The sequence below is a fragment of the Serinicoccus sediminis genome (assembly GCF_004153545.1).
Taxonomy (GTDB): domain Bacteria; phylum Actinomycetota; class Actinomycetes; order Actinomycetales; family Dermatophilaceae; genus Ornithinicoccus; species Ornithinicoccus sediminis_A.
On sequence record NZ_SDVA01000019.1, the window covers coordinates 1 to 54,625 of the forward strand.

57 protein-coding genes are annotated in these 54,625 nt (G+C 72.6%); 29 read left to right on the plus strand and 28 right to left on the minus strand.

Annotated elements, in window-relative coordinates:
• Positions 1-34: 34 nt before the first annotated feature.
• The 6 genes from EUS26_RS14410 to clpB form a co-directional block, all read right to left on the minus strand.
• On the minus strand, positions 35-769 hold the full coding sequence (locus EUS26_RS14410) for an LppX_LprAFG lipoprotein (RefSeq protein WP_130014529.1): 735 nt from the start codon (positions 767-769) through the stop codon (positions 35-37).
• A gap of 76 nt (positions 770-845) precedes the next feature.
• Positions 846-1,625 carry a phosphate ABC transporter ATP-binding protein PstB gene (pstB, locus tag EUS26_RS14415; protein WP_130014530.1) on the minus strand — a complete coding sequence of 260 codons (780 nt, stop codon included), beginning with the start codon at positions 1,623-1,625 and terminating at the stop codon, positions 846-848.
• 36 nt (positions 1,626-1,661) lie between these two features.
• On the minus strand, positions 1,662-2,804 hold the full coding sequence (gene pstA / locus EUS26_RS14420; protein WP_130014531.1) for a phosphate ABC transporter permease PstA: 1,143 nt from the start codon (positions 2,802-2,804) through the stop codon (positions 1,662-1,664).
• On the minus strand, positions 2,804-3,787 hold the full coding sequence (gene pstC / locus EUS26_RS14425) for a phosphate ABC transporter permease subunit PstC (RefSeq protein ID WP_130014532.1): 984 nt from the start codon (positions 3,785-3,787) through the stop codon (positions 2,804-2,806). The genes pstA and pstC overlap by 1 nt, the downstream gene beginning before the upstream one ends.
• Before the next feature lie 106 nt (positions 3,788-3,893).
• A complete protein-coding gene (gene pstS / locus EUS26_RS14430) occupies positions 3,894-5,000 on the minus strand; it encodes a phosphate ABC transporter substrate-binding protein PstS (protein WP_165368635.1) in 1,107 nt (368 codons plus the stop codon).
• 230 nt (positions 5,001-5,230) lie between these two features.
• A complete protein-coding gene (gene clpB, locus EUS26_RS14435; protein ID WP_130014533.1) occupies positions 5,231-7,801 on the minus strand; it encodes an ATP-dependent chaperone ClpB in 2,571 nt (856 codons plus the stop codon).
• 245 nt (positions 7,802-8,046) lie between these two features.
• On the opposite strand from clpB, the gene EUS26_RS14440 reads away from it, so the two are divergent.
• On the plus strand, positions 8,047-8,391 hold the full coding sequence (locus tag EUS26_RS14440) for a hypothetical protein (protein WP_130014534.1): 345 nt from the start codon (positions 8,047-8,049) through the stop codon (positions 8,389-8,391).
• Between the two features lie 11 nt (positions 8,392-8,402).
• The gene (locus EUS26_RS14445) at positions 8,403-9,911 is read left to right on the plus strand and encodes a hypothetical protein (protein WP_165368636.1); all 1,509 of its coding nucleotides are present in this window, start codon (positions 8,403-8,405) and stop codon (positions 9,909-9,911) included.
• Between the two features lie 3 nt (positions 9,912-9,914).
• Here the strand turns inward: EUS26_RS14445 and EUS26_RS14450 are convergent, their stop codons facing one another.
• Positions 9,915-10,766 carry a ZIP family metal transporter gene (locus EUS26_RS14450; protein ID WP_130014536.1) on the minus strand — a complete coding sequence of 284 codons (852 nt, stop codon included), beginning with the start codon at positions 10,764-10,766 and terminating at the stop codon, positions 9,915-9,917.
• A gap of 181 nt (positions 10,767-10,947) precedes the next feature.
• Between EUS26_RS14450 and EUS26_RS14455 the strand changes: the two genes are divergently transcribed.
• A complete protein-coding gene (locus EUS26_RS14455) occupies positions 10,948-11,466 on the plus strand; it encodes an O-acetyl-ADP-ribose deacetylase (RefSeq protein WP_130014537.1) in 519 nt (172 codons plus the stop codon).
• A gap of 123 nt (positions 11,467-11,589) precedes the next feature.
• On the opposite strand, the gene EUS26_RS14460 is transcribed toward EUS26_RS14455, so the two are convergent.
• Entirely contained in the window at positions 11,590-13,095 is a 1,506-nt protein-coding gene (locus EUS26_RS14460) for a CYTH and CHAD domain-containing protein (protein ID WP_130014538.1), read from the minus strand.
• An 87-nt stretch (positions 13,096-13,182) separates the two neighbouring features.
• Positions 13,183-13,491: a ribonuclease E inhibitor RraB gene (locus tag EUS26_RS14465; RefSeq protein ID WP_130014539.1), complete on the minus strand. Its 309-nt coding sequence runs from the start codon at positions 13,489-13,491 to the stop codon at positions 13,183-13,185.
• A 330-nt stretch (positions 13,492-13,821) separates the two neighbouring features.
• Here EUS26_RS14465 and EUS26_RS14470 point away from each other — a divergent pair, with 330 nt between their 5' ends.
• Positions 13,822-14,445, plus strand: coding sequence for a GNAT family N-acetyltransferase (locus tag EUS26_RS14470; RefSeq protein WP_130014540.1), 624 nt, complete (start codon positions 13,822-13,824; stop codon positions 14,443-14,445).
• On the opposite strand, the gene EUS26_RS14475 is transcribed toward EUS26_RS14470, so the two are convergent.
• Genes EUS26_RS14475 through EUS26_RS14490 form a run of 3 tightly spaced genes read right to left on the minus strand, consistent with a single transcriptional unit; the run spans position 14,357 to position 17,752 of the window.
• The gene (locus tag EUS26_RS14475; protein WP_130014541.1) at positions 14,357-15,598 is read right to left on the minus strand and encodes an MFS transporter; all 1,242 of its coding nucleotides are present in this window, start codon (positions 15,596-15,598) and stop codon (positions 14,357-14,359) included. The two genes, EUS26_RS14470 and EUS26_RS14475, sit on opposite strands and share 89 nt — an antisense overlap.
• On the minus strand, positions 15,595-16,701 hold the full coding sequence (locus EUS26_RS17020; protein ID WP_165368638.1) for an ATP-binding protein: 1,107 nt from the start codon (positions 16,699-16,701) through the stop codon (positions 15,595-15,597). Before EUS26_RS17020 ends, EUS26_RS14475 begins: the two co-directional genes overlap by 4 nt.
• Positions 16,702-16,735: 34 nt before the next feature.
• Positions 16,736-17,752 carry a threo-3-hydroxy-L-aspartate ammonia-lyase gene (locus EUS26_RS14490; RefSeq protein ID WP_238149006.1) on the minus strand — a complete coding sequence of 339 codons (1,017 nt, stop codon included), beginning with the start codon at positions 17,750-17,752 and terminating at the stop codon, positions 16,736-16,738.
• A gap of 54 nt (positions 17,753-17,806) precedes the next feature.
• Here EUS26_RS14490 and EUS26_RS14495 point away from each other — a divergent pair, with 54 nt between their 5' ends.
• From EUS26_RS14495 to EUS26_RS14505, 3 genes are all read left to right on the plus strand, one after another.
• The gene (locus tag EUS26_RS14495; protein ID WP_130014542.1) at positions 17,807-18,376 is read left to right on the plus strand and encodes a thioredoxin family protein; all 570 of its coding nucleotides are present in this window, start codon (positions 17,807-17,809) and stop codon (positions 18,374-18,376) included.
• Positions 18,377-19,114, plus strand: a complete 738-nt coding sequence (locus EUS26_RS14500; RefSeq protein WP_130014543.1) for a cytochrome c biogenesis CcdA family protein — start codon at positions 18,377-18,379, stop codon at positions 19,112-19,114.
• Positions 19,115-19,193: 79 nt separating this feature from the next.
• A complete protein-coding gene (locus EUS26_RS14505; protein ID WP_130014544.1) occupies positions 19,194-19,808 on the plus strand; it encodes a class I SAM-dependent methyltransferase in 615 nt (204 codons plus the stop codon).
• Between the two features lie 61 nt (positions 19,809-19,869).
• Here the strand turns inward: EUS26_RS14505 and EUS26_RS14510 are convergent, their stop codons facing one another.
• The 4 genes from EUS26_RS14510 to EUS26_RS14525 are packed head-to-tail and all read right to left on the minus strand — an operon-like array spanning position 19,870 to position 23,679.
• The gene (locus EUS26_RS14510) at positions 19,870-20,973 is read right to left on the minus strand and encodes a sensor histidine kinase (protein ID WP_130014545.1); all 1,104 of its coding nucleotides are present in this window, start codon (positions 20,971-20,973) and stop codon (positions 19,870-19,872) included.
• Positions 20,963-21,676: a response regulator transcription factor gene (locus EUS26_RS14515; protein WP_202865165.1), complete on the minus strand. Its 714-nt coding sequence runs from the start codon at positions 21,674-21,676 to the stop codon at positions 20,963-20,965. The genes EUS26_RS14510 and EUS26_RS14515 overlap by 11 nt, the downstream gene beginning before the upstream one ends.
• Before the next feature lie 57 nt (positions 21,677-21,733).
• Positions 21,734-22,402, minus strand: a complete 669-nt coding sequence (locus EUS26_RS14520) for a response regulator transcription factor (RefSeq protein WP_130014580.1) — start codon at positions 22,400-22,402, stop codon at positions 21,734-21,736.
• 29 nt (positions 22,403-22,431) lie between these two features.
• Positions 22,432-23,679 (minus strand): sensor histidine kinase, encoded by a 1,248-nt coding sequence (locus tag EUS26_RS14525; RefSeq protein ID WP_130014546.1) that lies wholly within the window; start codon positions 23,677-23,679, stop codon positions 22,432-22,434.
• Between the two features lie 164 nt (positions 23,680-23,843).
• Between EUS26_RS14525 and EUS26_RS14530 the strand changes: the two genes are divergently transcribed.
• The gene (locus tag EUS26_RS14530) at positions 23,844-24,737 is read left to right on the plus strand and encodes an ABC transporter ATP-binding protein (protein WP_130014547.1); all 894 of its coding nucleotides are present in this window, start codon (positions 23,844-23,846) and stop codon (positions 24,735-24,737) included.
• Complete coding sequence (locus tag EUS26_RS14535) at positions 24,734-25,702, plus strand: ABC transporter permease (protein ID WP_238149009.1); 969 nt, start codon at positions 24,734-24,736, stop codon at positions 25,700-25,702. Before EUS26_RS14530 ends, EUS26_RS14535 begins: the two co-directional genes overlap by 4 nt.
• A gap of 241 nt (positions 25,703-25,943) precedes the next feature.
• Here the strand turns inward: EUS26_RS14535 and EUS26_RS14540 are convergent, their stop codons facing one another.
• From EUS26_RS14540 to EUS26_RS14560, 5 genes are all read right to left on the minus strand, one after another.
• Positions 25,944-26,381, minus strand: a complete 438-nt coding sequence (locus tag EUS26_RS14540) for a heat shock protein transcriptional repressor HspR (protein ID WP_130014548.1) — start codon at positions 26,379-26,381, stop codon at positions 25,944-25,946.
• A gap of 3 nt (positions 26,382-26,384) precedes the next feature.
• Positions 26,385-27,488: a DnaJ C-terminal domain-containing protein gene (locus EUS26_RS14545; protein ID WP_130014549.1), complete on the minus strand. Its 1,104-nt coding sequence runs from the start codon at positions 27,486-27,488 to the stop codon at positions 26,385-26,387.
• A 48-nt stretch (positions 27,489-27,536) separates the two neighbouring features.
• A complete protein-coding gene (locus EUS26_RS14550; protein ID WP_130014550.1) occupies positions 27,537-28,280 on the minus strand; it encodes a nucleotide exchange factor GrpE in 744 nt (247 codons plus the stop codon).
• Positions 28,277-30,199 (minus strand): molecular chaperone DnaK, encoded by a 1,923-nt coding sequence (dnaK, locus tag EUS26_RS14555; RefSeq protein WP_130014551.1) that lies wholly within the window; start codon positions 30,197-30,199, stop codon positions 28,277-28,279. The genes EUS26_RS14550 and dnaK overlap by 4 nt, the downstream gene beginning before the upstream one ends.
• A gap of 210 nt (positions 30,200-30,409) precedes the next feature.
• Positions 30,410-31,120, minus strand: a complete 711-nt coding sequence (locus tag EUS26_RS14560; protein ID WP_130014552.1) for an HAD family hydrolase — start codon at positions 31,118-31,120, stop codon at positions 30,410-30,412.
• A gap of 108 nt (positions 31,121-31,228) precedes the next feature.
• On the opposite strand from EUS26_RS14560, the gene EUS26_RS14565 reads away from it, so the two are divergent.
• Positions 31,229-32,167 (plus strand): aminotransferase class IV, encoded by a 939-nt coding sequence (locus EUS26_RS14565; protein WP_130014553.1) that lies wholly within the window; start codon positions 31,229-31,231, stop codon positions 32,165-32,167.
• Positions 32,164-32,871, plus strand: a complete 708-nt coding sequence (locus EUS26_RS14570; protein WP_130014554.1) for a sulfotransferase-like domain-containing protein — start codon at positions 32,164-32,166, stop codon at positions 32,869-32,871. Before EUS26_RS14565 ends, EUS26_RS14570 begins: the two co-directional genes overlap by 4 nt.
• Before the next feature lie 96 nt (positions 32,872-32,967).
• Here EUS26_RS14570 and EUS26_RS14575 read toward each other — a convergent pair whose 3' ends face one another.
• On the minus strand, positions 32,968-33,495 hold the full coding sequence (locus EUS26_RS14575; protein ID WP_130014555.1) for a DUF4188 domain-containing protein: 528 nt from the start codon (positions 33,493-33,495) through the stop codon (positions 32,968-32,970).
• A 72-nt stretch (positions 33,496-33,567) separates the two neighbouring features.
• Between EUS26_RS14575 and EUS26_RS14580 the strand changes: the two genes are divergently transcribed.
• Both EUS26_RS14580 and EUS26_RS14585 read left to right on the plus strand, forming a co-directional pair.
• Entirely contained in the window at positions 33,568-34,233 is a 666-nt protein-coding gene (locus EUS26_RS14580; RefSeq protein WP_130014556.1) for a MerR family transcriptional regulator, read from the plus strand.
• Positions 34,230-34,991, plus strand: coding sequence for an isocitrate lyase/PEP mutase family protein (locus EUS26_RS14585; RefSeq protein WP_130014557.1), 762 nt, complete (start codon positions 34,230-34,232; stop codon positions 34,989-34,991). Before EUS26_RS14580 ends, EUS26_RS14585 begins: the two co-directional genes overlap by 4 nt.
• Before the next feature lie 13 nt (positions 34,992-35,004).
• Here the strand turns inward: EUS26_RS14585 and EUS26_RS14590 are convergent, their stop codons facing one another.
• The 3 genes from EUS26_RS14590 to EUS26_RS14600 form a co-directional block, all read right to left on the minus strand.
• Complete coding sequence (locus EUS26_RS14590) at positions 35,005-35,313, minus strand: hypothetical protein (protein ID WP_130014558.1); 309 nt, start codon at positions 35,311-35,313, stop codon at positions 35,005-35,007.
• Positions 35,314-35,424: 111 nt separating this feature from the next.
• Positions 35,425-36,291, minus strand: coding sequence for a pyridoxal kinase PdxY (gene pdxY / locus EUS26_RS14595; RefSeq protein WP_130014559.1), 867 nt, complete (start codon positions 36,289-36,291; stop codon positions 35,425-35,427).
• Positions 36,292-36,483: 192 nt separating this feature from the next.
• Entirely contained in the window at positions 36,484-37,134 is a 651-nt protein-coding gene (locus EUS26_RS14600) for a GNAT family N-acetyltransferase (protein WP_130014560.1), read from the minus strand.
• Between the two features lie 92 nt (positions 37,135-37,226).
• Here EUS26_RS14600 and EUS26_RS14605 point away from each other — a divergent pair, with 92 nt between their 5' ends.
• The 7 genes from EUS26_RS14605 (at position 37,227) to EUS26_RS14635 (ending at position 41,862) form a co-directional block, all read left to right on the plus strand.
• A complete protein-coding gene (locus EUS26_RS14605) occupies positions 37,227-37,847 on the plus strand; it encodes a DUF2975 domain-containing protein (RefSeq protein WP_130014561.1) in 621 nt (206 codons plus the stop codon).
• Entirely contained in the window at positions 37,834-38,049 is a 216-nt protein-coding gene (locus EUS26_RS14610; RefSeq protein WP_130014562.1) for a helix-turn-helix domain-containing protein, read from the plus strand. The genes EUS26_RS14605 and EUS26_RS14610 overlap by 14 nt, the downstream gene beginning before the upstream one ends.
• A gap of 25 nt (positions 38,050-38,074) precedes the next feature.
• Entirely contained in the window at positions 38,075-38,614 is a 540-nt protein-coding gene (locus EUS26_RS14615) for an MOSC domain-containing protein (protein WP_130014563.1), read from the plus strand.
• Between the two features lie 212 nt (positions 38,615-38,826).
• Entirely contained in the window at positions 38,827-39,714 is an 888-nt protein-coding gene (locus EUS26_RS14620; protein WP_165368639.1) for a phosphatase PAP2 family protein, read from the plus strand.
• A 13-nt stretch (positions 39,715-39,727) separates the two neighbouring features.
• Positions 39,728-40,780, plus strand: coding sequence for an ArsO family NAD(P)H-dependent flavin-containing monooxygenase (locus EUS26_RS14625; protein WP_337590225.1), 1,053 nt, complete (start codon positions 39,728-39,730; stop codon positions 40,778-40,780).
• 18 nt (positions 40,781-40,798) lie between these two features.
• Positions 40,799-41,191 carry an ArsR/SmtB family transcription factor gene (locus EUS26_RS14630; RefSeq protein ID WP_130014565.1) on the plus strand — a complete coding sequence of 131 codons (393 nt, stop codon included), beginning with the start codon at positions 40,799-40,801 and terminating at the stop codon, positions 41,189-41,191.
• Positions 41,188-41,862, plus strand: coding sequence for a cation diffusion facilitator family transporter (locus EUS26_RS14635; protein ID WP_130014566.1), 675 nt, complete (start codon positions 41,188-41,190; stop codon positions 41,860-41,862). The genes EUS26_RS14630 and EUS26_RS14635 overlap by 4 nt, the downstream gene beginning before the upstream one ends.
• Before the next feature lie 21 nt (positions 41,863-41,883).
• On the opposite strand, the gene EUS26_RS14640 is transcribed toward EUS26_RS14635, so the two are convergent.
• On the minus strand, positions 41,884-42,243 hold the full coding sequence (locus tag EUS26_RS14640) for an iron chaperone (protein ID WP_130014567.1): 360 nt from the start codon (positions 42,241-42,243) through the stop codon (positions 41,884-41,886).
• Positions 42,244-42,263: 20 nt separating this feature from the next.
• On the opposite strand from EUS26_RS14640, the gene EUS26_RS14645 reads away from it, so the two are divergent.
• The gene (locus EUS26_RS14645) at positions 42,264-43,154 is read left to right on the plus strand and encodes a patatin-like phospholipase family protein (protein WP_130014568.1); all 891 of its coding nucleotides are present in this window, start codon (positions 42,264-42,266) and stop codon (positions 43,152-43,154) included.
• A gap of 11 nt (positions 43,155-43,165) precedes the next feature.
• Here EUS26_RS14645 and EUS26_RS14650 read toward each other — a convergent pair whose 3' ends face one another.
• Together EUS26_RS14650 and EUS26_RS17025 are read right to left on the minus strand one after the other, a co-directional pair.
• Positions 43,166-43,822: an alpha/beta fold hydrolase gene (locus EUS26_RS14650; RefSeq protein WP_130014569.1), complete on the minus strand. Its 657-nt coding sequence runs from the start codon at positions 43,820-43,822 to the stop codon at positions 43,166-43,168.
• Positions 43,819-44,415, minus strand: a complete 597-nt coding sequence (locus EUS26_RS17025; protein WP_238149010.1) for a VOC family protein — start codon at positions 44,413-44,415, stop codon at positions 43,819-43,821. Before EUS26_RS17025 ends, EUS26_RS14650 begins: the two co-directional genes overlap by 4 nt.
• A 135-nt stretch (positions 44,416-44,550) precedes the next feature.
• On the opposite strand from EUS26_RS17025, the gene EUS26_RS14660 reads away from it, so the two are divergent.
• The 8 genes from EUS26_RS14660 (at position 44,551) to EUS26_RS14695 (ending at position 54,477) form a co-directional block, all read left to right on the plus strand.
• Positions 44,551-44,991: an OsmC family peroxiredoxin gene (locus EUS26_RS14660; RefSeq protein WP_130014570.1), complete on the plus strand. Its 441-nt coding sequence runs from the start codon at positions 44,551-44,553 to the stop codon at positions 44,989-44,991.
• A 136-nt stretch (positions 44,992-45,127) separates the two neighbouring features.
• Positions 45,128-45,925, plus strand: coding sequence for a crotonase/enoyl-CoA hydratase family protein (locus EUS26_RS14665; protein WP_130014571.1), 798 nt, complete (start codon positions 45,128-45,130; stop codon positions 45,923-45,925).
• A 20-nt stretch (positions 45,926-45,945) separates the two neighbouring features.
• Complete coding sequence (locus tag EUS26_RS14670) at positions 45,946-47,334, plus strand: DUF2254 domain-containing protein (RefSeq protein WP_130014572.1); 1,389 nt, start codon at positions 45,946-45,948, stop codon at positions 47,332-47,334.
• Positions 47,331-48,185, plus strand: coding sequence for a mechanosensitive ion channel family protein (locus tag EUS26_RS14675; protein WP_238149011.1), 855 nt, complete (start codon positions 47,331-47,333; stop codon positions 48,183-48,185). Before EUS26_RS14670 ends, EUS26_RS14675 begins: the two co-directional genes overlap by 4 nt.
• Before the next feature lie 20 nt (positions 48,186-48,205).
• Positions 48,206-50,653 carry an AAA family ATPase gene (locus EUS26_RS14680; RefSeq protein ID WP_130014573.1) on the plus strand — a complete coding sequence of 816 codons (2,448 nt, stop codon included), beginning with the start codon at positions 48,206-48,208 and terminating at the stop codon, positions 50,651-50,653.
• Between the two features lie 238 nt (positions 50,654-50,891).
• Complete coding sequence (locus EUS26_RS14685; protein WP_130014574.1) at positions 50,892-52,418, plus strand: hypothetical protein; 1,527 nt, start codon at positions 50,892-50,894, stop codon at positions 52,416-52,418.
• Positions 52,419-52,968: 550 nt separating this feature from the next.
• Positions 52,969-54,063, plus strand: coding sequence for a DUF6236 family protein (locus EUS26_RS14690; RefSeq protein ID WP_130014575.1), 1,095 nt, complete (start codon positions 52,969-52,971; stop codon positions 54,061-54,063).
• Between the two features lie 99 nt (positions 54,064-54,162).
• On the plus strand, positions 54,163-54,477 hold the full coding sequence (locus tag EUS26_RS14695; protein ID WP_130014576.1) for a hypothetical protein: 315 nt from the start codon (positions 54,163-54,165) through the stop codon (positions 54,475-54,477).
• Positions 54,478-54,625: the final 148 nt, after the last annotated feature.

Sequence of the window (54,625 nt, forward strand, 5' to 3'; positions counted from 1 at the left end):
GCCCCCCGCCCCTCCTCCCGCGTCCGCGTCATCCTCAGGGCTGGGTCACGGTGACCGGCTCGCCGTAGGCGTCCAGGGTCACGGTGTAGGTCGAGGTCGCCGGGGGGTAGAACGGCCCGGTGATCTCCACGCTGCGCACCTGCCAGGACTCCTCGACCAGGCCGTAGGTCACGTCGAACTCGGACTCCGCGTCGCCGACGTAGAGCAGGTCCGTGACCGTCTCCCCCGGGAGGGTGCCGATGACCTGCTGCACCACCTCGGCCCCGTCCCGGGAGCGCTCGCCGAACTCCGGCTGCTGCGTCTGCTCGAGCAGGCCCACGAGACCGTCCTCGGGGTCGAAGAGCGTCGCCGGGTCGGGCACCCCCAGCTCGGCCGGGTCGGTGTTGACGTGGGCGGGCACGTAGGGCAGCTTCACCCAGAGCTCGCCGTCGAGGGCCACCGTCGGGATGTCGGCCTGCACCCCGGCGACGACGGCCGTGATGGTGCCGTCGAAGGCGGGCGGCTCCATGGTGCCGGCGCCCTCGGCGCTGATGATGTAGGACGTCTCGTCCTCGGGCAGGTCCGTGCCGGTCAGCGTCAGACCCACCGACCCGGCGTCGACGAGGACGTCGTGCGCCTGGGCCAGCCGGTCGGCCGCCGTGGGGGGCGGCGGGGCGGAGGAGGTGGCGGTCTCGTCGCCGTCGTCGCTGCAGCCGGCGAGCACGAGGGCGAGCGCGAGACCGAGCCCGCTCGACCGGGTGAGGGTGTGCCGTCCGCCGCGAGACCTCATACGCCCAGTATCACGCACCACCGGCCCGGCCGGCGGGCAGCACGCCCGGCCCGCACCGCAGGCGGCACGGTGCCGGTCAGCCGAACCGGCCGGAGATGTAGTCCTCGGTCGCCTGCTGGCCGGGGTTGTTGAAGATGTTCTGGGTGGAGTCGTACTCGACGAGCTCGCCGGGCTTGCCGGTCGCCTCGAGGTTGAAGAAGCCGGTCTTGTCCGAGACCCGCGCCGCCTGCTGCATGTTGTGCGTGACGATGACGACGGTGTAGCTCTCCTTGAGCTCGTTGATGAGGTCCTCGATGGCCAGCGTCGAGATCGGGTCGAGGGCCGAGCACGGCTCGTCCATGAGGATGACCTCGGGCTGGATGGCGATGGCCCGGGCGATGCACAGCCGCTGCTGCTGCCCGCCGGAGAGGCCGGATCCGGGCTTGTCGAGCCGGTCCTTGACCTCGTTCCACAGGTTCGCGCCGCGCAGCGCCTTCTCGGTCAGCTCGTCGGCGGCCTTGCTGGAGATGCGCTTGGAGTTGAGCCGCACCCCGGCGAGGACGTTCTCCTTGATGGTCATCGTGGGGAACGGGTTGGGCCGTTGGAAGACCATGCCGACCTGGCGGCGCACGTCGACCGGGTCGACACCGCGGCCGTAGAGGTTGGTGCCGTCGATGGCGACCTCGCCCTTGACGTAGGCGCCCGGGATGACCTCGTGCATGCGGTTGAGGGTGCGCAGCACGGTCGACTTGCCGCAGCCGGACGGACCGATGAACGCGGTCACCGACCGCGGCTCGATGGTCATCGAGACGTTCTTCACGGCGTGGAAGTCGCCGTAGTAGATGTCGAGATCCTTGACGTCGATGCGCTTGGACATGGCAGTGATTCTCTCTTCTCGAACAGGGGTATGCCGTCAGCGGCCGGTCTTGGGGGCGAAGAAGGTCGCGATGGCGCGGGCGGCGAGGTTCAGCGTCACGACGATGAGCACCAGGAGCAGCGCGGCTGCCCAGGCCCGCTCGCGGCTCGGCTCGATGAGCGCGGGATCGAGGGGTTTGGTGAACATCCAGTAGGTGTAGACCGCCAGGCTGTTGATCGGCCCCTCGACCATGTTGGTGTTGAAGCTGCGGGCGAACCCGATGGCCACGAGCAGCGGGGCGGTCTCCCCGATGACGCGGGCGATGGCCAGGGTGATGCCCGAGGCGAGACCGGAGGCCGCGGTGGGCAGCACCACCTTGGCGATGGTGCGCCACTTCGGCACGCCCAGGGCGAGGGAGGCCTCGCGCAGCTCGTTGGGGACGATCCGCAGCATCTCCTCGCTGTTGCGCACCACGGTCGGGATCATAAGGACCGACAGGGCGACCGCGCCGGCGATGCCCATCTTGGCGTCCCGGATGCCGACGACCTGGGTGAACAGCGCGAAGGCGAACAGGCCCGCGACGATCGACGGGATGCCGGTCATGACGTCGACGAGGAAGCGGATGCCCTTGGACAGGTGGTTGCTGCCGCCGTACTCGACGAGGTAGATCGCGGTGAACATGCCGATCGGCACCGAGATGAGCGCGGCCGTGCCGGTGATGATGAGGGTGCCGATGATGGCGTGGCCGGCGCCGCCGGCGAGGGTGTCGGTCTGCCCGCTCGCGTAGGCCTGGTCGTCGGCGCCGGTGACGCCCACCATGTCCTGGGTCCAGAAGCCGGGGGTGAAGGCCAGCGGCAGGCCCTGGCTGAAGACCGTCCACAGCATCGAGATCAGCGGCACGATCGCGCAGACGAAGGCGGCGTAGATCAGCCACCGCATGACCACGTCGGTGGCGACCCGGGACCCGCCGAGGGAGCGGTACGTCGCCCAGGAGGCGACGAGGAACACCAGGTAGGAGCCGACCAGGGCGGCGACCGGGTTGAGGTCGACGACGAGCCACAGCAGCAGCCACAGGGCGGCCGCGCCGGCGCCGATCATCATGAGCGGGCGGGGGCCGGTGGCCCGGACGGGCGAGGGGACGTAGTCCGGCTCCCCACCGCGGGGGGTGGTCTCCGGGGGCGTCGTCGTGGTGGTGCTCATCAGTTGGCTCCGGAGAACTCGGCCCGGCGCTCCACGATCCAGCGAGCGACGAGGTTGACGGCCAGGGTGAGGAGGAAGAGGACGAGGCCGGCGGCGATGAGCTCGGACAGCCGCAGCCCGGCGGCCTCGGGGAAGTTCAGCGCGATCTCGGCGGGGATGGTGTTGTTGCCGGTGCCGATGAGGTTCCAGGTGAAGACCCCGGGCGAGAGGATGATGGCCACCGCCATCGTCTCCCCGAGCGCCCGGCCGAGGCCGAGCATGACGCCGCCGATGACCCCCGGGCCGCCGAAGGGCAGCACCGCCGTGCGGATCATCTCCCACTGCGTCGCGCCGAGCGCCAGCGCCGCCTCCTCGTGCAGCCGGGGCGTCTGCAGGAAGACCTCGCGGGAGACCGAGGTGATGATCGGCAGGATCATCACAGCCAGCACGACCGAGGCGGTCATGAGCGTGCGACCGGTGGCCGAGCTGTCGGCGAAGAAGGGCAGGAAGCCGAGGTTGGCCTCGAGCCAGTCGAGCAGCGGCACGAGGCGCGGGGCGAAGACGAACAGGCCCCACATGCCGAAGACGACCGAGGGGACGGCGGCCAGCAGGTCGATGACGAAGCCGATGGTGCGCCCGATGCGACGCGGGGCGTAGTGGGACACGAAGAGCGCGATCCCCACGGCGACCGGGGTGGCGAGCAGAAGGGCCACGATCGAGGCGACGACCGTGCCCAGCAGCATGGGCCAGACGTAGCTCCAGAAGCCGTTGCCGCCGCTGATCTCCTCGGCCGGCGCGGTGAGCGCCGGCAGGCCCTGCCACACCAGGAAGATCGCCACCAGGGCGAGGATGAGCAGGATGAGGACGCCGGAGAAGAGGGACGTGCCGCTGAAGACGACGTCCCCGGCCCGCCGCTTGACCTTGCCGCCGGTGCCGCCGGCGGGGCGGGGGTCGGCGGTGGCGACCCCGCCGTCGGCGCCCGGCTCGGGCTCACCTGTGCTCATCGTGTACCTCTCTGCTGCAGGGAAGGACCGTCACACGCCCACGACGACGGACGTCCCCCGTGGGTGACGTCCGCCGTCATGGCGTGCTCCTGGTGTCGGACGGGGCTCAGCCGCCCTGGATCATCTCGATGGAGGACATGACCTGCTCACGGGTGCCCTCACCGATGGGCGCCGACCCGGCGGCCTCGGACGCGGCCTGCTGGCCCTCCTCGGAGGCGACGTACTCGAGGAACGCCTTGACGTTGTTCGCGCGCTCGGCGTCGTCGTACTCCTTGCAGGCGATGTGGTAGCTCACCAGGACGATCGGGTAGGCACCCGACTCGGTGGTGTCGCGGGCCAGCTCGAGGGCGAGGTCGCCCTCGACACCGGTCTCGGCCGGCTCGGAGGCCTCGACGACCTTCGCCGCGGCCTCGGGGGAGAACGGGACGAACTCCTCGCCGACCCCGATCGAGGCGGACTGCCCGGTCACGGCGGAGGCGTCGGCATACCCGATGGTGCCCTCGGTCGAGTTGATGACCTGCATGACACCGGTCGTCTGCGCGGCGGCCTCGCCACCCTCGACCGGCCAGGCGTCGGACGCCTCGTGCGGCCACGCGTCCGGGGCGGCCGCGCTGAGGTACTCCATGAAGTTCTCGGTGGTGCCCGAGTCGTCGGACCGGTGCACGACGGTGATCTCGGTGCCCGGCAGCTCGGCGTCCGGGTTGTCCGCGGCGATGGCCTCGTCGTCCCAGGTGGTGATGTCGCCGTTCATGATGCCGGCGAGCACCTCGGGGGCCAGGTTGAGATCGTCCACCCCGGGGAGGTTGTAGGGGACGGCGACCGGGGAGATGTACATGGGGAAGTGGATCGCCTCGCCACCGGCGCAGGCGTCCGCGACCATGCCGCGCTCCTCCTCGTCCATGTAGGCGTCGGAGCCGGCGAAGTCGGTGGCGCCGGCGAGGAACTGCTCGCGCCCGGCGCCGGACCCGACGGCGTCGTACTGCACCTCGACCTCGGGCTGGACCTCGAGGTACCCGGCGATCCAGGCGGTCATGGCGGACTCCTGGGAGGAGGCGCCGGCGCCGACCAGACGGCCGGACAGCTCCTCGCCACCCTCCGAGCCGCCCTCGGCGCCACCGGCGTCGGAGCTGCTGTCGTCCCCGCCGCAGGCGGCGAGCGTGAGGGAGGCTGCCATCGCCAGGGCGACGGCGGGGCCAAAGCGGTGAAGCTTCACGGGGTGATACCTCTTCCGAACGTCTGTCAGTCCGCGCCGCACGGACCGCGGACGCGGAGGCGGCGTCGCCAACCGCGGACGACGCTAGGGAGCGCACGTGACACGTTCGGGCGGCTGAGGTGAATGCCGCGTGAACGAGGGTCGAAGTTCCGAGACCGGACGGACCGACCTGCACCGGTGTCGGTGCAGGTCAGCCGCGTGTCAGGCCCGGTATGCCGCGCGCCGGGGTCTCAGCGCAGGACCAGCTCCTCGCCGGTCTCGTCGAGGTCGACCACCACGTGGGCGCCGTCCCGGACGTCCCCGGAGAGCAGGGCCCGGGCGAGCCGGTCCCCGATCTGGGTCTGCACCAGGCGCCGCAGCGGGCGCGCGCCGTAGGCCGGGTCGTAGCCGCGCTCGGCCAGCCACGCGGACGCCGCGTCGGTGACCTCGAGCCCGATCCGGCGGCCCTCCAGCCGGCGGGCCAGCTCGGCGACCTGCAGCCCCACGATGGTCGCCAGCTCCTCCCGGGTCAGCGCGTCGAAGACGACGACCTCGTCGAGCCGGTTGAGGAACTCCGGCTTGAAGGCGGCCCGGACGACCCCCATGACCTGCTCGCGCTTGGTCTGCGCGTCGGTGGTCGGGTCGACGAGGTACTGCCCGCCGAGGTTGGAGGTCATGACGAGGATGACGTTGCGGAAGTCGACGGTGCGACCCTGCCCGTCGGTGAGCCGGCCGTCGTCGAGCACCTGCAGCAGGATGTCGAAGGTCTCCGGGTGGGCCTTCTCCACCTCGTCCAGCAGCACGACGCTGTAGGGCCGGCGCCGGACGGCCTCGGTGAGCTGACCGCCCTCGTCGTAGCCGACGTAGCCGGGCGGAGCCCCGATGAGGCGGGCGACCGCGTGCCGCTCGGCATACTCCGACATGTCGATGCGCACCATGGCCCGCTCGTCGTCGAAGAGGAAGTCGGCCAGGCTCTTGGCCAGCTCGGTCTTGCCGACCCCGGTCGGGCCGAGGAACAGGAAGGAGCCCTGCGGACGGTCCGGGTCGGAGATGCCGGCCCGCGAGCGGCGCACCGCGTCGGAGACGAGCCGCACCGCGGTCTGCTGGCCGATGAGCCGTTCCCCGAGCACCGACTCCATCCGCAGCAGCTTCTCGCTCTCGCCCTCGAGGAGGCGACCGGCCGGGATGCCGGTCCAGGCGGAGATGACGTCGGCGACGTCGTCCGCACCCACCTCGTCCTTGACCATCGGCGCGACGTCGCCGCTGCGCTCCAGCGCCGACTCCTCCTCCTGCGCGGTCGCGAGCTCGGCCTCGGCGGCCGGGATCTCGCCGTAGAGCAGCCGGGAGGCACCCTCGTAGTCGCCCTGGCGCTGCAGCCGCTCGGCCTGCGTGCGCAGGTCGTCCAGCCGGGCCTTGAGCTCGCCCACGCGGTTCAGCCCGGTCTTCTCGGCCTCCCACCGGGCGGTGAGCGCCGCCAGCTCCTCGCGGCGGTCGGCGAGGTCGGAGCGCAGCTTGTCCAGCCGGGCACGGGAGGCCTCGTCCTGCTCCCGGGCCAGGTGCATCTCCTCCATCGTCAGCCGGTCGACCTGGCGCTGCAGCTGGTCGATCTCGACCGGCGAGGAGTCGATCTCCATCCGCAGCCGGCTCGCGGCCTCGTCCACGAGGTCGATCGCCTTGTCCGGCAGCTGCCGACCGGCGATGTAGCGGTCGGACAGGTCGGCCGCGGCGACCAGCGCGGAGTCCTCGATGGCCACCTTGTGGTGGGCCTCGTAGCGCTCCTTGAGCCCGCGCAGGATGGCGATGGTGTCCTCGACCGACGGCTCGCCGACGAAGACCTGCTGGAAGCGGCGCTCCAGCGCGGCGTCCTTTTCGATGTTCTCGCGGTACTCGTCCAGGGTGGTGGCGCCGACCATCCGCAGCTCGCCGCGGGCCAGCAGCGGCTTGAGCATGTTGCCGGCGTCCATCGAGGAGTCCCCGCTCGCCCCGGCCCCGACGACGGTGTGCAGCTCGTCGATGAAGGTGATCACCTGGCCGTCGCTGCCCTTGATCTCGGAGAGGACCGCCTTGAGCCGCTCCTCGAACTCGCCGCGGTACTTCGCGCCGGCGACCATCGCCCCCAGGTCGAGGGAGATCAGCGTCTTGTCGCGCAGCGACTCCGGGACGTCCCCGGTGACGATGCGCTGGGCCAGGCCCTCGACGACGGCGGTCTTGCCGACCCCGGGCTCGCCGATGAGGACAGGGTTGTTCTTGGTGCGGCGGGACAGGACCTGGACCACGCGGCGGATCTCGGCGTCCCGGCCGATGACCGGGTCCAGCTTGCCCTCGCGGGCCATCGCGGTGAGGTCGGTGCCGTACTTGCCGAGCGCGTCGAAGGTGGACTCCGGGTCGGCCGAGTCGACCTTCTTGCCGCCGCGCAGCGCCGGGATGCGCTCGGCGAGGGCGTCGGCGTCGACGCCGGGGACGGCCCCCGCCCGGGCCAGCGCCAGCAGCAGGTGGTCGGTCGACACGAAGGAGTCACCCATCGCCGCCATGGCGTCCTGGGCGCCCTTGACCACGGCGTGCATGGCCCGGGACAGGCCGGGGTTGCCCATGCTGGAGCCGCTCGCGCGCGGCAGGCCGGCCAGCGCGGCATCGGCCGCCTGCTTGGCCGCCGCGGCCGTGGACCCGGCCGCCTCCAGCAGCGGACCGGTCGTGGTGTCGCCCTGCTGGCTCAGCGCCGCGAGCAGGTGTGCGGGCTCGACCTGCGCGTGCCCCGCCGCAGCGGCGTCGCGGACCGCGGTCGACAGGGCCTCCTGGGCCTTGGTGGTGAGGTTGAGATCCATGCGTCTGCCTTGCTCTCCCGACCTCGAGCAGCGGGCTCGACGGTCGCGTCGTGTCGATGAAGAGAATGTCTGATCAGCACAACGTCGACAAAGTTGAGCGCATTCCGCTCAACCCTGGACGTCGACCAGGCCGGCCCGCCGGGTGCTCGGGTGCAGCGCCGGGCGCCACGTCCTACACTCGGCTCAGTCCGGGTCGCGGCAGTCGGCCCCGTCCCGGCCGTCGACGACGAGGGGGGACCGGCACGATGTGCGACGACGGCACCGGCCACCACGAGATGGTGCCCAACCCACGGCGGGACCAGATCCCGGCCACCCTGGCCAGGGTCGAGCCCGACCTGGAGGTGCTGCGCACCGTCCTCGACCCCGCGGAGCGCGCGATGTCGGCCGGGGCGTGGACGGGCCGACCGGCGGACACCTTCGGGGAGGGCCTGTCCGGCCGGGCCCGGCGGCTGGCCGCAGCCGCCGACCATGCACGGGAGCAGATCCTCGCCGAGCTCGCGGCTGAGCCTGAGCGGGTGCGGCGCTGCGAGACCGTCGGCGTCCTGCCCGGCTGGCCGCTCCCGCTGGGCACGGTCGGGGGCGGGGGGTAGCCGTGGCACGGGTGTCGGTCGACCTCGAGGCCATGCGTGACCTCGTCCGCAGCCTCGCCCAGGTCGAGGACGAGGTCTCGAGCGCCGGGGACCGCCTCCGGCAGGCGCTCGCCGGCCTCGGCCTGCCCGCCCGCGACCTGTCCGACCTCGACGGGATCGGTGACTGGGCCACCCGCCAGCACCTCGCGCTGCGCAACCAGCTGTTCTACGCCGAGTGGCTGGCGGCGAGCGCGCCCGGCATCCAGCGCACGGTCTCCTACGACCACCGGGCCGTGCCGGACCTGTCCTACGAGCAGGCCAAGCAGTTCGCCGACCGCGCCCGCGCCCTCATGGACACCGACAGCATGCCGCCGCCGCAGGAGCTCATCGACCTGCTCGAGCGCTACGGGGGTGACGCCACCTTCGCCCTGCTGCTCATGGACGGCTACCGCGAGGGCGACGGCTACGCCACCACGACCCTCGGCCCGCGCATCGACCTCGACTACCTGGCGGCCCTCGACGACTCGCCGGCGTCCGAGCGCTTCCTGCAGCTGTATGCCGGGTCGCTCGGCGTGCTCAGCCACGAGTTCGACTTCCCGGGTGCGGAGGACGTGACCCAGGCACGGGCCTTCGCGCTGCTCGCCAGCCGGGGCGAGCTGTCGACGGACTGGCTCGTCGGGCTCGGTGAGGACGTCATCCGCATCGAGCGCGAGGACCCCGAGGCCTGGACCGTCGAGCTGGTCGGCACCGGGTCCGGCCGCTACGACCGGTTGCCGGTCTTCCGCGACCCGCAGGGCGTGGACGTCGTCGACCCGATGCCCTGGGTGCTGGAGGCCATGAGCCGCGACCCCGAGGCACTGCGGGCGTTCCTGCTCGGCGGCGAGGACGTCCCGATCCGGGTCCAGGACGGGGACGACGAGTGGGACGTCGACATCCCGGCCCACCTCCGCCACCTCACCCTGGAGCGCGCCTGGTTGCAGGACGGTGGCGCCAGCCTGGGGGCGGCGATGGTCCAGCTGTCCGCCCTCGACCCGAGCAGCATCGACCGGCACCTGGAGGACCTCGACCGGCTCAAGCCGATGGAGGGCTTCGACCCGCTGTCCTTCTTCACCCACCTCGGGCTCGACGTCATCGGGCTGGTGCCGGGGCTCGGGGAGTGGGCGGACGGTCTCAACGCGGCGATCTACGTCGGCGAGGGCAGCTACCTCAACGCCGGCTTCTCCAGCGCCGCCGCGATCCCCGGGGCGGGCGCCGGCTCGACCATCGCCAAGTGGATCTCCCGGATCAACCGTGCGGGGGACGCCGGCGGCGCCACGCTCACGGCCCAGGACATCCAGGAGCTCATCCGCTTCCGTCACCACGCCGTGCAGGGTGGAGGTCAGCCGGGGCCGGGGCTGGACGCGCTCGACGCCACGGTGGTGGAGGGACAGCGGGTCGGGGGGTGGCAGGGCGGCCCCGTGCGGGACGGCGGCCCTGCGCGGGCGGACGGCGGCCCTGCGCGGGCGGACGGTGGCGCACGGGAGGGCGCGCCCACCCGCTGACCCTCACAGCCGCAGGAGAGCCAGCGAGACGCCCATGACGAGCGCCCCCACCGTGAGGCCGGCCAGCACCTCGCGGCGCCCCACGGCAGACCGACGGGCGCCCGGGACCAGCTCCAGCACGCTGACCGCGACCATCATCCCCGCGACCAGCGCCAGGGACAGGTCGAGCCAGGCCGGGGGCAGCACGGCCCGCAGGGCGAGGTAGCCGAGCAGGCCGCCGAGGGGCTCGGCCAGCCCGCTGAGCGTGGCCCACAGCATGGCCTGCGTGCGGCTGCGCGTCGCCGCGTAGATCGGGGCGGCCACGGCCAGCCCCTCGGGCACGTTGTGGATGGCGATCGCCAGGGCCAGCACGACACCCCCGGCGGGGTCCTCGATGGTCGACAGGAAGGTCGCCAGGCCCTCCGGCAGGTTGTGCAGGGCGACGACGAGGCCGATGAGGACGCCGCTGCGCAGCAGGGTCGGGTCGAGGCCGCGGACGTCCGGGGCCCCGGGTCCACGGCCCGGCGGGCGGGGCTCGGCCGCCCCGCTCGCCCGTCGGGCGGACGAGCGGGTGCCGTGAGCCACGGGGACCGGACGGTGCGGGAGGAGACGTCGGAGGGCATAGACGATCCCCGCCCCGAGCGCCATCGTGGCCAGCACCGCGACGACCGCGCCGCCCCGGCCGAGCGGACCGGTCATGCTGTCGAGGGCGGCGGGGGCGATCTCGACGAGCGAGATCGTCGTCATGAGACCCGCCGCGAAGGCCAGGGCCGCCGCCATCATGCCGGGTCGCACCATCGCGGACCGGGTGCCCACCACGCCGCCGAGGGTGGTGGCGAGCCCGGCGAGGAGGGTCACGGCGAGAGCCAGCAGCACGGCATACCTCCTCGGGGGCGACGGGTGACGGGTCGGCCGCGAGGTCGGTCACGGCCGGGATGAGCGGGGTCGGCCGGACGACCGTACCCCTCGTGCCACGGGCACCGGTGCCGGGGCGACCTGGGGGCACCCAGGGGCTGCGGCGGTCGCGGGCGGCCCCCCTCCCGGGCACGATGGGCCCATGCGCATCACCGCCGAGCACGGGGATCTCACCACGACACCGGTCGACGCCGTCGTCAACGCGGCCAACTCGACGCTCCTCGGTGGGGGTGGCGTCGACGGGGCGCTGCACGCGGCCGCCGGGCCCACGCTGCTGGAGGAGTGCCGGCGGGTGCGGGCCTCCCGGTGGCACGACGGGCTCCCCGTCGGTGAGGCGGTGGCCACCGGGGCCGGACGGCTGCCGGCGCGCTGGGTCATCCATACCGTCGGTCCCGACCGTCGCCGCGGCCAGACCGACCCCGAGCTGCTGGCCTCCTGCTTCCGCCGCAGCCTGGAGGTGGCGGAGGAGGTGGGTGCCCGGTCGGTGGCCTTCCCGGCCATCAGCGCCGGGGTCTACGCCTGGGACCCTGCCGAGGTGGCGGGCGTGGCCGTGCGGACGGTGCGGGCGGCGTCCTCGACCGTGTCGTCGGTCGAGGAGGTCCGTTTCGTGCTCTTCAGCCCGGAGGTGCTGCGACACTTCGAGCGCGCGCTCGAGGAGTGACAGGGGGACGCACGGCCCGCGACGGGGTCGTCCCGGACGCGTCCGGCCGACACCCTCAGGGCCGGCCGTGCTGCGACGCCCGGAGGAGCGCCTCGCCGTCCCACGCGCGGACCGGGGAGAACCTCAGGGCCAGCCGTGCTCCAACGCCCGGGCGAGCGCCGCCTCGCCGTCTCGCACCGCCTCTGCGTGGGCACGCGCCCGCGCGGCGAGCACCCCGTAGGTGTAGCCGGGCTCGTCCGCCTCCTGCGCCGCGGCAGCCACCTCCCGCAACCAGTCGGCGGCCAGCGCGGAGTCCTGGACGGCGCCCAGAGTCTCGGTGACCTGCTCCCACGCCGCGGCGGCGGCGGTCGCCTCCGCACCGAGCGCCGGGGCGAGCGCCTCGCACGCGTAGCGCACCGCCTTGGCCTTCTTCCGGGCCTCGTGCAGCCGGTGCAGCCGCTGGTCCTCCCCGGCCCCCGCCGCGGCCTGGGCCTGCGTCCGTGCGCGGTCGACCGCGCCGGCCACGAGACCGGGCAGGACCTTCCCGGCGGGCTTGCGGGCACGCCCCCGCCAGGGTGGCACGGCCAGCACCTCCATCAGCCGGTCCACCAGCTCGAGGTAGCGGTCGGAGTCCAGCACCTCGACGAGCGCCTGGTGCGCCGCCGCGTGCCGCTGCTCCAGCTCCGAGCCCACTCGTTCGCGGACAGGGCCGACCACCTCGTCCGGCGGAAGGTCGTCGACCGCCGCGAGGAGGAGGTCGCGCATCACCTCGGCGTCGCGCGGTTCGCCCAGGGCGCTCGCGAACCACCGGATCTCCTGGCGCAGAGGGTCGGTGACGTCGCGGTCGAGGAGGCGGCGGAAGGTGCGCAGGGCACTGCGCAGCCGGCGGGTGGCGACGCGCATCTTGTGGACCGCGTCCGGCGCGTCGGCGCGCACGTCGTCCTCCCGGCCCACGACGACCGCGACCTGGGCAGCGAGGTAGGCCAGCACGACGTCCGCGGCCGGGCTGTCGGCACCTGGCCCCTCGCCGCGTCCGGCTCGCTCCGGCCGGTCCCCCAGGGCACGGGACAGCTTGGACGGGTCGTCGGCCAGGCGCACGCCCTGGCCCTCGAAGGTGTCGGCGACCTGACCGAGGAAGGTGTCGTCGCCGTCGACCAGCTCGACCTCGAGCTCACGCCAGGTGCCCCCCTCCGGCAGGGCGGTCACCCGGTCGTCGCACAGCTGGCCGAGCACCACGTCCGGTTGGTCGGGGTCGAGCAGGTCGACCTCGAGGCGGTGGGTGACCAGCACGGCCGCCGGGAGCAGGGCGCCGTCCGGACCCTCCGGGAGCGCGTGCCCGAGGGTCGCCAGGACCTCTTCACGCAAGGCCTGCGGCACCCGCAGCCGGCCTGGGCCGTCGCCCAGCGGGGCGTGCACCTCCAACCGGCTGCCGTCGGGGCGGGGCGACTTGAGATGCCAACCGGCGTCCCCGCCTCCTTCGCGCCGGCGCAGGGTGATGCGGTGCCGCACGAGGTGCAGCGTCTGGGTGTCGAGGTAGACGGCGCGGAGGTGCTCCTCGCGCACCGGCCCCACCTCGACGAGCTCGCCCAGCGCGGGCAGGGGTTCGTCCGCGCCGATGGCGAACTTCAGCTCGGACTCGACCTGCTTCATACCCGCCTCGCTCTCCCTGGCTGCGTGCGCCCCACCCGGTCCTGCGAGCCGGGTCGGCGCACCCACGACCCTAGGCGGGTCCCGGGGTCAGTGCGTGGCGGGCCGGGGGTCGCCCGGCTCGTCGTACCACCCGTCGTGCTCGCGGGCCAAGTCGGTGAACCGCTCGCGCAACCCCTCGTACGCCCCGCCTCCGGCGGCGTCGGGCAGGCGGGTGTCGCTGACGTGCACCACCCACCCGGACTCTCCCTGCCCTGGCTGACTCTGCCCCTCGGGCACCACCCGCACCTGCCGGAAGCCCTCCTCGCCCAGGTCCTCGGCGACCGCCTCGGCCTCCGCGCGGTCCTGCATGGCGACGAGGTGCTCACTGCCGGGGCGCGGGGGCTGCGTGGTGGTCACGCCTGCAGCGTAGGAGGTGATCGTCCGCCCCGTCCGCAGGCGATCAGGGTGTCGACGACTTCCGACCCCACCCGGTCCGCAGACGTCACACTGAGTCACCCCTCGAATCAGCCCGCCACTGAGGCACGACGCGACTCAGAACGCCACTGAGTCGCGTCGTGGGTCAGAGCGCCGGTGATGCACCGTGCGACTCAGTCCGCCACTGAGTCGACATGCGACTCAACCCGCCACTGATTCAGGATGCGACTCACTGTGACGTCTCGGCGCTGTGAGGGTGCGAGCGGGCGAAAAGGGCTGGCGGTCAGGGCCCAGATCAGTAGCATCGGCCCGGTGCCCGCGCTCCTCACCGACACCCCCACGCTGACCGGCGACCTGGTCCGGCTCCGACCGGTCACCGCGGATGACGCCGTGCAGCTGCACGCATTGATGCGCGACCCGGAGGTCGGCCGGCTCACGGGGTCCGTCCACGACGACGCCCAGACCGCGGCCGTGCCGTGGACGGTCGCCCAGCTGCAGGAGATCTACGCCCGCTGGGCCGACGACAACGACCGGGTGGTCTGGGCGGTGGTCGACCTGGGCACGGGGCACGTCGCCGGCGAGGCGGTGCTGCTCGACCACGACCCCGACAACGCCTCCATCGGCTTCCGGATCTGGCTCGGGGGCGCCCGCGACCGCGGCCTGGGCACGGAGGCGACCCGGATCGCGGTCGGCCACGCCTTCGACACCCTGGGCCTGCACCGGGTCGAGCTCGAGGTCTACGCTTTCAACCCGCGCGCCCGCCGGGTCTACGAGAAGGTCGGCTTCGTCCTCGAGGGCACGAAGCGCGAGGCGCTGCGGTATGCCGACGGCTGGGTCGACGCCCACGTCATGGCGATCCTGGCGCACGAGTGGCGGCCGCGGCCCGATTCAGGGTCTCCGGCGCGCGCCACCACACCGCCGCCCCCAGGACGCTGACCACCCCGGTCGCGGCCAGTGCCGCCCCGAAGCCGACGAGGTCGACCACGGCCCCGATGAGCACCGGCCCGACGATGACGCCGACGTCGGTCGCCATCTGGTAGGTCGACAGCACCGTGCCTCCCTTGCGCTCCTGCCCCACGATGTCGGCGACCGCCGCCTGCTGCGCCGGGTTGACGAAGCCCGCGCCCACCCCGGACACGAAGCTCAGCCCCAGCAGGACCACCAGCGACGTGACGACGGCGAGCCCGGGCAGCAGACTCAGCCCGAGCACCCCCAGCGACACCCCGGAGGTCGCCATGCCCACGATGACCAGCGGCCGTCGGCCCACCCGGTCGGCTAGCCGACCGGTGACCTGCAGCGTGATCGCCGTGCCCATCGCCGCGGCCGTGAGCGTGGCACCGGCCACCCACGGCTGGTCGAGCACCGCCGCCGCCAGCAGCGGGATGACCGCCATGCGCACCCCGAGGTTGGCCCACCCGTTGGCCACCCCGCACGCCAGCGCCGCCCGGTAGGCCCGGTCACCCAGCGCCTCCCGGACCGTGAGGACCGGCCGGTCCGCCTCGCCGGGCGGTGGCCGCAGCCGTGCCCCGCCGAGCCCCAGCCCGACGACCAGGGCCGCGACGACGAGCGCCACGGCATACACGACGAAGGGCAGCCGCATCCCCCACCCGGCGATGAGGCCGCCGATGACCGGCCCGAGCATCGACCCGATGATGAACGAGCTGCCCCACAGCGAGCTCACCCGTCCCCGGATCGTCGGCGGCGCCAGCCGCACCACCAGGGCGATCGCCGAGATGGTGAACATCGTCGAGCCGACCCCGCCCAGGCCGCGGAAGACGAGCAGCTGCCAGTAGGTCTGCGCGTAGGCCGTCGCGAAGGAGGAGACGGCGACGATGAGCAGCCCGGTGAGGTAGACCGGCCGCTCCCCGAGCCGCTGCACCAGGCGGCCGCCCACCGGCGCGAACACCAGCCGGCAGAAGGCGAAGGCCGACACCACCACGGTCGCGGCGGTAGCACCCACGTCGAAGGACCGGGCGAACCCGGGCAGCACCGGCGACACGAGACCGAAGCCCACCGCGATGACGAAGGACGCGCCGACGAGGATCCAGATCTCGGAGGGTATGCGGACCCGCTCGGTGACGGCGCTCACCCGCGCCTCAGGTGCTCGCGCAGGTAGGGCAGCGCCATGTCCACGAGGCCGTGGCCGGCCGGCACGATGAGCTCGCGGTCGATGAGCCGGCCGCGCACGACGTTGCCGTGCTGCTTGCTCACCCCGAGCCGGGCCGCCACTTCCCCCGTGGACGACGGCCCGTCGTCCTGCGCCATCGCCCGGAGGTAGTCGAGCTGGCCCTGCGGGACCTGCCGCAGGGCCGGCGTGTGCACCAGCCGGCTCATCCGGTCGACGACCACCGGGACCGTGGTCTCCACGTCGGCGAGGGTGATCACCTCGTCGTCCCCCGCGGCCCGCCAGGCCTGGTAGCCCACGAGCTGCAGCAGGTACGGGTAGCCGTGCACCACGTCGGCCAGCCGCTCCCCCGCCTCGCCGCTGATGACCCGGCCGGCCTCCCGCACCGTCCGGACCGCGGCGTCGAGGACCTCCTCGCGCCGCAGCGGAGCGAGGTCGACGCGCTCGGCGCGGCGCAGGAACGTCGACCCCTGCTGGCCGAGGAGGGCCGCGATCCCGGTGGGTAGGCCGGCCCCGACGAAGGCGATCTCGCTCTCGTCGCGCAGCAGGTGCTGGTAGGCCGAGGCGAGCCGGGCGACGTCGTCGATGGGGGCGGCCTGGACCTCGTCGAGAGTGAGCAGCACCCCCGTGCCGTGCGACCGGGCGATGTCGGTGAGCCGCTGCAGCATCGTCGCGACGCTGGGGGTCGTGGGGTAGGCCTCCGAGGTGTCCGTCGAGACCGACCCGACCGCGCTGATGCTGCCGCCGGTGATCCGCCGCCTCTGCGCGCCCGGGTCGTGCTCGGTGAGCCGGGCGGGCAGGACGGTCCGCTCCAGCTCGCTCATGAGCCCGGGCCCCTCGGGCAGCCGCAGCACGTGCCAGCCACGCACCCGCGCCCGCTCCTCCAGCTCGTTCAGCAGGACGGTCTTGCCCATGCCCCGCGCCCCGCTCAGCAGGATCGACCGCATGGGCGACCCCGGCCCCTCGTCGAGGGCGACGTCGAACTCGTCCAGCAGGTCGGCCCGTCCGGCGACGACCCTGGGGCTGGTGCCGAAGCTGGGGCGGAACGGGTTGCCTCCGACGACCATCGGCGCACCTCCCTCCCACGTGATGTTTTACCTGTTATACCACGGTGCTGCTGTTTGACCTGTTGTACCCGAGCAGCTGCGCGTACCGCTCCGCGTCCACGTTGCCCCCGGTGAGCACGACGCCCACCCGCTCCCCCTCCCGCACCGGCACGGCGCCGCTGAGCACCGCCGCCAGGCCCAGCACGCCGGTCGGCTCGACCACCTGCTTGAGCGTCCCGGCCACCAGGCGCATCGTCGCCACGAGCTCGTCGTCGGTCGCCGTGACCACCGCGTCCACCCCGTCGCGCAGGAGGGGGAAGGTCAGCTCGCCGAGGTGCTGGGTCTGGGCCCCGTCCGCGATGGTCACCGGGGTGTCGATGTGCACGATCCGTCCCTGCTCGAGGGAGCGGCGGGCGTCGTCCCCCGCGGCCGGCTCCACGCCATACACCCGGACCCCGGGGCAGAGGGCACGGGCAGCGAGCACCGAGCCGCCGAGCAGCCCCCCGCCGCCCAGGGGCGTCACGACCACGTCGAGCGGCCCGGCGTCCTCGACGAGCTCCTTGACCGCCGTCCCCTGTCCCGCGATGACGTGCGGGTGGTCGTAGGGCGGCACCACCGTGGCCCCGCTCCCCCGGGCGATCTCGCGCCCGATCTCCTCGCGGTCCTGCGTGTAGCGGTCGTAGCGGACCACCCGGGCGCCGTAGCCCACCGTGGCCTCGACCTTGAGCCGCGGCGCGTCGTGGGGCATGACGATGGTGGCCGGGATGCCGAGCTCCCGGGCCGCGAGCGCCACCGCCTGGGCGTGGTTGCCGGAGGAGTAGGCGACGACCCCGGCCCTGCGCTGCCCCGCGTCGAAGGCCGACAGCGCGGTGAACGCGCCGCGGAACTTGAACGCCCCGACCCGCTGCAGGTGCTCGGCCTTGAGCAGCAGCCGGGCGCCGACCTGCGCGTCCAGCCGGCGCGAGGTCAGCACCGGCGTCCGGTGGGCCGCGCCGGCCAGCACGGCCGCCGCGGCCTCGACGTCGGCGTAGGTCGGAAGGGTGGTGAGCGGCATACCGGCAGCGTGCGTCATGCGGTAAGGATTCGGCAACACCACCGCCCTCTCGGCCGGGCCACGCTGGGCGGTATGACACGGACCCCAGCCACCCTGCTCGCCGCGCTCGCCACCGCCCTCGTGGTGGCCTCGTGCGGCACCACCGACGACACCGAGGAGCCCGCCACGCCGGCCGCGAGCGCCGAGGGGACGACCGCCGAGGACGACATGGACGACGGCATGACCTCCGAGGACGACATGGGCTCCGACGAGGACATGTCGGACGACGCGTCGTCCGACATGACGGGCATGGACGAGGAGGAGACCGGCGCCATGGCCGGGACGAGCGGCTATGTCGACTACGCGACGTATGCCGCGGACCCCGCCGCGTACGCCCACGACGGCGCACCGGTGGTGCTGTTCTTCCACGCCGACTGGTGCCCCGACTGCCGCGCCACCGACGAGAGCCTGACCACCGCGGGCCTGCCGGAGGGCCTCACCGTGGTCAAGGTGGACTTCGACGAGATGACCGACCTGCGGCAGGCCTACGGCGTCACCCAGCAGCACACCTTCGTCCAGGTCGACGCCGACGGCGAGGAGATCGCCACCTGGACGGGCGCCACCACGGGCGAGGACATCCTCGCCCGGACCCAGGGGTCCTGAGTGCTCGCGCTGCTCGGGGCGCTGGTCGCGGGCGTCCTCACGACGCTCGCGCCGTGCGTCCTGCCGCTGCTGCCGGTGATCGTCGGCGGCTCGCTCGTGGGGGACGGCTCCCGGGCGGCGCAGACCCGGCGCGCGGTGGTCGTGGCCGGGTCGCTGGGTCTGTCGGTGGCCGCCTTCACCCTGGTCCTCAAGGGCACGACCGCGCTCATCGGGGTGCCGCCCGGGGTGTGGCGCTGGCTCTCCGGCGGCATCCTGCTGGCCCTGGGCACGGTGATGGTGTTCCCGGCGCTGTGGGAGCAGGTCAGCGCCCGGCTCGGCCTCGCGGCGCGCAGCCACGCCGGCCTGCACGGCGCGCAGCGGCGCCAGGGGACGCTCGGCCAGGCGCTCACCGGGGCCGCGCTGGGCCCGGTCTTCTCCTCGTGCAGCCCGCTGTACGCCTACGTCGTCGTCACCGTCCTCCCGGCCGAGCTCGGCTACGGCCTGGTGCTGCTGGCCGCCTACTGCCTGGGGCTCAGCGCCACCCTGCTGGCCGTCGCGCTGGCCGGGCAGGGCCTGGTCCGGCGGCTGGGCTGGGCGGCCGACCCGCGCGGGTGGCTGCAGCGCAGCCTCGGCCTCGTCTTCGTCGCGGTCGGGATCGCCGTGGGTCTGGGCTGGGACCGCGTGCTGCAGGCCTGGATCCTCGAGCACTCCCCGGTCGCGCCGTGGGAGCTGGACTCCGGCTTCATCCCCGAGCGGTGAGGGTGGGGGCGGCGACGCTAGCGTGAACCCGGCCGACGGCATACCCGGTCCGTCGCCGAGACCCGGCCGAGGAGCACGTATGCCGCACCGCCCCACCCGCTGGGAGCTGGCCGGCGACGCCACGCGCGACTTCGGGGAACGCCTCGCCCGCCTCGTCGCCGAGGGGGCGGACGTCGACGGGGAGGCGCGGCTGGCCGACGTGCTGGTGCCGCGCGGCGCCCGCATCCTCGACGTGGGGTCCGGCATGGGTCGGGTGTCGGCGGCCCTGCAGGCACGGGGCCACCGGGTCACCGCCGTCGAGCCGGACCCGGCCCTGGTGGAGCAGTCGCGCCGCACCTATCCCGGGCTGGCGGTCACCCACGCCGACATCCTCGAGGCCGACCTGGAGCCGGGGTACGACCTCGTCGTGCTCGTCGGCAATGTCATGGCCTTCCTGGCGGAGGGCACCGAGCGGGAGGTGCTCGGCACCGTGCGCGGCCTGCTCGGTCCGGGCGGCCGGGTGCTGGTCGGCCTGCACCTGCGGGGCGGGCCGGAGACGGCGCGGCACTACCCGCCGGAGGAGCTCGTCGCCGACGCTGCCGCGTGCGGGCTGGCGGTCGACCTGCACGCCGGGTCCTACGAGCTGCACCCGGCCGGGCCGGACTACGCCGTCTGGGTGCTGTCGGTCGCCGACCCGGGGGCCGACGGGGGCTGAGCACGCGTCCTGTCCGGTCGGACCGTGCGTCCTGTGCGGTCGGACGGCGCGTCCTGTGCGGTCAGACGGCGCGTCCTGTGCGGTCGGACCGCGCGTCCGGTGCGGGGGTGTGGCGAGGGAGCGTGATGGTGACCCGGCAGCCGGGGCCGTGGTTCGCCAGGCCGATGGTGCCGCCGCTGCGCTCGACGAGGGCGCGGGCGATGGTGAGACCCACGCCGACCCCGGCCCCGGAGGAGCGCGCGACGCTGCCGCGCCATCCCGGCTCGAAGGCCTGCTCCAGGTCGTCCTCGTCGAGCCCGCCGCAGGCGTCCTCGACCTGGAGCACGACCTCCTCCGCCGCCTCCCGCGCCTCGACCCGGACGACGACCTCGCCCGCGACCGGCCCGTCGGCGTCATCCGGCCCGTCCGGGGCGTCGGAGCCCCGGCGGGCGGTCTCCCGGACGGCGTTGCTCACCACGTTGGCCACGACCCGGTCGAGCTCGCCGCCGACCGCACGGACCGGCGCCGGCGGTCCGTCACCGGCCAGCCGCAGCCGCACCTGCTGCTGCTCGGCGACCGGCTGCTGGCTGGCCACCACGCCGGCGGCCACGTCCGCGAGGTCCACCACCTCGCCCGGGTCGCCGGGCGCGGCGCTGCGCAGCCGGCTCAGCTCGAGCAGGTCGTCGACCATGACGGTCATCCGGTCGGCCTCGGCGCGGATGCGGCGGTGGTAGTCGTCGGGGTCGGCGATGATGCCGTCCTCGAGCGCCTCCGCCATCACCCTGATCGAGGACAGCGGGGTCCGCAGGTCGTGCGAGGCCCAGGTGATCATGTCCTGCCGGGAGCGGGCGAGCTCCAGCTGGCGCTGCTCGTCGGCGAGCCGCTGCTGGGCCTGCCGGTCCAGCCGGCGCACGCTGCGGAAGAGCAGCACCCCGATGGCCAGCGCCACCGGGGCCGCCGCGAGCAGCACGAGCGCGATGAGGGTCGAGTCGTGCTCGGAGAGGAACATCGCCCGCGCCGTCACGGCCACCCCCGCCGCGACGCTCGCCACGCCGACGACCGGCCCGAGCAGGGTCGCCGCCGCGGGCGAGCGTCGCGCGACGAGACGGGTGACCGCGGCGCCGGCCAGACCCACGGCACCGGCGGTGCCCGCGGCGAGGATGATCGCCTCCAGCTCAGGCCTCATCGGCAGACCCCTGCGCCCGGTCCCACCGGTAGCCCTGCCCCCACACCGTGGTGATCCGCGCCGGCCGCGACGGGTCGGCCTCGACCTTCTCGCGCAGCCGCCGGACGTGGACGGTCACCGTCGAGCGGTCCCCGACGTCCCACCCCCAGACCTCGCGCAGCAGCATGTCCCGGTCGAGGACGACCCCCGGGTGCGTCATGAGGTGCACGAGGAGGTCGAACTCCCTGCTGGTCAGCGCCAGCTCGCCGCCCGCCCGGGTGGCCCGGCGGGCGCCGCGGTCGACGACCAGGTCGCCGTCGCGCACGGTGCCGGAGGGCCCGGGGTCACCCGGCGAGGTGCCGGCCGCCCGCCGCAGCAGCCCCTGCACCCGCAGCACCAGCTCGCGGGCGCTGAACGGCTTGGTGACGTAGTCGTCCGCGCCCAGCTCCAGCCCGGCGATCCGGTCCTGCTCGGTGCTGCGGGCGGTGAGCATGAGGACGGGCACGTCGGGGTCGATCGCCCGGATGCGGCGCAGCACCTCGAACCCGTCGATCCCCGGCACCATGACGTCGAGCACGACCACGGCCGGTCGCACGTCGGGGAAGGCGCGCACCGCGACGAGACCGTCGGCGGCCTCGTGCGTGGGCAGCCCGGCGCGGTGCAGGTAGGCACAGACCACCTCCCGCACCGTCGACTCGTCCTCGACGACCAGCACCGTGCTCACCCGAGCAGGGTATGCCGCGCCTCCCCGCCGTGATCTTGCGAAAGGATGACGGTCCGGTCAGCGCTCGTCGCCGTGCCGGGCGTCGTGCACCAGCAGCGCGACCTGCACGCGGTTGGCGAGGCCGAGCTTGGCGAGGACGCTCGAGACGTGCGCCTTGACGGTCGGCACCGAGAGGAACAGCTCCCGGGAGACCTCGGCGTTGGAGCCACCGCGCGCGACGGCCTCGGCGACCTCCCGCTCGCGCGCGGTCAGGCGCTCCAGGGCCGCGCGGGCCCGCCCGGCCCGGTCCCGCCCGGCACGGTCGCGGTCGGCCCCTCCGCCGGCGCCCGACACCTCCCGCACGAGCAAGGCGGCGACCGACGGGGAGAGCGCGTGGTCGCCCGCGGCCACCTCGTGGACGGCCGCGACCAGCTGCTGCGGCGGCGTGTCCTTGAGCACGAACCCGCGGGCCCCGCCCCGCAGCGCCTGCAGCACGAGGTCGTCGGCGTCGAAGGTGGTGAGGACGAGCACCTGCGTGTCCGGATATGCCGCCAGCACCTCCCGCGTGGCGCTCACCCCGTCCATCCGGGCCATGCGTACGTCCATGACCAGGACGTCGGGCCGGTGCCGGCCGACGAGACCGACGGCCTCGTCCCCGTCCTCCCCCTCCGCGACGACGTCCACCCCGTCGGGCCCGCCCAGCAGCATCCGCAGCCCCGCGCGGACGAGGGGGTCGTCGTCGATCATCACCACCCGCGGGCGGCCCCGCCCTCCCGTCACCGTGTCTCCCACGGCAACCAGACTCGCACGACGAAGACCCCGGGCCCGCCGACCGCCTCGAAGGTGCCGCCGACGAGGGTGACGCGCTCCCGCATACCGGTCAGACCGCGCCCCGGGGCCCCGGGGTCCTCGGGCGCCGGCCGGGGGACGACGTTGCGGACCTCCAGGCTGAGACCGGCCGCCTCGTCCCCGGAGAGGTCCACCTCGACGGCGGCCCCCGGCGCGTGCTTGCGCGCGTTGGTCAGGGCCTCCTGGACGACCCGGTAGGCGTGACGGCCGACCCGGTCGGAGAGGGTGACGCTGCGGTCCCACAGGCCGGGGGTGGCGGTGAGGTCGACGGGGTGGCCGCCCGTCGTGACCTCCGCTGCCAGCGACGGCAGGTCCGTGAGGGTGGGCTGGGGCGCCGCGGTCCCGGTCGGCGCCTCGGGGTCGTCCTCACCCCGCAGGACCCCCAGCACGTCGCGCAGCTCCTGCAGGGCCTGGTGCGCGCCGTCCCGGACGATCTCGGCGCTCTGCACGCGCTCGGCGTCGGTCAGGTCGGGCCGGTGGGCGAGGGCACCGGCGTGCATCGCGACCAGCGAGAGCCGGTGACCCATGACGTCGTGCATCTCCCGGGCGATCCGGGCGCGCTCGGCCGTCCTCGCCTGGGCGACCCTCGCCGCCTGCTCGCGGTGCGCCGTCTCCGCCTGGCTCCGCCAGCTCTCCACGAGCTGACGGCGCCCCCCGATGTTCCACCCGATGAGGGACACGAGCGCGAAGAGCAGGACGCTGAGCCCCGCGATGAGACCGGCGTACCACGGCGACGGGATCTCGGACAGCGTCTCCATGCCGAGCTGACGTGCCACCACGAGCTCGTAGAAGATGCCCGCACCGATGTTGACGGCGCCGACCGCCAGCAGCGGTCGCCACCGTCGGCGGCTGGCCAGGGACAGCGCGGCGAGCAGCGAGGCCGGCACCGCCAGGGACGAGACGACGAGGGCCGCGCTGGTCAGCAGCGCGACGGCCACCGGGAAGCGCCGCCGCCAGAGCACCAGGACGACGGCCAGGTGGCCGACGAGCAGGTCCACCATGAGCAGCACGTCGACCCGGGCCGGGTAGCTGCCGGCCTCCTCTGAGCCGGCCGGCGTGGAGGTGAAGGTCGCGAGGAGGACGAGCAGCCCGACGACCCACACGACCAGCACCCGCCAGGCGTGCCCCCACCACCGCAGGGGCGGAGGGCCCGGGACCGGGCGGGAGGACGTCATACCGCAGCAGCGTAGGCGGGCCGGGGACGCACCGCCTCGGCCGTCGGTCGTGGTCGCCTCCGACTTTCGTCGGGGTCGGCCCTCGCGCAGGTCCGACCACGGGACGACCCACGACCGACTGCGGGCCGATGCGCCGGGCCCGGCCGTCGACGCAGGCTGGGGGCATGATCCAGATCGAGCACCTGACCAAGAGGTACGGCACGTTCACGGCCGTCGACGACATCTCCTTCACCGCCCGGCCGGGGCGGGTCACCGGCTTCCTCGGGCCCAACGGGGCGGGCAAGTCCACCGCCATGCGGATGATGACCGGGCTCACCCCGGCGACCTCCGGCACCGCGCACATCCTGGGCCGCCCCTACCGCGCCCTGCCGAACCCCACCCGGCACGTCGGCGTCATGCTCGACGCCAGCGCCCAGCACGCCGGGCGCACGGGCCGCGAGGTCCTCACCCTCGCCGCCATCCTCGTCGGTGCGGGACGCGGCCAGGTCGACGCGACGCTGGAGCGGGTCGGTCTCACCTCCCGCGAGGCCGAGCGCCGCGTCGGCAACTACAGCCTCGGTATGCGGCAGCGGCTCGGCCTGGGTGCGGCCCTGGTCGGCGACCCCCGGGTGCTCATCCTCGACGAGCCGGCCAACGGGCTGGACCCGGGCGGCATCCACTGGATGCGCGGCCTGCTGCGCGACTACGCCCGGGACGGCGGCACCGTGCTGCTCAGCTCGCACCTGCTCTCCGAGGTCGAGATCATCGCCGACGACCTCGTGCTCATCGGCCGCGGCCGGATCGTCGCGCAGGGGACCAAGCAGGAGATGCTCTCCGCGGCGGGTGTCGTCGTCGACGCCACCGACCGGGCGGCGCTGCGGGCGGCGGTCGAGCAGTCCGGCCTCGAGCACACCCCGCGCCCTGACGGCACGCTCGCCGTCGCCGCGCAGACCGCCGAGGTCGGCGAGCTGGCGCTGCGGCACGGCCTGGTCCTCACCAGCCTGGGCTCCTCCGGGGGTGGCCTGGAGGAGATGTTCCTGACGCTGACCTCCGACGACGCCCGGGAGGTGGCGGCGTGACCGGCCCGACGAGCCCCGCGCAGGCGACGACCCCCAGCCATCTCGACGACCAGGACGGCACCATGGACAGCACGACCCCGACCACGACCCACCCCGGCCGCAGGAGCGGTGCCGACGGAGGTCCCGGCGGCACGAGCGGTGCCGACGGAGGCCGCGACGACGCGTCGCGCGGCGGGCGGACGGCATACCGGGGGGACGGTGACGTCCTCGAGCTGACCGGCGGCGCGCTGCCGTTCGCACGCCTCCTGCGCACCGAGCTGCGCAAGACCGTGGACACCCGCGCCGGGCGGTGGCTGCTCGTCGTCATCGTCGCGCTGACCGCGCTGGCGATGGGCCTCGTCATGTGGTTCGGCCGCGAGAACGGCGCGACGTACTCCACGCTCCTGCTCACCGCGGTGCTGCCCCAGGGCGTGCTGCTGCCGGTGCTGGGGATCCTCACCGCCGCCTCGGAGTGGAGCCAGCGCACGGCGCTGGTGACCTTCACCCAGGAGCCGCGACGGCTGCGGGTCATGACCGCCAAGTCGCTGGCGGCGCTGCTGCTGGGCCTGGCGGTGGTCGCGGTGACCGTCGGCCTGGCCGTCCTGGCGCACCTCGCCTCGGCGGGCCTGGCCGGAGGCGAGGTGGACCTGAGCCTGCCCGGGCACGTCTACGGCGGCATCGTCGTGCTGCAGCTGGCCTACGTGCTCATGGGTGTCGCCTTCGGCGCGCTGTTCCTCAACGTGCCCCTGGCCATCGCCGCCTTCTTCGTGCTGCCCGTGCTGATGAACGTCGTCTCCATGACCGTGGGGTGGGTGCAGGAGCGGGCCGCCTGGATCGACCAGAACGTCGCCGCGCTGCCGCTCACGACGCTCGACGCGGCCCCGACCGGGGAGCAGTGGGCGCAGTTCGGCGCGACCTCGGTCTGGTGGGTGCTCCTCCCGCTGGCCCTCGGGCTGTGGCGGGTGGCGCGGCGCGAGGTGAAGTAGCCCGCCCCGCTGGGAGGCGTCGGCTCCGGCGGTCCGAGACACCAGGGGCCACACACGTCACATAGACCACACGATGCGGGGATGGTGCTGTCTGCACGGGCTATATCCCGGGCTGGCGCGCACATCCCCGCATCGTGGTGCTCGTGAGGCCAGAGGTGCGGCAGTGCCTCGGCGCGGCACCGGAGCGATCCCCAGTCGGTGGGCCAGCCGCGGTGGCGCGGCACCGCAGCGGAGCCCCGGCTCAGTCGGCGGGCCAGCCGCGGGGACGCCAGAGCGCGAGGGCGGTGCTGCTGGGGCGGCCCTGCGGCCGCTGGCCGGCCCGCACGGCGACGACCTCGCCCGCCAGATCGGCCGCGAAGACGCGCGAGCCCTGCACGGCCCGCTCGCGCAGCCGCTCGTTGTCCACCATGAGCTGGGCCACCCGGTCGCGCAGCGCCTCGACCTGCACCTCCAGCTCCATGATCCGCTGGATGCCGGCCAGGCTGACGCCCTCACCGGACAGCCGCTGGACCTCCCGCAGCCGGTCGACGTCACGCGAGGAGTAGCGACGGCCCCCGCCCCGGGTGCGCGACGGCGTGACCAGGCCGAGCCGGTCGTACTGCCGCAGCGTCTGGGCGTGCATCCCGGCCAGCTCGGCGGCGACCGAGATGACGTAGACGGGGGTGTCGCGGTCGACCACGGCTCAGCCCTGCGCCCGCCGGATCAGGTCGGCACGGGGGTCGCTGCCGCCCTCCTCGGCCCGCAGCGCCTCGACGGCCTGCCGGGCCTCGTCGGACAGCCGCTGCGGGACCATGACCTGCACCTTGGCGAGCAGGTCGCCGGTGCCCTTCTTCGTCTGGATGCCGCGGCCCTTGACCCGCAGCACCCGCCCCGACGGCGTGCCGGGCGCGACCTTGACCTTGACGGTGCTGCCGTCGAGGGTCGGCACCTGCACGGTCGCCCCCAGCGCCGCCTCCGAGAAGGTGACGGGCAGGTCGACGGTGAGGTGGTCGCCGTCGCGGCCGAAGACGGGGTGCGGGGTCACGGTGACCTTGAGGTACATGTCGCCGGCCTCGCCGCCCTGCATCGGCGCGGGCATGCCCTTGCCCTTGAGCCGGATCCGCTGGCCGTCCTTGACGCCGGCCGGGATCCGGGTGGTGATCCGCCCGCCGTCGGGCTTGGAGAGGGTGACGGTGTCGCCCACCGCCGCCGACCGGAAGTCGAGCGTGGTGGACGCCTCCACGTCCTGGCCCTTCGGCATACCTCCGCCGTAGCCGCGCCTGGAGAAGCCGCCGGGGAAGCCCTGGCCGGCGCCCGGGCGACCCTGGCCGCCGGGCTGGAAGCCACCCGGAAAGCCCTGGCCACGGCCACCGCCGCCGGCCCCCGGCTGGAAGCCCCCGGCGCCGCCGAACGCGCCGAGCAGGTCCTCCAGGTCGATACCGCCGGCGCCGCCGGTGCCGAAGCGGACGTTCTGCGCCCCGCCGGCACCGCCGAACATCTGGGCGAAGACGTCCTCGAAGCCGCCGCCGGCACCGCCCGGGCCGCCGGCGCCCGCGGTGAAGCGGGCGCCGCCGCCCATGGCGCGCACGGCGTCGTACTGCTGGCGCTGCTCGGGGTCGGACAGCACCGCGTAGGCCTCACCGATGTCCTTGAACCGCTGCTCGGCCGCCGCGTCACCCGGGTTGCTGTCCGGGTGGTGCTGACGCGCCAGCTTGCGGTAGGTCTTCTTCAGCTCCTTGGCGTCCACGTCCTTGCTGACGCCCAGGATCGCGTAGAAGTCCTTCTCGAACCAGTCCTGGTTCACCACCGGTGCTCACCTCCTCCTGCCGTGCTCATCGTCCTGCGGGTATGCCGTTCAGCCCGGGTCCGCGACCGCGACGCGCGCGGCACGCACGACCTGGTCGCCGACCTTGAAGCCGGGCTGCATGACCTGCACCACGGTCATCTCGGTCGTGCCCTCGGGCAGCTCCACCGGGGAGCGCTCCGCGGGCAGGTGCATGAGCGCCTCGTGCACGTTGGGGTCGAAGACGTCACCGACCGCACCGACCCGCTCGACCCCGAAGCGGCCCAGGGCCTGCTCCAGCTTGTCGGCGATCGCCGCGAACGGGCTGCCCTCGGTGATGTCGCCGTGCTCCCGGGCGGAGTGCACGTCGTCCAGCACCGGCAGCAGCGCCTCGACGACGGCGCCGGTGGCCCGGCCACGGTCGCCCTCCCGCTCCCGCTGGGTGCGGTTGCGGAAGTTGACGAACTCCGCCTGCATCCGGCGCATCTCCTCCAGCCGCTCGGCGGCCAGCCGGGTGTCCGGGTGGGGGTCGTCGGCGGCCTCCGGCACGCCGTCGGTCTCCGGCGTGGCCAGCGGGGTCTCGTCCTGCTCCTGCTCGACCGGCACCTGCCCGTCCGTGGTCTGGTCGTCCGTCGCCCGGCCGGTGTCGGCCTGCGGGTCGGTCTGCTCGCTCACAGCGTCTGCACCCTCCGTGCTCTGCCGCACCTTGCCCGTCTCGGGGTCGATGCGGCGCTTGTCCCGGATGACCGGGCCCGAGCCCGGGCGCTCCTCCTCGGGAGCGCCCGGGCCGTGGTCGCCCTGCGGCCGGTCGGTCACTTGGTGTCCTTGCCCTCGTCGTCGTCGACGACCTCGGCGTCCACCACGTCCTCGTCGGACGACTGGCCCTGCTGGTCGGCGTCGGCGCCACCGGCACCGCCCGGGAAGCCCTCGCCACCCGGGGCACCGGCACCGGCGCCCTCACCGGACTCGGCCTGCGCGGCATACATCGCCGACCCCATCTTCTGGCTCTCGGTGGAGAGGGTCTCCATCTTGGCCTTGATGTCGTCGAGGCTGGCGCCGCTGTCGGCCTTGAGGGCGTCCTTGAGGTCGGCGAGCGCGGTGTCCACCGGGCCGCGGGTGTCCGCGGGCACCTGCTCGCCGGAGTCGGACAGGAACTTCTCGGTCGAGTAGACGAGCTGCTCCGCGCTGTTGCGCGTCTCGGTCTCCTCGCGACGGGCCTTGTCCTCCTCGGCGTGCGCCTCGGCGTCCTTGATCATCCGCTCGATCTCGTCCTTCGGCAGCGCCGAGCCGCCGGAGATCGTCATCGACTGCTCCTTGCCAGTGCCGCGGTCCTTGGCGGACACGTGCACGATGCCGTTGGCGTCGATGTCGAAGGTGACCTCGATCTGCGGCACGCCACGGGGGGCCGGGGCGATGCCGGTCAGCTCGAAGTTGCCGAGCAGCTTGTTGTGCGCGGCGATCTCGCGCTCACCCTGGTAGACCTGAATGCCCACCGACGGCTGGTTGTCGCTGGCCGTGGTGAAGACCTCGCTGCGCTTGGTCGGGATCGCCGTGTTGCGCTCGATGAGCTTGGTCATGATCCCGCCCTGGGTCTCGATGCCCAGCGACAGCGGGGTGACATCGATGAGCAGCACGTCCTTGCGGTCGCCCTTGAGGACACCCGCCTGCAGGGCGGCGCCGACGGCGACGACCTCGTCCGGGTTGACGCCCTTGTTGGGCTCCTTGCCGCCGGTCATCTTCTTGACCGTGTCGACGACGGCCGGCATCCGGGTGGAGCCGCCGACGAGGACGACGTGGTCGATCTGGCCGACGTCGATGCCCGCGTCCTTGATGACCTGCTCGAAGGGCTGCTTGACCCGGTCGAGGAGGTCGGAGGTCATCTGCTCGAACTGCGCCCGGGTGAGGGTCTCGTCCAGGTGGATCGGCCCGTTCTCGCCCATGGAGAGGTACTGCAGGTTGATCGAGGTGCTGGAGCCGGAGCTCAGCTCCTTCTTGGCCTGCTCGGCGGCGTCCTTGAGCCGCTGCAGCGCGATCTTGTCGTTGCCCAGGTCCACCCCGGACTGGTTCTTCACCGTGGTGACCAGGTGGTCGATGATGCGCTGGTCCCAGTCGTCACCACCGAGCTTGTTGTCACCGTGGGTGGCCTTGACCTGAATGGTCGCGAAGCCGTCGTCGGCGTCCTTGCCCACCTCGAGCAGGGACACGTCGAAGGTGCCGCCACCGAGGTCGAAGACGAGGATGAGCTCGTCCTCCTTGCCCTTGTCGAGGCCGTAGGCGAGCGCCGCGGCGGTCGGCTCGTTGACGATGCGCAGCACGTTGAGGCCGGCGATCTCCCCGGCGTCCTTGGTGGCCTGACGCTCGGCGTCGTCGAAGTAGGCCGGCACGGTGATGACCGCGTCGGTGACGTCCTCGCCCAGGTAGGACTCGGCGTCCCGCTTGAGCTTCATCAGCGTGCGGGCGCTGATCTCCTGCGGGGTGTACTTCTTGTCGTCGATCGTGGTGCTCCAGTCGGTGCCCATGTGGCGCTTGACGGAGCGGACGGTCCGGTCGACGTTGGTGACGGCCTGGCGCTTGGCCACCTCACCGACGAGCACCTCACCGTTCTTGGCGAAGCTGACGACCGACGGGGTGGTGCGCCCACCCTCGGCGTTGGCGATGATCTCCGGCTCGCCACCGGTCAGCACGGCCACAGCCGAGTTGGTGGTGCCCAGGTCGATACCGACTGCACGTCCCATGAACTGCTCTCCTTGGTATGTCGTGGCGTTCGTTGCGCGCCGCGGTTGACACGTCTGCGCTCAACTCTGCGGAGCGGCCTGGCGTCTTGTCAAACCGAGGCTCAGTCAAGTTGAGTTCACCTGGCTCAACCCCGGTGCGGGCACGATCATTCCCGGCCGCCCGCGCAGGCCGCCTGCACCCTGGCGCGGCGTCGGCGCACCGACCCCGGCTCAGTGCGGCAGCGGCTCCTGCGGGTCGTCCGACCCCTCGGGCGGCTCGGCCTGGCACAGCTCGTCCCAGTCGGCGTCGACCAGGTCACGGGGCCCGTCGACGACCAGGACGGCCCCGGCGTCGCGCAGCTCCTGCACCCCGAAGCCACCGGAGCGCACCACGACGCACGGCGCGCCCATCCGGGCCGCCGAGGCCACGTCGTAAGGGGTGTCGCCGACGAGGACGGCACGCTCACCCCCCGCCCGCTCCAGGGCGACCCCGAGGATGTCCGGGGCCGGCTTGGACTGCTCGGCGTCCTCGGAGGTGGTGACGGTGCCGAGCACCCCGTCGGGCAGGTCGAGCAGCTCGATGACGTGGTCGGTGAAGGTCTTCTTGCCCGAGGAGGCCAGCGCCACCCGCAGCCCGCGGTCGTGCAGCGAGAGCACCAGGTCGCGGGCCCCGTCCAGCAGCACGACCTCGTCGAGGATGCGGGAGTACTCCTCCTCCCAGCTCTGCCGCAGGTCGTCACCGACGCGGGCCTCCACCTCGTCGTCGGTCACCACGGCGACCAGCTTGTCCCCACCCATGCCGATCGACCGGTGCACCCGCCACAGCGGAGGGGTGAGGTCGAAGCGCTTGAACGCCCGGGCCCACGCCAGGGCGTGGTGGTAGGTCGAGTCGGCCAGGGTGCCGTCGACGTCCAGCAGGACGGTGTCGCGTGTCGGAGTCATGCGTCCTGTCTACCCGATGACGCGGGTTCTCGCTGCGCCCCCGGTCGCCCGCGGGCCGCTGCCGGGCCGGGCCCTGCGCGCGCCGTCGCGCACCCCTACGCTGGCCGGGTGCCCCACGGAACCCACGACCACGGCGACGACCCCCGCAACGAGCAGATCCTCATCTGGGTCAACGGCGAGCTCAAGCCCCGCGCGGAGGCGGTGGTGTCGGTCTTCGACTCCGGCTTCGTCCTCGGCGACGGCGTCTGGGAGGGGATCCGGGTGCACGACGGCCACCCGGTGTTCTGGGAGCAGCATCTCGACCGGCTGCTCGAGGGCGCGGCGGCGATCATGCTCGACCTCGGCATGACCCGCGAGGAGCTGACGGCGGCGGCCTACGAGGTGCTGCGCGCCAACGACATGCACGACGGGGTGCACATCCGGCTCATGGTCTCGCGCGGGGTGAAGTCCACGCCCTACCAGGACCCCCGGGTGACCGTCGGCCCGCCGACGGTGGTGCTCATCCCCGAGCACAAGGAGCCGTTGCCGGCGACGGTGCGCGACGGCATCACCCTCTTCACCACCCACGTGCGCCGGGCCACGCCGGACACGCTGGACCCCAAGCTCAACGCGCACAGCAAGCTCAACGACATCACCGCCTGCATCCAGGCCTACACCGCCGGCGCGGACGAGGCGCTCATGCTCGACCCGCACGGCTTCGTGGCCACCTGCAACAGCACCCACTTCTTCGTCGTCAAGGGCACCCCGGAGGAGCCCGAGGTGTGGACCAGCGACGGCCGCTTCTGCCTCGCCGGGATCACCCGCGGCAACGTCCTGCGGGTCTGTCGGGACCGCGGCCTGCCCGCCCACGAGCGCACCTTCAGCCTCACCGACGTCTACAGCGCGCAGGAGGCCTTCGTCACCGGGACCTTCGCCGGCGTCGTGCCGGTCCGCTCGGTCGACGGGCGCACCATCGGCACCGGCGCCCGCGGCCCGGTCGTCGAACGGCTCCAGGGCTGGTATGCCGAGCACGTCGCCGCCGACGCCGCCGGGCGGAGCGCGCCGTGACCGCCCGCCTCGCGATGTGGTCCGGCCCGCGCAACATCTCGACCGCGATGATGCGCTCCTGGGAGAACCGCCCGGACAGCGAGGTCTTCGACGAGCCGTTCTACGCGGCATACCTGCACCGCACCGGGATCGAGCATCCGGCGCGCGAGGAGGTCATCGCCTCCCAGCCCACGGACCCGGCCGAGGTGGCGCAGGCCCTGCTGGCGCCGACCGACGCGGCCGTGTCCTACTCCAAGCAGATGACCCACCACTACCTCGACGGCGACGACCTGTCGTGGGCGTGGCAGGTCCGCAACGTGCTGCTCATCCGCGACCCGGCCGAGGTGGTCTCCTCCTACGTCCGCTCCCGGGAGGCGTGCCAGCCGGAGGACATCGGCCTGCTCCAGCAGCTCACCCTCTCCGACCTGCTGGGGTCGCCGCCGGTCATCGACGCGGCCGACTTCCTGCGGGACCCGGAGGCCTACCTGCGCTGGCTGTGCGACTGGCTCGGCATCGACTTCACCGACCGGATGCTCTCCTGGCCGGCCGGGCCGCGCGACTCCGACGGGGTGTGGGCGCCGCACTGGTACGACGCGGTCGTCGCCTCCACCGGCTTCGCGCCCTACCGGCGGCGCGAGGTCGAGCTGAGCGACCACGACGCCGCCGTCGCTCGGGCCTGCCGCCCGGCCTACGAGGCGCTGCGCGAGCGGGCCCTGCGGCTCTGATCCACCGGCGGGCGGCCACGCACACGGCGACTCCCCTGCTGGTCGTGTGCGCTGGTGGCCCCCTGAGGGACACGGACGCACACAGCAGGGCTCCCTCTACGCCTGGGCGGGCGCCGGGTCGGGGTCCAGCGGCCCGGAGGTGAGCCGCTCACGTGCGTCGTTGCCGCGTCGGCTCGCGGCGACGGAGCCGGTCGCCGCCGCCAGCCCGACCCTCGCCCCGCCGACGTAGAGCGTCTCCGCCCCACCCGCGGGCACGGCATACGTCTCGTGCCAGATGCCGACGGCGCCCGGGTGCCGCCGGGCCGACCGGTTGAACTCGCGCCAGGCCGGCAGGTGGGCGTGGTCGGCCGCTCGGGCGTAGGCGTAGAGGTGGTCGACCGACCGCCAGTACTGCACCACCCACGGCCCGCGGGCGCCGACGAGCGTGGTGGCCCCGAGGAAGCCCAGGTCCTCGGCCTCCCCGCGCGCGGCCGCCTCCTTGTTGCGGGCCAGCTCGGTGAGCATGCGCGGCATCGCCCGGACGACCGGCAGCCACAGGTCGGGCCGGTGGGGCTTGCGGATCGTCATGCCGATGTGGAAGACGACGAGCTCGCCGTCGTGGGCGTGGGTCTGGGGGACGGACATGCCAGGCTCCTGTCGGATAGTGTCACTACCCAATATTGGAGAGTGATACTCTCCAATGTCAAGAGGTGATGTATGCGGATCTCCGACCTGTCCGAGGCGACCGGGGTGCCGGTGGCGACGGTCAAGTACTACCTGCGCGAGCGGCTCCTGCACCCCGGGGAGGTGGTGTCCCGGACGCAGGCGAGGTATGACGCCTCGCACGTCGAGCGGCTCACCCTCGTCCGCGCCTTGACCGAGGTCGGCGGGCTGAGCCTCGCGACGGCCCGGCGGGTGCTCGCCGCCATCGAGGAGCCGGACCTGTCCCCCCTCGACGCCATGGCCGTCGCGCAGCGCTCCCTGCTCGGGGAGCCCGACGCCCCGCCGGAGGACGCCGGGCCGTCCTGCGACGCCGCCGGTCCGCCGGACTCGCGGTCCCGGCGGTTCGTCGCCGGCCGGGGCTGGCAGGTCCATCCGGGCGACCCGGTCCTGGACCAGCTCGACGCCGCCTGGGAGGCCTGCGACCGGGCCGGGCTGGGCCTGGACGAGGAGCGGATGGCCCGCTACGCCGACGCCGCCGAGCAGATCGGCCGGACCGACGTCGAGTCGGTGCCGCGGACCTCGCCCCAGGCGGCGGTCCGCCAGGTCGTGCTGGGCACCGTGCTCATCGACCCGGTGCTCGTGGCGCTGCGACGGCTCGCGCAGCAGCACGTCGCCGTCAGCACCGGCTCGTCCTCCCGCTCTGGCATGCTCGGCCCATGACCGACGTCGCCCGCCACGCCTCCGAGCTGCTCCGGCTGCACCACACCGGCCAGACCCTGGTGCTGCCCACCGTCTGGGACGTGTGGTCCGCCCACGCCGTGCTGGACGCCGGCTTCCCCGCGCTGAGCGTGGGCAGCCACCCCCTCGCCGACTCGCGCGGCCAGCAGGACAACGAGGGGATGAGCCTCGACGACGCGCTGGACGGCATACGCCGCATCACCGCGGCCGTGGACGTGCCGGTCACCGCCGATCTCGAGTCGGGCTACGACACCCCGGCGGCCGAGCTCGTGGAGCGGGCCCTTACGGCCGGCGTCGCGGGCATCAACATCGAGGACACGGTGCACAGCGAGGGCCGCCTGCGGGAGGTCGGCGAGCACGCCGACTACATCGGCGCCCTGCGCGCGGCCGCGGACCAGGCAGGTGTGGAGCTCGTCATCAACGCCCGCACCGACGCGTTCATGGGCCAGGTCGCGACCTTCGACGACCCGCTGGCCGAGGCGCTCACCCGCCTGCGGGCGTGCGAGGAGGCCGGTGCGCGGTGCGTCTACCCGGTGCGGGTGCCGGACGCCGAGACCCTGCGCGCCCTGCTCGACGGGCTGTCGGGACCGGTCAACGTCACCGCGCACCCGGTGGACGGCGCGCCGTCCGGGTCGTTCGAGGAGCTGCGCACGCTCGGCGTCCAGCGCATCACCTTCGGCCCGCTGCTGCAGAAGGCGCTGACCGCCAAGGTCACCGAGCTCGTGGCCCCCTGGCGCTGAGGCCCGGGCCGGGTCAGTCGTCCAGCTGACTCTCGGCCCAGCGCTGGCCGGGGTCGCCGCCCCAGGCGTCCCAGGCCACGCGGCCCGGGGACGGGAAGCCGTCGCCGCCGCTCGTGAAGCCGTCGGCGTCCTTGTCCGCCTCGTGCCGGCGGAAGTAGGCGCGCATCTTCGTCAGCACCTCCTCGCTGACGTCGTCGCCGTCGGCGAGCTGCTTCGCCCGCGTGCGGCCCGTGTCGGTGAAGTTCTTCCCGGCCTTGCCGTCCTCGATCCAGCGCAGCGCCCGCTGCGCCGCCTCCTGCACACCCTTGGGCGGTGTCGCCATCCGGCGCCTCCTTCGATCGGTCTGGAGGGCCAGTCTGCGTCACCGCCTGCGGCCGCGCCTGCCCAGCGAGGTCGTCCGCGACAGGGAGGACGAGGCCCGCGCGAGGCCGCCTCAGCGCACCTGGGTCGCGGTGAACTCCCGCCCGGGCGCGACGAACGCCTCCTGCGCCTGCACCAGCCGCAGCTCGCGCTCGCCGGAGTCGATGGTGACCTGCAGCAGCTCGAAGACGCTGGCCGCGGTCCGCTCGAGCGCGGTCCGGGCCGACCCGCTCTCCCGGTAGTGCGCGGTGAAGAGCGCGCTCGTCACGTCACCGGAGCCGTTGGCCTTGATCGGCAGCCGCGGGGTCGCGACGATCCAGGCGCCGTCGTCGTCGACGGCCAGCATCTCGATGGTCTCGCCGCCGTCGGGCTGCGCCTCGCGCTCCGGGCGCAGCACGCTGGTGACGAGCACGGTGCGCGGCCCGAGCTCCCGCGCCCGGTCGGCCGACTCCAGCGTCGACTCGAGGCTGTCCGGCTCGGTGTGCGTCATGTAGCCCAGCTCGAACTGGTTGGGCGTGATGATGTCGGCGTGGGGCAGCACCCGCTCGCGGATGAGCGGCGGGATGGTCGGCGCCACGAAGCAGCCCGAGGTGGCGTTGCCCATGACGGGGTCGCAGGTGTAGGTCGCCTGCGGGTTGGCGGCCTTCACCCGGGCCACGGCGTCCACGACGACGTCGACGATCTCCTCGCCGCCGAGGTAGCCCGAGAGCACCCCGTCAGCGGTGCCGAGCACCCCGCGGTCCTCGATGCCGGTCACGACCGCGCGCACGTCGTCGGCGGGGATGAGGGGGCCGCCCCACGCGCCATACCCCGTGTGGTTGGAGAAGTTCACCGTCAGCACCGGCCACACCTCGTGCCCGAGACGCTGCAGCGGGAAGACGGCGGCCGAGTTGCCGACGTGGCCGTAGGCGACGTGGCTCTGGATCGAGAGGAAACGCATTCTCCCGATGATGGCACCTCCTCGCCCGCGTCCGCAGCGCGGGCAGGACGGGGGGTATGCCGCCCCCGCCCGGCCGGACGTCGGCCGCTCTCCCGGCCTCGTGGGCTGACACGTCCCGCGACACGCCCGGCCCGTCCCGGCTCAGGTGCGCACGTGCGTGCCTGAGCCGGTCGGCACGGGCGTGTCGGCGGCTCAGTCGAGCCCGTAGAACGCCCGCACCGCGACGGCCCCCTCGACCCGGATCGGTTCGCCGCGACGGAAGGTCTCCGGGGTGAGGACGAACCTCTGCTGCTCGGCACTCTCCCCCTGTCGCGCGACCCAGGTGCGACCGTTGTCCTGGTAGCCCACCGCCCGGCTGACCGCGAGCGACGCAGGGTTGTCGAGGTATGCCGCTGACGTGACCCGCTCGATGCCGAGGTGGTCGAAGGCCAGCGCACACGCCATGCGACGCATCCGGCTGCCGATGCCCTTCCTCTGCTCACGGCGCACCAGCCACGAGCCGGTCTCCACGGTCCGGGTCGTCGACACCTCCTCGCCTTCCAGCGCCTGGATGCCGACGGCCTCGCCGTCCCTGCGCACGACCAGCTGGAGCGACATCGCCCCAGAAGCCTGACCGGCCAGGACCCGCCCGAAGTAGCGCACGTAGTTGGCGGGGATCTCGGCCGGAGGAGCCGCGGTCCAGGGAAAGAGGAAGGGCATGGTGCCGGGGTCGTGGATCCCCTCGAGCGCCAGCGTGACCATCTCCGGCACATCTCGCTCACGCAGCACGCTGAGCGTCAGGTCCCCCGCCTCGACGCGCAGGGCATAGGGCGGCCAGATCTCCTCCAGGGCGTCCGGCGACATGCCGCACAGTGTGACCTACAAAGCCACCCCGTTGCGCCCTCGGACGTCGATGTATATCGTTTATCGGTATCCCGATCATCGATAAAGGGGACATGATGACGAGAGCCGAGACGACCGACCGTCCGCGCGGACTGCGAGTCGCGTCCGTGGCCGTCAACCTGGTGGTGGGTGCCGCCGTCGCCGTCTGCGCACTGCAGGTCTTCCTGGTGGTCTCAGGCATCCCGGTCATCCCCTCCGACGACGCCTGGGTCCCGCCCACCGCGCTCCCTCAGGTGCTGCAGCTCGACATCCCCATCGACGCCATGCGCACCGAGATCACCGTGCTGCCCCTGTGGATCCGGCTGCTCGGCATCAGCAGCTCCGTGATCATGACCGCCATGCTCGTCATCGCCCTGCGGACCGTGCACCACGTAGCGCGCCGCTCGGCACAGGGGCGCCCCTTCGCCGACGACGTGGTCCGCCGACTGCGCCGGGTGGCGGTCTGGCTCCTGGTCCTCGTGGGGCTTCGCCTGCTCGTGGACGTCGCGACGGGCGCGGCTCTGGAGCGCTGGTTCGCCGACCACCTCGACGCCACACGGGCGGGCGGCGGGCTGGGGATCGACCTCCCCTCGTTGTCCGTCCCGATGGTCGTGGCTGCCGCCGTGGCCGCCATCCTCGCGCACGCCTTCGCGACGGGCCGGGACCTGGTCGACGCCACCGATGGCCTCGTCTGAGCACCGGGTGGTCACCAGGCTGGCCGAGCTGCTGGACGAGCGTGGCATGACCCTGACCGAGCTGTCCCGCAGGACCGGCCTCACCATGGCCAACCTGTCGATCCTCAAGAACAACCGCGCCAGGGCCATCCGGTTCAGCACCCTGACGCTCGTCTGCGAAGCGCTCGACTGCCGCCCCGGCGACCTGCTCGACCTCGACTGACCGGCGGGACGGCAGAATGCGGGGCATGCCGTCCCGAGTGCTCTCCGTGCAGCTCAGCCCCGTCCACGAGTTCAGCAAGGATCCGGCCACCGAGATCGAGCTGGTGGAGGGGTATGGCGTGCGGGGGGACGCGCACGCCGGCGTCACCGTGCAGCACCGGCACCGGCTGAAGAAGGACCCGACGGCGCCCAACCTGCGCCAGGTGCACCTCGTCCACGCCGAGCTCTTTGACGACCTCGCCGAGCTCGGGCACACCGTGCGGCCTGGCGACCTGGGGGAGAACGTCACGACGACCGGCATCGACCTGCTGGCGCTGGCGCGGGGCACCCGGCTGACCCTGGGGCAGGCGGAGGTGGAGGTCACGGGGCTGCGCAACCCGTGCTACCAGATCGACGACTTCCAGCCCGGCCTGTTGAAGCAGGTGCTGCGCCGGCGCGGCGACGGCGCGGTGGAGCGGCTCACCGGCGTCATGGCCGTCGTCACCCGCAGCGGCTCGGTGCGGCCGGGTGACCACATCGGGGTGGCGGCGCCGGACGGCCCGCTGGTGGCACTGGCACCCGTGTAGCCCACCCCCACCCGCGCTGCATCGTGTGCGGTCGTGGCCCTCTAAGGGCCACCAGCGCGCACACTCCCACCCGCGAGAACGGCATACCGGAGAAATAGCCACGAATTCTCGACCTGCATTTCCTCGCGGCTGCGCGTACCATGAAATGCTGTCGAGGCCCAAACGGCGTGCCCAGACTCGTCCCAGTCTCCTTTCCTACGCTAGGAATCCTCATGCTGACCCTTCGTCGCCTCACCAGCCTGCCGGTGCTCATCGGCGCCCTGGTGCTGCTGACGTTGCTGGTCGCAGGCCCGCTGCGGCAGGTGGACCGTTCTCTGCACGGCTTCTGGTCCGACGAGCTCACCCCCCGGTGGACCGACTTCCTCGACCAGGTGCCGAATGCCGTCGCCGGCCAGGCGGTATGCCTGCCCGTGCTGCTCGCCGTGGCGTTCTTCCTCGCGTGGAAGCACCGCACCTGGCGGCCTGTCGTCATCGCGGCCGCCGCCGAGCTGGGCTTCTACGCCGTCGTCGGCGGCCTCAAGGTCGTCCTCGCCCGCACCTCCCCCAAGGCCGACGACGTCTCGGGGCGCTTCTTCAACGGTGGTGCGGCGGAGCACGGCTGGTACGGCATCAGCTACCCCTCCGGACACGCGTCCGAGGCCATCCTCATCTACGGCGCCGCGGCCTACCTCATCGTCGTCTACGCCCACCCCGACACCCGGCTCATGCGCCGGCTCGGGTGGGCCATGGCGCTCATCACGGTCAACTCCATCGGCGTGGCCTACTACCTCGGCTACCACTGGCCCTCCGACCTGATCGGCGGCTTGCTCGTGGGCGCCGTGGTCCTCCGGGCCATCATCGACGCCGACCAGTGGTGGGTGCGGCGCCGCACCGCCACCTGGTGGCGCCAGCTCGAGAAGGCACCCGCCCACCCGCACCCCTCCGAGGCCACACCGCCGGTCACCGCGGCCCAGCCGGCCACGACGCGCACGCCCGTCGGTGCCCGCACGCCGGTCGCCGCCCGCTCGACGACCAGGCGACCGGCGACGCACGGCATACCGGAGCCGAGCCCGCAGCCGGTCCCCGAGCGCCGCGAGCGCGACCCCGAGCTCGTCCCGTAGCCCGCCGCCCCGCGTGGTGACCGACCCCCTGCCCGCCGTGGTCGTGGGCGGAGGACAGGCCGGGCTGGCCGCCTCCTTCTACCTGCGCCGTCGCGGCATCGAGCACGTCGTCCTCGACGCCGGCGACGCACCTGGCGGGGCCTGGCGGCACACCTGGCCCTCGCTGCGCCTCTTCTCCCCCGCGGCCTACTCCTCGCTCCCGGGCTGGCGCATGCCGCCGACCGACGGGCCCCAGAACCCGGACGCCGCCCACGTCATCGGCTACCTCGCCGCCTACGAGGAGCGGTACCACCTGCCCGTCCGCCGGCCGGTCCGCGTCCGGTCGGTCATCCGGCAGGACGGCACCTTCGTCCTCGACAGCGACCACGGCACCTGGCGGGCACGCACGGTCGTGGGCGCGACGGGCACCTGGAGCAGGCCGTTCGTGCCCGCCGTGCCGGGGATCGAGGAGTTCCGCGGAGAGCAGCTGCACAGCTCGAGGTATGCCGGGCCCGCACCGTTCGCGGGGCGGCGCGTGCTCGTCGTCGGCGGTGCCAACTCCGGCGCGCAGGTCGCGACCGACCTGCTCCCGGTCGCGGACGTGACGTGGGCGACGCTCGGGCCGCCGCGCTACCTGCCCGACGAGGTCGACGGCCGCGAGCTCTTCCGGGTGGCTTCCGCCAGCCTACGGGGCGAGGGCGAGGGCGTCGGCAGCCTCGGCGACATCGTGGCGGTGCCGCCGGTGCGTCGGGCCCGGGACGCCGGCGACCTGGTCGCCACGCGGATGGTGGCCCGCCTGACGGCCCGCGGGGCGGTCGACCAGGACGGGACCGAGCGTGAGCTCGACGCCGTCGTGTGGTGCACCGGCTTCCGGCCCGAGCTGTCGTGGCTCGGCGGCCTGGACGTGCCTCGGCGCGCGGGCCGGGTCGTCACCGACGGCGGTCCCACCGTGCCGGGCGTGCCCGGGCTGTTCCTCCTCGGCTACGGCGACTGGACGGGCGCGGCGTCGGCCACCCTCATCGGGGTCGGTCAGTGGGCGCGGCGGGTGGCCGAGCAGGTCGACGCGCTGGTCGACGGCCTCGACTGAGGTGCCTATCATCGTCGTATGGCGATGACACAGCGCTCAGCCGATGCTGCGGACACGAGCACCCTGCCCGCGCGCACCGAGCCGGACGCCGCCCTCGCGGCGGCCTGCCTCTTCCACGGCCTGGCCGACTCCTCCCGGGTGGCGATCCTGCGGCACCTGCTCCTGGGGGAGCACAACGTGCGCGGGCTCACCGACCACCTGGGCCTGGCCCAGTCGACCGTCTCCGGTCACCTGGCCTGCCTGCGGGACTGCGGCCTCGTGACGTCCCGGCCCGTGGGCCGCTCCTCGCTCTTCAGCGTCACCGAGCCCGCGCTCGTCACGGCGCTCTTCGCGGCGGCGGAGCAGCTGCTGGCCGCGACCGGCGACGCGGTCGTCCTCTGCCCCGACACGGGCTCGGCGGCCACCCGGTGAGCGCCCTGCACCTGCAGACTCCGGTCGTCCCGGAGCGCGCGCGGCGGCTGCGACGGCGGGCCAGGGCGCTGGCACTGACCTCGGTGGTCTACAACGTCCTCGAGGCCGTCGTCGCGATCGCGGCCGGCCTCGTGGCCGGGTCGGTGGCCCTGCTCGGCTTCGGCCTGGACTCCGTCGTCGAGGTGAGCAGCGGGCTCGTCGTGCTGTGGCAGTTCAGCCACCACCTGCCGCAGGAGCGGGAGCGGACGGCGCTGCGGCTCATGGCCGTCGCGTTCTTCGCGCTCGCGGCCCTGGTGTCCTTCGAGTCCGTGCGCGCGCTGGTGGTGGGCCGGGAGCCGGAGACCTCGACGGTCGGCATCGTGCTGGCCGCCGTCTCCCTCCTCGTCATGCCGGTCCTGTCCTGGGCGCAGCGCCGCACCGGCCGGGCGCTGGGGTCGAACGCCGTCGTCGCGGACGGCACGCAGACCCTGCTGTGCACCTACCTCTCCGCCGTGCTGCTCGTCGGGCTGCTGCTCAACGCCACCCTCGGGTGGTCGTGGGCCGACCCGGTCGCCGGCCTCGTCATCGCCGGCGTCGCGCTGCGCGAGGGGGTGCAGGCCTGGCAGGGCAAGGGCTGCTGCGCGCCGGTGGGCGGCGGCTGCGCCTGCGACTCGGGGGCGTGCGGGTGCTGAGGCCGCCTCGGCCCGGCAGGGTCACCCGTCGCGCAGCCGCGTGAGGTGGGCGGCCACGACCTCGTCGACGAGGTCGAGCGGCAGCTCGGCGGCGTGCGGGAACTTCAGGGTTCCCCGGCCGGAGACGTAGGGCGCCATCCGCGCGGCCAGCTCCGGGTCCTCGGAGGCGTCGGGCAGCGGGTAGATCGACGCGTGCCGGGCATACCCCGCGGTGTAGCAGACGGTCCGTCCGTCGAGGGTGAACGCGAGGATGCCGTAGGAGATCGTCTCGCCCAGCCCGGGCGCCGCGTCGTGGACCCGGGCGCGGATGAGCTCCACCCGCTCGCGCGCGGTCGGCGTCAGCGAGTCCAGGTATGCCGTGACGGCCTCGCCCTGGGCCATGCGCCCAATCTAGCCCTCTTATGCTCGGGTGTGTGGCTCCGACCGTGACCGACACCGCGCTGATCTTCGAGGGCGGAGGGATGCGGGCGTCATACACCTCCGGGATGGTGGTGGCCCTCCTCGAGGCCGGCCTGCACCTGCCCTGGGTGGGTGGGATCTCGGCCGGGGCGAGCAACACGTGCAACTACGTCAGCCACGACCCGTGGCGGGCGCGGCACAGCTTCACCGACTTCGCCTCCGACCCCCGCTTCGGCGACTGGCGCTCGTTCGCCCGCGGGCAGGGGTGGTTCAACGCGCAGTACATCTACGAGGAGACGTCGCTGCCGAACCAGGCGCTGCCCTTCGACTGGGAGACCTTCGCGGCCGAGCCGGCGCAGGTGCGGATCGGCGCCTTCGACGCCGTGGCCGGGGAGCAGGTGTGGTGGGGGCGCGACGACCTGACCTCCCTGCGCGACCTCATGGTGCGGGTGCGGGCCTCCTCGACGATGCCGGTCGTCATGCCGCCGGTGACCATCGACGGGCGGGTCTACGTGGACGGGGCGCTGGGCAGCTCGGCGGGCATCGCGCTCGAGGCCGCCCGGGCCGACGGCTACGAGAAGTTCCTCGTGGTCCTCACCCAGGAGCGGGGCTACCGCAAGAGCGTGCAGCGCGGCGACTGGTACCTCCGGCGCCACTTCCGCCGCTACCCGGCGATCCCGCAGGCGCTGGCGGCGCGCCCGGCCCGCTACAACGCGGTGCGCGAGGAGCTCTTCGACCTCGAGGCCAGCGGCGCCGCCTACCTCTTCGTCCCTGAGCGGATGCCCGTCGGCAACGGCGAGCGCGACGTGGCCAGGCTGCGGGCCAGCCACGAGGCGGGGCTCGCCCAGGCGCGGGCCGAGCTGCCGGCCGTGCAGGAGTTCCTCGGCGTCTGACCCTCGTCCGATCAGTCGTCGAGGAAGTCGCGCAGCAGCTCGACGAGCTCCCGGGGCGCCTCCTCGTTGAGGGCGTGCCCGGCCCCGTCGACGATGCGCAGCCGCGCCGAGGGTATGCCGTCCGCCAGCGCCCGGGCGCCCGGCTGGTTGACCTTGTCCTTGGCGCCGACGAGGACGAGCGTCCGCGCCTCGACCCGGGCCAGCGCGTCGGTGAGGTCGGCCGAGCGGGTGGCCTCCAGCACCTGCAGCAGCCGGTCCTTGGAGACGCCGGCGTCGGCGAAGCGGGACGCGGGCACGAGCTTGAGCGCCGCCGCCTGCGCGCGCATGGCCAGCCGGGGCGGCCGCACCTGGCCGGCGATCAGCACGAGCCGGCGGACCCGCTCAGGGAAGTCCGCGGCCATCCGGGTGGCGACCATCGCGCCGTAGGACACCCCGCACACGTCGACCTGCTGCATCCCCTCGAGCATGAGCTGCTGGTCCAGCGCCGCCGCGGCGTCGCTCAGCCCGAGCATCTGCTTCTCGGTCGGGCGCAGACCGGGCACCCACGGGGTGAGCAGGCGCCGGCTGCCGTAGAGCGGGACGACGACGTCCTCCCAGGCCATCGGTGCCTGGCCGACGCCGTGCAGCAGGACGAGCGGGGTGGGCGCGGCGCCCGCGGGCTCGCTCACCGGTCGTCCTCGGCACGCCCGACGGCGTTGTCACGGTCGTCGCCCTCGCGCTCGACGTCGCGGTCACCGCCCTCGCCCTCGGCGTCCTCGTCGGAGTGCGGGTCCTGACCCTGGCCGCCGGCCTCCCGTCGCTCCTCGAAGCCGTCCCGCTGCAGGTCACCGCTGTCGTCGCGCTCGTCCTCGTCGGTGATGTCCGGCGCGCCGTCGAAGTCACGGTCGCCGTCCTCCTCGGTGCGCGGCTCGGCCTCCTCGCCGCCGTCGTGCGGGTCGCTGACGCAGAACTCGTTGCCCGCCGGGTCGGTCATGACCGTCCAGCCGAAGCCCTCGACGTCGTGGGTGCGCACGACGTCGGCGCCCAGCTCCACCAGCCGCGCCACCTCCGGCGCCCGGTCGCCGCCGGAGAGGTCGAGGTGTAGCCGGTTCTTGCCCGGCATGATGCTCTCGACCCGCTGCAGGCCGATGGCGGGGGTGCCGGCCAGGACGACGAAGTCGCCCCAGTCGGCCGAGATCTCCCGGTGGAGCGCCTGGGCCCAGAACTCCGCGAGGGCCTGCGGGTCGTCGCAGTCGATGGTCACCATCGTCACAGCCAGCATGCGCCCCATCGTGTCAGGTCGGCGCCGGCCCGGCGGAATGCGTCGTCCTCGCCGCCCGCGGCCCACCCGGCGGAATGCGTCGCCCGCGCACCCGGTTGACGCCCTCGACAGCATCCGCCAACGAAAGGACTACGTATGCCCACGCGCACCGCACGAACCGACTGGACCGGCTCCCTGCAGGACGGGGCGGGCAAGGTGGAGCTCACCAGCTCCAAGGTCGGCACCTACGACGTGTCCTTCCCGAAGCGCGCGGCCGAGGACGCCGGCGGCACCACCTCCCCCGAGGAGCTCATCGCCGCGGCCCACTCCTCCTGCTACGCGATGCAGCTCTCGGCGCTGCTCGCCGAGGCCGGCGGCACGCCGCGGGCCCTGGAGGTCAAGGCCGACGTCTCGCTCGGCGAGGACCCGGCCGGCGGCTTCCGGCTGACCGGCATCGCCCTCACCGTGCGCGGCGAGGTCGACAGCCTGGACGAGGACGCCTTCGTCAAGGCGGCCGAGGACGCCAAGGCCACCTGCCCCGTCAGCAAGGCCCTCACCGGCGTCGACATCACCCTGGACGCCGCGCTGCAGTCCTGAGCCACCTGCCGCAAGCGGCACCGTCGGCCCCAGCGTTCACGTGAACGCCTGAACCGACGACACGCCCGGCCAGACCGGCCCAGTCGTTCACGTGAACGGCTGGGCCGGTCCGCGTCGGTCTGCGATGCTCGCGGGTATGCCGTCCCCGCTCACCCCGCACGTCCGCGTCGTCCGACGCCCCGACGGCGTCGCCCACGTCGTCCTCGACCGCCCGGACAAGCTCAATGCCCTCACCCTGGAGATGCTCGACGGGCTCGTCCGCACCGCGCGGGCCCTGGGCCGCGACGACACCGTCCGGGCGGTCGTCCTCACCGGCGACGGGGACGCCTTCTGCGCCGGGCTGGACCTGCGGGCCGCGCTGCGCGACCCGGTCGGGATCGGCCACCGCTTCCTCCCCCGGCCGTGGCGCGGCACCAACGTCTTCCAGGAGGCGTGCTGGGCCTGGCGGCGGCTGCCGGTGCCCGTGGTCGCCGCCGTGCACGGCCACTGTCTGGGCGCAGGCATCCAGCTCGCCCTGGGCGCCGACCTGCGCACCACCACCCCGGACGCGTCGTGGTCGGTGCGCGAGGTCCGGTGGGGGCTCGTCCCGGACATGACCGGGATGCGCTCGCTCGCCGAGCTGGTCGGCCTCGACACCGCCAAGGAGCTGACCCTCACCGGGCGCACCGTCACCGGCACCGAAGCCGGGGATCTCGGGCTCGCCACCCGGGTCGGCGCCGACCCGGTCACCCTCGCGCACGAGCTCATCGCCCCCATGCTCGAGCACGACCCCCGGGCACTGGCGGTGGCCAAGCGGTTGTTCCGGCATACCTGGACCTCCGGGGAGCGTGCCACCTTCGCCCGCGAGCGGCGCGCGCAGGTCGGGCTGCTCCGGCGGCTCGCCACCCGGCGCACCGGCGACGACCTCCCCGGTCGGCGCGCGGCCACCCGGTGATGCTGGGACACTGACGCATCATGACCGCCCCCTCCCATCCGCGCGACGACGCCCAGCCGGACGACCGCGACGACGTCGGCGTCCTGCCGCAGATCCGGCGCACCACGAGGTGGAGCCGGATCTGGCGTCCGTTCTGGGTGCTGCCGATGACCTTCGTGGTCGTCGCCTTCGTCGTGGGGGCGGTGCTGCCGGAGTGGGAGCTGGCGTTCGACGAGAGCCTGCCCTACGTCTTCCAGGGCGGCGCGGACGGTGCCCGCGGCATGCTCAGCACCATCGCCGGCGCGATGATCTCGGTCACCGGTCTCGTCTTCTCCATCACCATGGTCGTCATCCAGCTGGCGAGCAGCCAGTTCAGCCCCCGGGTGCTGGACGACTTCCTCTCCAGCCGGATCACCCAGTCGACGCTGGGCATCTTCGCCGCGACGTTCACCTACGCGCTCACCGTGCTGCGGTCGGTGCAGGGCGCCTCCGGCGAGGCGTCGTTCGTCCCGCAGATCTCGATCACGCTCGGTTTCCTTCTGGTGCTGGCCAGCGTCGGCACCTTCCTCGCCTTCATCCAGCACATCACCACCTCCATCCAGGTCTCCTCGATCGTCACCCACCTGGGCAGCGCGACGATGTCGGTCATCGACCGGTACTACCCGCGGGCCGACGAGCCGGCCGCCCGCCGCCCCGACCGGGAGTGGGACCCGCCGGAGTCGGCACCGGTGCTGCAGCTGGAGGCGGTGGAGCACGGGTATGTCGTGGAGATCGGATACCGCCGGCTCGTCGACTGGGCCACCGAGCACGACGCGGTCGTCCAGATCCTCACCCCGGTCGGGCGCTACGTCACCGAGGGGGCGCCGGCGGTGCGCATCTACGGGCTGGCGCTGCCCGAGCGCCGGATGGTGATGAACGGCGCCGACGACGAGCAGCACCAGGAGCTGGCCGACCGCTTCGACCTCGGCACGGTGCGCCGCGCGATCGTCGTCGAGAAGGACCGCTCCTTCAACCAGGACCCCGAGGTGGGGGTGCGCAAGCTCGTCGACATCGCCGAGCGGGCGCTCAGCCCGGGCATCAACGACCCGACGACGGCCAGCCAGGTGACCAACGAGCTGCACCGCATCCTGCGCCTCGTGGTCACCCGGAGGGACCTGCCGGAGGTCGTCGAGCGCGACGGGCAGATCCGGCTGGTGCACCGGCCGCAGCGGGTCGCCGAGGTCATCGACCTGGCCCTGGAGGAGCTGCTGCACTACGCCGAGGAGTCCTTGCAGGTGCCACGCCAGGTGCTCTTCGTCCTCGGTCGGCTGCGCCCGGTCGCGTTGCCGGAGTATGCCGAGGTGCTCGACCACTGGGAGCGCGTCACGCGCCAGATCGTGGAGCGGGCGCGGGCCGAGGACGAGAAGGCCTACACCCGGCGGGGACCGTGAGCGGCGCAGACACCGGGTTGGCGCTGCCGGCGGTGACCTGGACCGGTGCCGGGCTGGCGCTCGCGACGCTGGTCGTGGCGGTGCTGCTCGGCCAGCTGGTGCGGCTGGGGGTGACCGCCGCGCTGGGGTGGCGCGGCCGGAGCGCCGAGTCGGCCCGGGTCTTCGGCCGGCTGGCGGGGATGCTCGTCGTCGCGCTGGGCCTCGGCGCGGCGCTGACGATCCTCTTCCCCAGCGTGCGGCCGGTGAACATCCTGGGCGGGGTCGGCGTCATCTCGATCGCCGCCGGCATCGCCTTCCAGACGGTGCTGGGCAACATGTTCGCCGGGATCGTCATCCTGGCGCGTGGCCGGTTCGGGGTCGGGGACCAGATCGCGGTGCTCGAGCACGCCGGGACGGTCGTGCAGATGGGGCTGAGCTCGACCTCGATCCGCACCTTCGACGGGCGACTCGTGCTCATCCCCAACGGCACCCTGCACTCCAACCCGGTGACGGTGCAGACCGGCTTCGAGGCGGTACGGTCGGCGATCACGGTCGAGCTGGCCGACGACAACGACCTGGAGCAGGTGCGCGACGTCGCGGTGCGGGCGATGGTCGAGCTTCCGTCGGTGCTGGACGAGCCGTTGCCGCAGGCGCTCTTCACCACCATCGGCACCCGCACGGTCGAGCTGGAGCTCCGCTTCTGGTCGGGGGCCCGCCAGCTGGAGACCAAGGAGGCGCGCGACGCCGTCATCCGGGCGGTGCTGCACGCCTTCCGCGACGCCGGCATCGAGACCTCCTCCGACGTGACGACGATCGGCGTGACCCCGCAGCTGCGCGACCTGTGGGAGCGGACCGGCAGGACCCGCGGCTGACGCGGCATACCCTGACCGGCATGGATGGTCAGATCGAGGTCCGCGGCGCCCGGTTGCACAACCTGCGCGACGTCGACGTCGACCTGCCGCGCGACGCGCTGGTCGCGGTGACCGGGGTGAGCGGGTCGGGCAAGTCGAGCCTGGCCTTCGGGACGATCCACGGGGAGTCGCAGCGGCGCTACCTCGACTCGGTCGCGCCGTACGCCCGGCGCCTGCTGCACACGGCGATCGACCCGCAGGTGCGCGACGTGCGCGGACTGCCGCCAACCGTGGCGCTGGAGCAGGGCCGGTCCGGCGCCGGGGCACGGTCGAGCGTGGGGACCGTGACCACCACGGGCGCGACGCTGCGGATGCTGCTGTCGCGGTGCGGGGCATACGCGCCGGGGGCGCCGCACCTGGACTCGGACCACTTCTCCCCCAACACGGCGGTCGGCGCCTGCCCCGACTGCGGCGGTCTGGGGGTGGTGCACGAGCCGACCGAGGCGTCGATGGTGCCGGACGACGGGCTGTCCATCGCGCAGGGCGCCGTGGCCGCGTGGCCCGGGGCGTGGCTGGGCAAGAACTACCGCGACATCGTCGCCGCCCTCGGGCACGACGTCGACGCACCCTGGCGCGAGCTGCCGCCGCAGACGCGGGAGTGGATCCTCTTCACCGACGAGCAGCCGGTCGTCACCGTGGTGCCGACGCGGGACGCGGAGCGGATCAACCGGCCCTACCAGGGCACCTTCTCCTCCGCGGCGAGGTATGTGCGGCGCACCCTCGCCGAGACCAGGAGCGCGACCTCGCGGCGCAGGATGCTGCGCTTCGTCCAGACGCGGCCGTGCCCGACCTGCGACGGTCGGCGGTTGCGGGCGGACGCCCTGGCCGTGACGTGGGAGGGTCTCGCGGTCGACGAGGCCGCCGCGCTGCCGGTGAGCGCACTGGTGTCAGTGCTGCGGGAGCGGCGTAAGTCGCTCCGTGACGAGGACGCGGACGGGGACGCGCGGTCGCGGGCCGAGCAGGTGCTCGTCGACGACCTCTTGGGGCGGTTGGAGCTGCTGCTCGACCTGGGCCTGGGCCACCTGTCGCTGGACCGCCCGGCGGTGGGGGTGTCGTCGGGGGAGCTGCAGCGGCTGCGGCTGGCGACGGCGCTGCGGTCGGGGCTGTTCGGGGTGGTCTACGTGCTGGACGAGCCGTCGGCGGGCCTGCACCCGCGTGACGTGGACGACCTGATGCGGCTGCTGCGGGCGCTCGTGGCCGCCGGCAACACGGTCGTGGTGGTGGAGCACGACATGGCGGTCGTGCAGCGCTGCGACTGGGTGGTCGACGTCGGCCCGGGCGCGGGGCAGGACGGTGGGAGGGTGCTGTGGTCGGGGCCGGTCGACGGGCTGGCTCAGGTGACGGAGTCGCCGACCGCGGCCTACCTGCACCAGCCGGTGCACGCCGAGGAGGTGCTGGGCGGCATCGCCGGGGAGGGTGACCGGACGCCGACAGGGAGGCTGCAGCTCCGGGGGCTGGAGCGGCATACCGTCCGGGGCGTCGACCTCGACCTGCCGCTCGGGCTGGTGACCGTGGTGACGGGCGTGTCCGGGTCGGGCAAGACGAGCCTCCTCGACGCGGTCCACGACGTCGTGGGCAGACAGCTCGCCCGGGTGGAGGACGTGGAGGAGGCCGACGAGGGTGCCGGGGACGAGGACGGTCGCCCTGCCGGGGTGGGAGGCGACGAGGCGGCGGGGTCGGTGCGGGCCGAGGGCGAGGGGGCGCCGACCAGGGTCGTGCGCATCACCCAGAAGCCGATCGGACGATCACCGCGGTCGACGCTCGCGACGTACACCGGGCTGTGGGACGCGGTGCGCAAGGCCTTCGCCGCGACCCCCGAGGCGAAGGAGCGCGGCTTCACCGCGTCGCGCTTCAGCTTCAACACCACGGCGGGCCAGTGCCCGACGTGCGGGGGTGAGGGGGCCGTCGCGGTCGAGCTGCTCTTCCTCCCGGGGACGTATGCCCCGTGCCCCACCTGTCACGGCGACCGGTTCGGCCCCGAGACCTTGGAGGTGCGGTGGCAGGGCCACACCGTCGCCGACCTGCTGCGGATGAGCGTGCGAGAGGCGCGGCGGGAGCTCGGCGGGCTGAATGCGGCGGCGCGGGCGCTACGGGCGCTCGACGCGCTGGGGCTGGGCTACCTGCAGCTGGGGCAGTCGGCGACCGAGCTCTCCGGGGGCGAGGCTCAACGCATCAAGCTCGCCACCGAGCTGCAGAAGCAGCGCCGCTCCCCCACGCTCTACCTCTTCGACGAGCCGACGACCGGGCTCCACCCCGCCGACGTCCACCGCCTCCTCGCCCAGCTGCACGCCTTGGCCGTTGCAGGACACACCGTCGTGGTCGCCGAGCACGACCCTGCCGTCGTGGCCACCGCCGATCTTGTCGTCGAGATGGGGCCGGCTGCAGGCGATGAGGGTGGTCGCATCATCGACATGCAGCGGCGGTCGTGACAGACCGACTCTGCCGATGTCCGGATGTCCGACGGGCCGCTCCGAACCGTCGCCCACGTCGATGTCGGGCTCGCCGTCAACTAGAACCGCGCGGACTTTGGTCACAGCGGCACTCGACGCATCAGGCAACGCTGACGGCCTTTTGGCCGCCGAAGAAATCAAGCCCGCAGTGCAGCCATGACCGCGCCCAAGGCGTGGAGGCGGCCTAGGGGGCGGGTGGAAGATGTATGTTCTCGGCGTGGCTGCCGAACCTCCAAGACGCGCGCGGGTGCAACTTCCGAGTTGGATCTGGGGCGGCAACCCTAAAGGGCTCTTGGTCGGGTGTGAGATGGTCTCGCGTCCGGACCGCCAGGGTCGGTTCATCGTGCAAACTGAGGAGTCGTACCGGAACCAGCGCCCCGACCTTGTTCGGCTGCGGACGATCGCAAAGCCCTTAGATCCTGCGCCGCGCTGGGACGAGATCAGGCGTCTGTCTGAACGGGTGACGATAAATCTCCCAGAGCGGATGGCAACGGATCTCGAGCGCCGACTTGTCAAGGCTGAGGAGCGAGGGGCCTTGGTTGACCTGCTCAACCACCATCTCCTGCTATTGCACACCTTGCCTCTCAACGATCTGCCCACTCAGTCTGAGTACTTGGTCGACAATCTTAACGCAATAACGTTCAACGATGATCCGTCCACTGGCCCATTCAGAAATACATGGGTCCACCTCGTGGAAACTAGTCCCGCGCTTCATCATCGCCTCAAGCTTGCCTCCGTTTGGGTGCGCATGGGGCAGGATCACCGGCTAGGAGGGGGCGACCCTACGCATCTTCAACGACTCAATACGCAACAAGACGGTATTTTTTCCTCCTCCGCTGGACTGTACGACGGCGTGCATACGTTTGACGCCTACTTGAGCCCGCTGCTAGCGGCAGGAGCGCCGGGGATTTGGGCGGTCAACGTTCTTCGATCCTTCGGCTCGCTCATCTTCAGCCTGGGCACTTTTGTCTCCGGCACGGAGGGCGAGGCCTCGGAGCTTCTGCAACTTGTGTGGACCCCGGGGGCCAAGGAGGCGACCGAGTTTCGCGCACTGTCTGCTTCGGCGGCCGACGCCGCGCTCCAGTGGTGGATCGAGCATCTCAACCTCTTGTTCGGGGTGCTCAGCGATCTCTCTACGTTCGCTGATCGTGACGGCGACTACCGTCCAGCTAAGCACCTTGAGGCATTGCTCACCTTTGAGCAGATCTTTCGCCGGACGACATCCATGCTCGTCGCCCACCGCGACACCAATGCTCGGCGGACCCTGCTCTTCACGATTCTGGACTCCATTGAGGGTGTGCGAGGCACGAACCTCATCACAATGTTCACCCTGAGCCACGCCACGAAAGTTTTGGAGCGCCTGGAGAGAGTTATTCCAGACCAGGCCGCGGAGATCCTCTTGCCGACCGCTCGGCGCGCTGTCTCCGCTCTTGCAGCCATGCAACAAGGCTTCTTCATTCGTCGTCAATTAGGAACGGCCACGGTGGACCTGCAACTGGGTACGGGAAACACCCGGCGTCTTTCGGTCGAGGCCGCGACCGCGATGTACTTGAAGATCTTGCGCGACGCCACTCACGGCCACGGCTCCGACAAGGAATCCTCCAGGGCTCAGACGGCCGCCTTGCTTGCACACCATGACGGAGAGGTTCCGCACGATGTGGGTCTACTCGGCTGTCTGTATCTGCTTGACGTCCTCGCCTCTCCCGAGCGCTTGCCGCGGATACTCTTTCGGGGTGGTAGATGAGTGGCGATGAAGGCCACGCAATGGTCGAGTCCGCATCACCAGAACACGAATCTGGGCAACGGGGTAAGGGTAAGAACATTGGGCCCGCCTGCGCGCATGTTCCACCCATCCGACCGGAGGTGTCTATGCTGCGACGCAGCGCACCTAGTGGTGGCGCAGGGATGCCGGCCCGCATCCGACCACGTCAGCGCCTGCCGCACGCGGTCGCGAGATACTGGCCCGCCAATACTGCGCATCCTCCTTCCTTCCAACTAAGAATCGACTTCACCTCCGTGCTGCCTTCAGCGCCCCGCGAGTAAGCCGGTCGCGACCTCGCAGGCGATGTGCGCGTGGGCCTGGAGCCCTACCTCTTTGGGATCCGTGCGCGGTCCCGCTTCGAGTTGGGTTCCTGACCGGGTGACCCTGATGAACGACGTCCGCTACCCTGCTCTTAGGACGCTCGGAGGCCTGCATGCTGATTCAGTCGGGACTTTATTACCCATACATACACGTTCGAAGCGACACGTGGTTGAAGTCAGCTGCCCTTTACTGGAAGCGAGTCAATCGGATAGTGCCCCACGACTACCCGACCAAGGACAGTCGAACGGCAAAAGTCCTGCAGAACGATCTCGGATTCTTAAATAACCGGCGGCCGGGGCAATCCGCTGTTGAGACTTCGCGCCTATTCCTTGATTTCCTCAACGCCCGAGACGGAGATGTCCAGCGGAGATTGGGTGTTCAACCCTCCCTCATGAGGTTGCAACACGGTCATGAACGACCCCGAGATGGGGGCTTAACCGACGATGGGACGATCGGGTACATCTTCGCCGAGAAACTGGCGCCGGAGCTCATCGACGCACTAGCAAATGCCGGACTAGCCTTCGGCGCCTCTAGCGAGCAGGCGCATCATCGCCGGCTGTCGATGAACGTTGGGTCCGCCAGTTGGATTGGCATGGATAGCCGTCTCGCGGCGGCCTACATGACGGTCTTGACCCGTTTGACAGCGCAACACTTCGATTTGAGGCCCGTCACGGACGTCGCGCGTGCACACGTGGCCATGGATGCACCATCAGTCGAGGATGTGTCTGATCTATTGCTCGGACATGCCCCGTTGCCGACTGTTGACGCTCGAGATAATCTGCACCAAAGGGTTGCGCTCCTAGCCGTGGAGTCCTCTCTTCCGCGTGCGTTGAGTCTCGTACCGACGGAAGCGATCGTTCAGTTCCGCAAACACAATGAAGAACTACTGGGTGACTTTCAGGCGGCGGTTCACGATGCAGTAACTGACTTGCAGAACCTACCGGCGGACGTTGATGAAGAGGTCCTTAGAGAGCGGCTCATTGAAGTTACGCAGGATCGCCTCTTAAAGCCGAGGGATCGCCTTAGGAAGTCGCTGGGACTTTTCAATCTTGACCCTGTGGACCACACTCTTGGGGTTCAAGTGCCGCTCGGCGTTACAGTGGCGGGAACGGCCAATTTGGTAATGCAACCAGTGCAAGCAGTCACCGCTGGTGCGGCGGCGGGAGTCTTTTCTTACGCCATCGGCCAAGGCGTCCGCCGACGCCAGCTGCGCAAGGTCAATAGCGCTGGAAACTACTTGATGAAATTGTCCAAACTAAAGCCAACCTCCGTGGTGCGCAAGTCAGGTTCTCTTTGGCATCGGTGAGACGACGAGCACGAAGCACCCAGGGGACACCCGCTCTTGCCGCCGAGCGCTTGCCAGCATCCATCCGTGCTTCGCCACCCGCTTCGGTACGCTCAAGCAGTGACGCGCTACGTGTACGACGAGGAAGCGAGCCGAGAGTTCCATATGGACGTGGTCCATGAGGTGGACGAACGGGCGCCCATGAGCGCATCTCTATGGATCGAAGCGATGCGACGCCTCAACGTCATTGAGGATCCTCTCATCCGGAGAATTTTGGCTGTCCACCTCGACTGTGGTTCGGGAACAGGCACCTGCGACGGCATGGAAGCCGAGGGGGTGCCTCTCTCGGAGCGAAACGACTGGGGATGCGAGACCACAGAGCTCATCGCGCAGCACTACGGTGTCGACTTCCCCCAGGGCTCGGAAGACGACTGAGCGGTCCGACTCCGCACTACTCTGCCGCTGGCCGCGCGGTGGGCTCACGGGTCAGGCGGGGCGAGACAGCTCGTGCTCGACGGCTCGGCGGATCCAGGCCGAGACTGAACGATCGTCAGCTTCTGCGGCGCGCTTGACTTCCTCGAGC

What these genes read in the sequence shown, in the direction of transcription:
- EUS26_RS14610 (WP_130014562.1), top strand. Translation starts at nt 37,834, where the DNA reads ATGGCCTCGTCTGAGCACCGGGTGGTCACCAGGCTGGCCGAGCTGCTG.
- EUS26_RS14530 (WP_130014547.1), top strand. Translation starts at nt 23,844, where the DNA reads ATGATCCAGATCGAGCACCTGACCAAGAGGTACGGCACGTTCACGGCC.
- EUS26_RS14560 (WP_130014552.1), bottom strand. Translation starts at nt 31,120, where the DNA reads ATGACTCCGACACGCGACACCGTCCTGCTGGACGTCGACGGCACCCTG.
- EUS26_RS14455 (WP_130014537.1), top strand. Translation starts at nt 10,948, where the DNA reads ATGCGCATCACCGCCGAGCACGGGGATCTCACCACGACACCGGTCGAC.
- EUS26_RS14605 (WP_130014561.1), top strand. Translation starts at nt 37,227, where the DNA reads ATGATGACGAGAGCCGAGACGACCGACCGTCCGCGCGGACTGCGAGTC.
- pstA (WP_130014531.1), bottom strand. Translation starts at nt 2,804, where the DNA reads ATGAGCACCACCACGACGACGCCCCCGGAGACCACCCCCCGCGGTGGG.
- EUS26_RS17025 (WP_238149010.1), bottom strand. Translation starts at nt 44,415, where the DNA reads ATGCTGGCTGTGACGATGGTGACCATCGACTGCGACGACCCGCAGGCC.
- pdxY (WP_130014559.1), bottom strand. Translation starts at nt 36,291, where the DNA reads ATGCGTTTCCTCTCGATCCAGAGCCACGTCGCCTACGGCCACGTCGGC.
- EUS26_RS14575 (WP_130014555.1), bottom strand. Translation starts at nt 33,495, where the DNA reads ATGTCCGTCCCCCAGACCCACGCCCACGACGGCGAGCTCGTCGTCTTC.
- EUS26_RS14585 (WP_130014557.1), top strand. Translation starts at nt 34,230, where the DNA reads ATGACCGACGTCGCCCGCCACGCCTCCGAGCTGCTCCGGCTGCACCAC.
- EUS26_RS14660 (WP_130014570.1), top strand. Translation starts at nt 44,551, where the DNA reads ATGCCCACGCGCACCGCACGAACCGACTGGACCGGCTCCCTGCAGGAC.
- EUS26_RS14580 (WP_130014556.1), top strand. Translation starts at nt 33,568, where the DNA reads ATGCGGATCTCCGACCTGTCCGAGGCGACCGGGGTGCCGGTGGCGACG.
- EUS26_RS14490 (WP_238149006.1), bottom strand. Translation starts at nt 17,752, where the DNA reads ATGACGCACGCTGCCGGTATGCCGCTCACCACCCTTCCGACCTACGCC.
- EUS26_RS14495 (WP_130014542.1), top strand. Translation starts at nt 17,807, where the DNA reads ATGACACGGACCCCAGCCACCCTGCTCGCCGCGCTCGCCACCGCCCTC.
- EUS26_RS14600 (WP_130014560.1), bottom strand. Translation starts at nt 37,134, where the DNA reads ATGTCGCCGGACGCCCTGGAGGAGATCTGGCCGCCCTATGCCCTGCGC.
- EUS26_RS14410 (WP_130014529.1), bottom strand. Translation starts at nt 769, where the DNA reads ATGAGGTCTCGCGGCGGACGGCACACCCTCACCCGGTCGAGCGGGCTC.
- EUS26_RS14520 (WP_130014580.1), bottom strand. Translation starts at nt 22,402, where the DNA reads ATGATCGACGACGACCCCCTCGTCCGCGCGGGGCTGCGGATGCTGCTG.
- pstB (WP_130014530.1), bottom strand. Translation starts at nt 1,625, where the DNA reads ATGTCCAAGCGCATCGACGTCAAGGATCTCGACATCTACTACGGCGAC.
- EUS26_RS14665 (WP_130014571.1), top strand. Translation starts at nt 45,128, where the DNA reads ATGCCGTCCCCGCTCACCCCGCACGTCCGCGTCGTCCGACGCCCCGAC.
- EUS26_RS14510 (WP_130014545.1), bottom strand. Translation starts at nt 20,973, where the DNA reads ATGAGGCCTGAGCTGGAGGCGATCATCCTCGCCGCGGGCACCGCCGGT.
- EUS26_RS14505 (WP_130014544.1), top strand. Translation starts at nt 19,194, where the DNA reads ATGCCGCACCGCCCCACCCGCTGGGAGCTGGCCGGCGACGCCACGCGC.
- EUS26_RS14615 (WP_130014563.1), top strand. Translation starts at nt 38,075, where the DNA reads ATGCCGTCCCGAGTGCTCTCCGTGCAGCTCAGCCCCGTCCACGAGTTC.
- EUS26_RS14620 (WP_165368639.1), top strand. Translation starts at nt 38,827, where the DNA reads ATGCTGACCCTTCGTCGCCTCACCAGCCTGCCGGTGCTCATCGGCGCC.
- EUS26_RS14590 (WP_130014558.1), bottom strand. Translation starts at nt 35,313, where the DNA reads ATGGCGACACCGCCCAAGGGTGTGCAGGAGGCGGCGCAGCGGGCGCTG.
- dnaK (WP_130014551.1), bottom strand. Translation starts at nt 30,199, where the DNA reads ATGGGACGTGCAGTCGGTATCGACCTGGGCACCACCAACTCGGCTGTG.
- clpB (WP_130014533.1), bottom strand. Translation starts at nt 7,801, where the DNA reads ATGGATCTCAACCTCACCACCAAGGCCCAGGAGGCCCTGTCGACCGCG.
- pstC (WP_130014532.1), bottom strand. Translation starts at nt 3,787, where the DNA reads ATGAGCACAGGTGAGCCCGAGCCGGGCGCCGACGGCGGGGTCGCCACC.
- EUS26_RS14640 (WP_130014567.1), bottom strand. Translation starts at nt 42,243, where the DNA reads ATGGCCCAGGGCGAGGCCGTCACGGCATACCTGGACTCGCTGACGCCG.
- EUS26_RS14645 (WP_130014568.1), top strand. Translation starts at nt 42,264, where the DNA reads ATGCTCGGGTGTGTGGCTCCGACCGTGACCGACACCGCGCTGATCTTC.
- EUS26_RS14460 (WP_130014538.1), bottom strand. Translation starts at nt 13,095, where the DNA reads ATGAAGCAGGTCGAGTCCGAGCTGAAGTTCGCCATCGGCGCGGACGAA.
- EUS26_RS14440 (WP_130014534.1), top strand. Translation starts at nt 8,047, where the DNA reads ATGTGCGACGACGGCACCGGCCACCACGAGATGGTGCCCAACCCACGG.
- EUS26_RS14670 (WP_130014572.1), top strand. Translation starts at nt 45,946, where the DNA reads ATGACCGCCCCCTCCCATCCGCGCGACGACGCCCAGCCGGACGACCGC.
- EUS26_RS14525 (WP_130014546.1), bottom strand. Translation starts at nt 23,679, where the DNA reads ATGACGTCCTCCCGCCCGGTCCCGGGCCCTCCGCCCCTGCGGTGGTGG.
- EUS26_RS17020 (WP_165368638.1), bottom strand. Translation starts at nt 16,701, where the DNA reads ATGGTCGTCGGAGGCAACCCGTTCCGCCCCAGCTTCGGCACCAGCCCC.
- EUS26_RS14630 (WP_130014565.1), top strand. Translation starts at nt 40,799, where the DNA reads ATGGCGATGACACAGCGCTCAGCCGATGCTGCGGACACGAGCACCCTG.
- EUS26_RS14680 (WP_130014573.1), top strand. Translation starts at nt 48,206, where the DNA reads ATGGATGGTCAGATCGAGGTCCGCGGCGCCCGGTTGCACAACCTGCGC.